This is a genomic window from Pandoraea anapnoica (genome assembly GCF_902459765.1).
In the GTDB taxonomy this organism is placed as follows: domain Bacteria; phylum Pseudomonadota; class Gammaproteobacteria; order Burkholderiales; family Burkholderiaceae; genus Pandoraea; species Pandoraea anapnoica.
The window spans coordinates 287773-345325 of the sequence record NZ_CABPSP010000003.1 but is presented as its reverse complement, the minus strand read 5'-3'; the positions used below and the strand labels follow the sequence as shown (position 1 = coordinate 345325).

Sequence of the window (57553 nt, the reverse complement as noted above, 5' to 3'; positions counted from 1 at the left end):
GATTCAGAAACATGGCGGCGCATCTTAGCGCGCCGCAGCGACACGCAAGAGAGCGTTCCCACGCGTTTCGCTTACACCGCACTTCACAACCCGCGGCAGGTTCGCGTGGCGCTCCGACGCCGGGACGCTCACATGCGGAACAGCACCGCGCCCCACGTAAAGCCACCACCCACGCCTTCGATCATGACGTTCTGGCCAGCTTTGATACGTCCGTCGCGAACGGCGACGTCGAGTGCGAGCGGAATCGATGCAGCGGAAGTATTGCCGTGCTGGTCGACGGTTACGACCATTTTCGCTTCGGCGCCCAGCTTGCGGGCCGTACTCGTCATGATGCGCAGATTGGCCTGATGCGGAATCAGCCAGTCGATCGCCGACGCTTCCAGCCCAGCCTTTTCGAGGGCCTCGTGAGCTACCTTTTCGAGCACCTTGACGGCCAGCTTGAACACCGCCTGACCATCCATATAAAGGAATGCTTCACCTTGCACTGCGCCACCGCTCACATTGCCCGGCACGCAGAGGATGTTCGAGTGACTGCCGTCTGCGTGCAGCGCGCTCGAAAGAATGCCCGGCTCGCTGGACGCTTGCAGCACGACCGCACCCGCACCATCGCCAAACAGCACGCACGTCGTGCGGTCGTTGAAATCGAGAATGCGCGAGAACGTTTCTGCGCCGATCACGAGCACGTTGCGGTATGCGCCCGAACGGATGAAGTTGTCGGCCGTCGCCATCGCATAGGCGAAGCCCGAGCAAACGGCCTGGATGTCGAACGCGGCACAACCGTTGGTGATACCCAGCTTGTTCTGCACGAGGCAAGCCGTACTTGGGAACACGAAATCGGGCGTGGACGTGGCCACCATGATCAGGTCGATCTGATCGGCGCTCAGCCCCGCCATGTCGAGCGCGCGCTTGGCGGCTTCCACCGCCATATCGCTGCTCGTCTGGTCGGGCGCGGCGAAATGGCGCGCCTGAATGCCGGTACGGGCGACGATCCACTCGTCGCTCGTCTCGATGCCTCGGGTGGCAAGCTCATCTGCCAACTGCTGATTGGTCACGCGTCGTGCCGGCAGGTAGCTGCCGGTGCCGACGACACGGGAATAAATCGCGGACTGGGTCATCTTATAGTCGGTTAGCGCATCGGGGCGGGACCGGCTTCAGAGCGCCGGAATGGCGCTCGCCGGCTTGTTGTCCTGGAGCTGGGTCTGATTCTCCTGCATGGCGTGCGACAGACGGTCAAGCACACCGTTGCGAACTGCATCATAGCCGCGTTTGATGGCCCATTCAAACGAGTAGGCATCGGCGGAACCGTGGCTCTTGATGACGAGCGCACGCAACCCGAGCAACGCAGCACCGTTGTAACGGCGATGGTCGACGCGATTCTTGAAGCGAGTGAGAATCGGCAGTGCGATGACGGCAATCACCTTCGTCCACCATGTGCGGGTGAACTCTTCGCGGATCATGTCGCCGAGCATCTGTGCCAGGCCTTCGGAAGTTTTGAGCGCAACGTTGCCGACGAAACCATCGCAGACGACGATATCCGTCGTACCTCGATAAATGTCGTTGCCTTCCACGTTGCCGTAGAAATTCAGCGTGGAGCCGCGCAGCAGCTCGCCCGCCTGCTTGATGACGTCGTTGCCTTTGATGACTTCTTCGCCAATGTTGAGCAGGCCGATCGACGGACGTTCCTTCCCATCGACCGCCGCGACAAGCGCGTGGCCCATCTCGGCGAATTGCAGCAGGTGAGTCGGTTCGCAGTCGACGTTGGCGCCCAGATCGAGCATCGTCGTGTAGCCACCCTTCTCGTTCGGCAGCACCGTGGCAATCGCCGGGCGCTCGATTCCGGGTAGCGTCTTGAGGACGTAACGCGAGACGGCCATCAGCGCACCGGTATTCCCGGCGGACACGCAGGCCTGCGCGCGCGCTTCCTTGACCAGATTGAGCGCCACGCGCATCGAAGAGTCTTTCTTCTTGCGCAGCGCGGTCTCGACCGAGTCGTCCATGGCGACGACTTCACTCGCATTGACGACGGACAAGCGCGGGTGATCCGTCACACGCAGCTTCGCGAGCTGCGCGTTGATGATCTCCTGCTGCCCGACCAGCACAAGTTCGACATCGTCGGTGGATTGCACGAAGCGAACCGCAGCCGGCACCGTCACCGATGGGCCGTGGTCTCCGCCCATACAATCGATCGTCAGGGTGACTGTCATGTCGACGTGATTGGCTTGCGGTACAGGTAACAAAAAAAGCGGCAGGATGAGTGCCGCTTTTGCCACATCGGACGATCAAACAGCGCCATGATGGGCGCGTATCGCCTTGAGGGCCGAATTAGTCGTTCTTGGTCTTGATGACCTTGCGACCACGGTAGAAACCGTTCGGCGAGATGTGGTGACGCAGGTGCGTCTCACCCGACGTCGGTTCGACGGCGGTCGACGGTGCGGTCAGGAAATCGTGCGAACGGTGCATGCCGCGCTTCGACGGCGACTTCTTGTTCTGTTGAACGGCCATGATAACTCCTCAAAATATCGCGAAATTTTAACACAGTTCGAGCGCCGCCCTACGGTGTCGGCCTGTCGGCCCGACCTGTGCGACTAACGCAAACATGTACTTTGGTGAGCCGGAAATCCGGCCGCACATTACTTTCCGTCCTTGTCCGGCGAGCGCTTGAGCGCTGCCAGCGCCGCGAACGGAGACGGCTTATCCTCTTCTTCGGGCTCCGGAGCCGGCTCTGCCAACCCGTCGCTTCCGGTGGCCAGACTATCGTGAACACTCGGACAAACCTCATGTTTCGGAACGATAGGCAAAGCCAACAGCAATTCTTCTTCGATCAGCTCGCGCAAATCGAAATGTTTGGAGCCGACCAACGCCTCGAGTTCGTCCTCATCGAGAGGACGCGCTTCCGCAGCGGCTTCGTCAGGCACGATCTCGAACGTCGTTTCCGAGTCGAGCGACTCCTGGTAAGGCGTGAGGCAACGCTGGCATTCGAGCCACATCGGACCTTCGACCGTGAGCGTCAAAAACTGCTTCACGGTGGGCTTGCCATCCGCGCGCAGCACAGGCTTCTCTGCCCCTTGCGCACGCCAGTGAAACACGCCCTCAGCCCGTCCCGATGCCGAGACTTCGACTGGCACTTCGGTTACCATGCGCGGCAATGCCGCAAGCTGCACGTCACCTTCCGCCACCCGGCCGGTACGCGCGAATTCGAACAGATCGACGATATATTCGTTCATCACGCTCATCCTTGCCTTGGCGCATCTGACCGCATTTCATGTCCCCTGCCACCCGCAGCGCCCTGATTCGACGCCACTTTTAGGCGCTTGAACCGGTGCCGCGCAGGCTGGCGAGACCGAGCGCCAGATTGCAAAAGCCGTGAATTCTAAATAGTTTTTCGTTTCTCGTCAAACACTTAAACCCGATGACCGCACAGCCCCTGCCATCGCTGATCCTGGCCTCCGGATCGCGCTATCGCCGCGAACTGCTCGAGCGCCTGCACCTGCCTTTCTCTGTCGACGTCCCGGACATCGACGAGACGCCCGTCTCTGGCGAAACACCGCACGACACCTCGCTACGGCTGGCCCGCCAGAAGGCGCAGGCCGTCGCTGCCCGCCACCCGGGCGCCGTCATTATCGGCTCCGATCAGGTCGCGACCTTCGAAGGCCGTCAGATCGGCAAACCCGGCAACTTCGAGAACGCCATGGCGCAACTGCGCGACATGCGCGGCAAGGTGGTCGAGTTTCACTCCGCCCTGTGCGTCTACGACGCCCGCAACGCCGAGAGTCAAGCCAAAGACGTTGTAACGCGGGTGAAGTTCCGCGATCTGCCCGATAACGTGCTGGCGGCCTACCTTCACGCAGAAACGCCTTATGACTGCGCAGGCAGCGCCAAATCTGAAGGCCTCGGCATCATGCTGCTAGAAACCATCGAAAACGACGACCCGACCGCACTCATCGGCCTCCCGTTGATTGCGCTCACGACCATGCTGATGAATGCCGGTGTCGCCCTGCCCGGGCCCGGCGTGGCACAACAAGGGAGCACAGCATGAGCGGCACCCTGTATCTGATTCCCAACACGCTCGGCACGAGCACCCGAGGCGGGCTGCCGTCCGTGTTGCCCGAAGAGGTTCGCACAGTGACCGCCGGACTGAAATACTTCGTCGGCGAACAGGCCAAGAGCACGCGCGCCTTCCTGAAACTGGTGGGCGTCAGCACGCCGATTCAGGAAATCGACATCCGCGAACTGAACGTCAATACGCCAGAGGCTGCCATCGATGCCCTGCTCGCACCGATTCTGGCAGGCGCAGATGGCGGCCTCGTGTCGGAAGCTGGCTGCCCGGCCGTTGCCGATCCGGGGGCGCTGCTGGTACGTCGCGCGCATGAAAAAGGCGTGCGGGTAGTGCCGTTCGTCGGCCCTAGCTCGATTCTTCTCGCCCTGATGGCCAGCGGACTTAACGGCCAAAGCTTCTCTTTTCATGGCTATTTGTCGACGGATGCGGGCGAGCGCACCAAGCGCCTGCGCGAGCTGGAACAACGCTCACGCAAGGAAAAACAGACGCAAATCTTCATCGAGACGCCCTACCGAAACAAAGCGATGCTCGACGCCCTGCTGCAAAGCTGCGACGCCTCCACATTGCTTTGCGTGGCCGTCGATGTCACGCAGGATGCGGAGCAAATCGTGACGCACCGAGTCAAGGGATGGCCGCACGCCAGCGTCGACCTGCATAAACGGCCTGCGATTTTCCTGTTTTTGGCGCAATAACGGGACACAAATGAGAAAACCCCACGGAAGTTCGGCTTCCGTGGGGTTTTTTCGCTCTTACCATTGCGCCGTCTGTCGATGGACGACGCAGCGTAACGGTTACTTCATCGTCAGCGCGGTGCCCATGAGCATCGTCTTCATCGCCGCCGCGCCCACTGCCGCACCAAAGCGCCGCGCCATCCGTTCGGGCAGGTTTTCCTTGACGGTGTAGTCGACCAGATCGGGCGCCTTCAGAACGTCACGCGCCACAGTGTCGACCGTGCCGAGGCCGTCGGCCAGCCCCAGCTCGACGGAGCGCTGCCCAGTCCAGAACAGGCCACTGAACAGATCCGGATCATCCTTCAGACGGTCGCCACGGCCCTTTTTGACTGCCGTGATGAACTGCTGGTGAACTTGCTCGAGCATGTCCAGCGCGTACGTCTTCTGCTGATCGGTCTGCGGCGAGAACGGGTCGAGGAAGCCCTTGTTGCGGCCCGCAGTCAACAGACGGCGCTCCACGCCCAGTTTGTCCATCAACCCGGTGAAGCCGAAGCCGTCCATCAGCACGCCAATGGAGCCGACGATGCTCGCCTTATCGACGTATATCTTGTCGGCGGCGGCCGCCACGTAATAGCCGCCGGAGGCGCACATCTCCTCGACCACGACATAAATCGGCTTCTTCGGGTATTTCGCACGCAAACGGGCTATGTCGTCGTAGATCATGCCCGCCTGGACCGGGCTGCCGCCCGGGCTGTTGATGCGCAGGATCACGCCCGCAGCCGATTTGTCTTCGAACGCCGATTCCAGCGCCGCGTTGATCTTCTGCGCGCTCGCCTGACCGTCCGCTGAAATCTCGCCGTTCAGCGTGACCAGCGCAGTGTGCTTACCTGCGGTCGACCCGACAGATGTTGTGCTTCCACCGTCGAAATCGAAGATCGACCACACTGCAAAGGCGATGATCGCCAGGATCAGCAGACGGAAGAATATCTTCCAGCGTCGCGCGGCACGTTGCTCGCGAATGCCAGCCATCAAGACCTTTTCCAGCATTTCGCGCTCCCAGGGCTTGACCTCATGGGGGTCGCGACCCGCACCGGACGCCTGTGGCGAACGCCCGCCAGGTGGCGTGAAACCGGGTTCGGAGCGCGGCGAATCGGGCGGCAGGGAGTCGGCCATACGTTATCCAGAGACTTGAGTGAAAGACGAGACAGGCGAGACAGACATTGGACCGCTCAGCAATGTTTGAGGCAACTTAGCACCCGATGCGGAAGTTTTGTCAGGACGTTGACGTTTCAAGCGCCTCGATTCCGGCCTCCGGCCACCAGACGACGGTCGTCGGCGCGCCCGGCTCGCCCGACGCAGCAGGCTGTTCCTCAACGCGCACCGGCTGCAATGCCCCGCCACGGCACGGCCCGCCAACGCAAAGCCCGGTATCGGGCTCGTAAGTCGCACCATGCGTTGCGCACATCAAGTATAAGCCGCCCGTCTCGAAGAACTGCCCCTCGGACCAGTCCATCTCCATCGGCACATGGGCGCACTGATTGAGATAGCCGTAAACGCGGCCGTCGTAACGAATCACGAAAGCTGGCGTCGGCCGACCGCCGACGAGCACCTCGAAGCGAACCCCGAGTCCACCATCTTCCAGCGCATTGCCCGGACAAATCGGCAGCGGGAGTGCGGCGTCGCTCACACGCGCTCCAGCAACCAGTCGCGCAGCTCGGCGACGCTGCCTGCACAGTATGCGGGATCAAGCGCGACCAGTTGATCGCGCGGATGCGCGCCGCCGTAGGCCACGCCCACGCCCGCCGCACCGGCGCTGCGTGCCATCTGCAAATCGTGCGTGGTGTCGCCGATCATGACCGTACGACGCAGATCCTGACCGAGTTCGCGCGTCAGTTCTTGCAACATGGCCGGGTGCGGCTTCGAGAATGTCTCATCGGCGCAACGGGTCGCGTCAAACATCCGCATCAGACCGGCGGATTCGAGCGCCCGGTTTAGTCCAACCCGTGATTTTCCCGTCGCCACGGCGAGGAAACGGCCACGCGAGCGCAATTCGTCGAGCAGTTCGCGAACGCCAGGGAACAGAACCGTCTCCTTATCGCCTATCAAATAGTGAAAACGATAGCGTTCCGACAGGCGCGGATAGTGCGAAGGATCGAGCGATGGGACGGCCATTTGCAGCGCGTCACGCAAACCGAGGCCGATGACGTGACTGGCCAGCTCGTCCGTCGGCACCGGCAGACCGAGATCCCGGCAAGCCGCCTGAATGCAGCGGGTAATCGTGGGGGTCGAGTCCATCAACGTCCCATCCCAGTCGAACACGACCAGGTCAAATTCAGAGCTTGGCATCAGCGGTGGTGGTTCGAAGTTGATTCAGGAATTGCTCACATTCTGGCGGCAACGCCGCTTCCAACGCAATCGGCGTGTCCAGCACGGGGTGCGTGAACTTCAGCCGGTAAGCGTGCAGGAACATCCGCTTGATACCGGGGCGAACGCCGGGCCGCGCCAGATTCTTGTTCAGCGTGAAGTCCCCATATTTGTCGTCGCCAACGATGGGCGTACCGCAATGCGCCAGATGAACCCGGATCTGATGGGTGCGCCCTGTTTTCAGTTCCGCTTCGAGCAACGCATAAGGCGGATAAGATTCCACCATGCGAAATACGGTGTGCGACGCCTGCCCGTCTTCCTGCACCCGCACCCGGCGTTCGCCCTCAGCGGTGACATATTTATATAGCGGTGCCTTGACCGCACGTTTGGGGTCGCGCCATTCGCCCGTGACGCAGGCGAGATAGCGCTTGTCCATCCGGTTGTGACGGATCTGCTCGTGCATGCCGACCAGCGCCGCACGCTTTTTCGCGAGCAACAGAATGCCGGACGTCTCACGATCGAGTCGATGCACCAGCTCGAGGAACTTGAGTTGCGGCAGCGCCTGACGCAATTGCTCGATCACCCCGAAAGACACCCCGCTACCACCGTGCACGGCCACACCGGCCGGCTTATCGATGGCCATGAGGTAGTCGTCTTCGAACAAGATCGGGAAGGTGGCGGCCGGCACATGGGCCTTGGCCTCGGGGTCTGGCGTGGCCATCCGGACCGGCGGAATGCGGACGATATCGCCTATGACAAGTCGATAGGCTGCGTCTACTCGCCCTTTATTTACGCGGACTTCCCCGCTACGCAGAATGCGATAGACGTGGCTTTTCGGTACCCCTTTGCACTCACGCAACAGGAAATTATCGATACGCTGACCGGCCGAACCATCGTCAACCTCGACGAGACGAACCTGCGGCGCGGACGCCGGCGCAACCATTTTCTGCCGACTTTTGCCTAACTCATTCATTATGAATATAATTTGTCCGACAGAGATGGCGGTAGCGGGAATCATGCCAAATCCCCACCTCTGTCGGTGCATACCCCAAAACGGTATTTTACTTGCACCCCGGGCAGGCTGCTCGTCCGGTGACCCTGGAGCAGCGAGCGCACGCACGTCACGCAGCGACGGCAGGAAGTGGGCCCATAGGCCGCTTCGGTCGAGCGCGCGTGACGCGGATAGAGTTGGTGGTTATAGAATTTTTTGGCGATGAGCCCGGACTCCATTGTCCGAGCTGATCGCTTTGTGAATATCGTTCGCGCAAAAAGTCGAAGTGAGGCGCCGTCACAAGAAGAATAAGTGTCGGCAGGCGCCCCGAGAAAACGCTGATGAAGTTTCTCGTCCAGTTTCTATTGGTATGGACTGCAAGCCCGAAGTGATCCGCGCCGAGCCGGTGTTTTCCGGTGGCCCGGCGGATTCGGGTGAGCGCGAAAACGTATTCCTGGCGCCATAGCGTCCGTCGGCCTCATCGCCCGGACCCCCCGGCAATTCTTCCACTCCCGGCTCGAACCTCGCGTGTTGGATAACTCGAGTGATACGTGCCCGACGCACTGCGCATTGGCAACTGCGGCGGGTGGGAGTCGTTTTCATGAAACGCATGTTGTTTAACGCCACGCAGCAGGAAGAACTGCGCGTGGCAATCGTCGATGGGCAAAAACTCATCGACATCGATATCGAGACGGCCGGACGCGAACAGCGTAAAGGCAATATCTACAAGGGTGTCATCACCCGTATCGAACCCTCTCTCGAAGCCTGCTTCGTCAACTATGGCGAAGGCCGCCATGGCTTCCTGCCGTTCAAGGAAGTCGCCCGCGCGTACTTCCGCGAAGGTGCCGATGTGCGCAATGCGCGCATTCAGGACGCCCTCTCCGAAGGCCAGGAGCTCATCGTTCAGGTCGAAAAGGAAGAACGCGGCAACAAGGGCGCAGCCCTCACGACGTTCATTTCCCTGGCTGGCCGCTATCTGGTGCTGATGCCGAACAACCCGCGTGGCGGTGGTGTTTCGCGTCGTATCGAAGGCGAAGACCGTCAGGAACTGCGCGAGACGATGGGCCAGCTCGAACTGCCGGAAGGCATGAGCATCATCGCCCGCACCGCAGGCATCGGCCGCTCGGCCGAAGAACTGCAGTGGGATCTGAACTACCTGCTGCAACTCTGGCACGCCATCGAAGGCGCCTCCCACAACATTGAATTGCCGCGCGATTCGGCCTTGATCTATCTCGAATCGAGCCTGGTCATCCGCGCCATCCGCGACTACTTCCAGCCGGATATCGGTGAAATCCTCATCGATACGGAAGAAATCTCCGAACAAGCACGCAACTTCATGCAGGTGGTCATGCCCGACCACCTCAACCGCGTTAAGCAGTACCGCGACGACGTGCCGCTGTTCTCCCGTTTCCAGATCGAACACCAGATCGAGACGGCTTACTCGCGTCAGGTACCGCTGCCCTCGGGCGGCGCGATCGTGATCGATCACACCGAAGCGCTCGTTTCCATCGACGTGAACTCGGCGCGCGCTACCAAGGGCGCCGACATCGAAGAAACCGCCCTGCGCACCAACCTGGAAGCCGCCGACGAAGTCGCGCGCCAGTTGCGTCTGCGCGACCTCGGCGGTCTGATCGTGATCGACTTCATCGACATGGAGTCGGCCAAGAGCCAGCGCGAAGTCGAACAACGTGTGAAGGATGCGCTCAAGCACGACCGAGCACGCGTCCAGATGGGCAAGATCTCGCGTTTCGGCCTGATGGAGCTGTCGCGTCAGCGTCTGCGTCCGTCGCTGTCGGAAGGCACGCACGTGACCTGCCCGCGCTGCAACGGCACCGGCCACATTCGCGATGCCGAATCGTCGGCACTGCAAGTCCTGCGCATCATTCAGGAAGAGGCAATGAAGGAGCACACGGCAGCGATCCACTGCCAGGTGCCGGTCGAAGTCTCGGCATTCCTGCTCAACGAAAAGCGCCAGGAAATCAACAAGATCGAAGCCCGCTTCAAGGTTGGCGTGCTGCTGATCCCGAACAAGCATCTCGAAACGCCGCATTACAAGCTGGAGCGCCTGCGCTTCGACGATCCGCGTCTGGATACCCCGAAGGCCAGCTACGCGCTCGCCGAGGAGGCTGCACGCTCGCTGGAAGAAGATCCGGCCGGCTACAGCAAGAAGAAGGAAGATGCGCGCCCGCGTCAGGAAGCTGCCGTCAAGGGCATTACGCCCGAGCAGCCGGCACCGGCCGCGCAACCGCGTCCGGAACCTGTCGCCACGACCGCACCGGCCGCAGCCGCACCGGCAACCGGTGGTTTCTTCGGTTTCCTCAAGCGTCTGTTCGGCGTCGGCGCTGCTGCGCCCGCACCGGTCAAGGCCGAAGAGCCGGCCAAGCCGACGGGACGTCCGCCGCGCGAGCGCCATGAGCGTCCGCATCAGCAGAACCGCAATCGCCGTGGCAATACCCGCGACGAGAACAAGTCGGGCAAGGACAACGCCGGCCAGCCGGCACGCGAGGGCCGTGACGGTCGTGGCGCACGTCCGGAACGCGCAGAACGTGCGGACCGCAATGAGCGTAACGACCGTGGCGATCGTAATGACCGCAACGAGCGTGGTGACCGCAACGAACGCCAGGACCGTCAGGAAGGCCGCGACAAGCGCGAGCGCGACGACGCCCAGCGTCAACCGGCGCAAGAGGTGCGTGCCGAGGAAGGTCGTGAGCCGCGTGAAGGCCGCGAACGTGGCAGCCGTCGTGAACGTGGCGAGCGTCGTGACCGTCGTCAGGCCGAAGGCGCTGAAGGCCAGCAAGCCGTCACGCAACGCGCCGCACCGATTGCACCGCTGAACGCCGAGCAGGAAGAACTGGATCAGGATCGTCTGACGGCTCAGCTCGAGGGCGCACCGCAAACGGGCGAAGAAGGCGAACAAGGCGGTGAAGAACGTCGCCGCAGCCGTCGTCGCGGTCGTCGTGGTGGCCGTCGTGAGCGCGAAGCCGGTGAATCGCAACTGAACGCCGATGGCGAACAAGTCGAGGGCGATGCCCTGGAAGCAGTCGAAAGCACGCGTGCCCCGATGCCGAAGGACGAATCCGCCGAAATCGCTGCGACCGATGCCCTGGTCCATGCGACGACGCCGGCCATTCCGGCACCGGCAGCGACCGCACCGGTGACTCACGCAGAACCGACGCCGGCACGTGCCGCGCCGGTCGAAGCCCCGGCACCTGTCGCCATGGTGACGGAAGCCGCCCCGGCCGCAACGCCGGAAGTACCGTCGCAGTCGGTTTCGGAGCCGATTTCGGAACCTGTCACGCAGGCACCGACGATCGCACCGGTCGCACCAGTGAACGTCGCACCGCTGCCGACCGCTGAAGTCGCTGCCGCACCGGTCGTGCCGCCGGTCAGCGCCCCGCTGCCGGTCGCTACGCCTGCCCCGGCTCAGCCGACGGTTCCGGCCGAAGCCCTGACGGAGATTGCCGCCACGGCAGCTGCGTCGAGCGCCCCGGCAGAAGCCGCACCGGCAGCCCAACCGGCACCGGTCCAGATGGTCGAAACCACCAAGTCGGCGGAAGTCGCACCGGCAGCCCCTGCGGCACCGGTCGTGATGGAAGCCGCCGCTGCGGTGACGGAAGTCGTGACGCAGAAGGCTGCCCCGGTGGCGGTTGCCCCGACGCTGGAGCGCGGCGCGCTGGAATCGACGCTGGAAAGCGTGGGGCTGGTCTGGGTCCATACGGACGCCGACAAGCACCGTGCCGCTAAGGAAGCCGCTGCGCAGGTTGCACCGGCTCCGCATGTGCCACGTGAGCGCCGCCCGTCCACGCCGCTCAACAGCGGTCCGATGGAGCAGGTGGAAACGCGCTCATGACCGAGCAGTGCAGGACGTTGATCTCGTGTGACGTCCGGGCGGAGGCACCTCACGGGGCACTATCCGCCCGACGGACCTGAAATCCGCGTGATGCCAGAAAAAGGAGGCTTCGGCCTCCTTTTTTCATGGTTTTGCCCTTGGGACGCCCTCGCTTTGCAACCCCGCGTTGTCCCGACTTGTGCCCGTTTCGCCGTGCCCGTATCTTCTGCCTTAGTACGGGTTTGACGTCTCACAACGAAGGCCTCGGTACCGATATCCGATGCCCCGATCGCTAAGATCGGCTGAATTAGGCCGACTTCGGCGGCCATCAGGCCAATTCGTTAGAATGGAGACGCAAGCTAAGGCCCCACCATGACTGAAACGATCATCCGACTCACCGATCTGCGTAGCGACGCGCGTTATGCGACGCATGCCCCGCAGGTTCCCGCACAAGTGCGCGCTGCCACCGGCCATCTCGAAGATGCGCTGGCACGGCCGCTGCACGACCTGCGGATTTCGGTGACGGACCGTTGCAACTTCCGCTGCGTCTACTGCATGCCGAAGGACGTGTTCGACAAGGACTACGCCTTCCTGCCGCAATCCTCCCTGCTGTCTTTCGAAGAGATCGAGCGCGCTGCGCGCCTGTTCGTCGAACATGGCGTGGAGAAGTTGCGCCTGACGGGCGGCGAGCCGCTGCTGCGCAAGCACATCGAGCGCCTGATCGAGATGCTGGCGCGCCTGCGCACACCGTCGGGCAAACCGCTCGACATCACGCTCACGACCAATGGCTCGTTGCTGGCGCGTCGTGCGCAATCGCTCAAGGACGCCGGACTGACCCGTGTCACGGTCAGTCTCGACAGCCTCGACGACACGATATTCCGGCAGATGAACGACGTCGACTTTCCGGTCGCCAAGGTACTCGAAGGCATTGCGGAGGCGCAGCACGTTGGTCTCGGCCCGGTCAAAGTCAACATGGTCGTCAAACGCGGCACCAACGACTCCGAGATCGTGCCGATGGCGCGACATTTCCACGGCAGCGGTGTCGTGCTGCGCTTCATCGAATACATGGACGTGGGTACGTCGAACGGCTGGCGCATGGATGAAGTTATGCCGTCCGCCGACGTCATCGCCCGACTGAACGACGCCCTGCCGGTCGAGCCGCTCGAGGCCAACTATGCGGGAGAGACCGCGCAGCGCTGGCAATATCGCGACGGCGGCGGGGAAGTCGGTGTCATTTCCTCGGTCACCCGCGCATTTTGCGGCACTTGTTCGCGTGCCCGTCTGTCTACGGAAGGCAAGTTGTACCTGTGTCTGTTCGCCAGCTCGGGTTACGACTTGCGTACGCTGCTGCGTAACGGCGCAACTGACGCGCAGATTTCGACCGTCATCGGCGACATCTGGCACAAGCGCACCGACCGCTACTCAGCCTTGCGCACGGCGGCCACTGGCCTGCCTGAAGACGCACCACCGAAAGTGGAGATGTCCTACATCGGCGGATAGCTGCCCGGGCTTGCTTGCCCGACAGTCGCCTTACCGCCGTGCGGTTCGTCTGCACCGCTTTCGATTTACCGAATTCCTTCTCGACTCATGATTTCTGTTGCCCCGGACGCTAGTTGTGTCCGAGACTCCTCGCCTTCTCTTCCCAGTGTGGCTCGACGTGACGCCCTGCACACAGGCCGCACACGCACGCGCTTCCCGTCGCGACTCATTGCCATCGGCCTGAGTGCCCTGACGATGCTCGTCACTGCCCTCACACCGGCTGTCGCCCATGCCGATTGCGACCCGTCCGATCGCAACATTGCCAACCACGTCATGACGTACACCGGCCAACTCGGCGAGCGCAATCCGCTGCGACTGGTGCTTCGCTCGACCTCCGGCGGCAAGCTCGACGGCCGCTACGCCAATGCGTCCTCGCAAGGCGACACGGCACTCACGGGCAAGCTTGAGAACAAGTCGCACCTGCATCTGACCGAATTCGACGCCGGGGGCATGCCGCGCGCCACGTTCGAAGGCGAATTCGCCGCAGCGGACGACATCAATCGTCAACGCGGTGCTTCGTCTGCGTGCGAAGTGATTTCCGGCCAGTGGAAAGACCTGCGCAGCGGCCGCACGGTGCCGTTCGATCTTTCGCTGGCCAGTATCCAGAGCGGAAAGATCGACCACCTGTACGGCGTGGCCGGCGTAAACGACGACGAGACCATCAATCGCGCGGCGACGCAGTTTCGCAAGGGCGTACTCGACGACCGGCGTGATGTCGTCGCACAATCGATCCGTTATCCGTTGCATGTGTCGTTGCGTGGCAAGACGATCATCCTTCGGAACCCGAAGTCATTGCTTGCACGCTATAACGAGATTTTCACCGACGGTTACGTACGGACCATCGGCGCAGCCGTGCCTCGCCTGATGTTCGCTCGCGATCAAGGGGTGATGCTCGGCGACGGCGCCGTTTGGTTCGATGCGGCCGGACGTGTCATCGCCCTGAACCGCTCCTGACCCTGTCTTCCGCCGGCCATCCATGAAGACCCCGCCCATCCGCCGCAGCGACATCACAGGACTGATCCTGGCGGGCGGGCGTGGTCAGCGCATGGGCGGGCGTGACAAGGGCCTCCAGCCCTTCGCCGGACGACCGCTGGTCGAGCACGCGATTGCCCGTCTGGGCCCGCAGGTTGGTGCGTTGCTGATCAGTGCCAATCGGAATCGCGATGCCTATGCGGCCGCCCTCGGCACCGACGGCGCGGACGGTGTAGTGAGCGACGAAATTCAGGATTTCGCCGGCCCGCTTGCGGGCATGCTGGCGGGACTGCGCGCGGCATGTACGGACTATGTCCTCACCGTGCCGTGCGACTCCCCGTACCTTCCCGACGATCTGAGCGAGCGGCTTTGCGCTGCGCTGAACGCGCTGCCGGAGGCCGATCCCGATGCGCCCGACAGCGCACGCCCGCTGGCTGCCTATGCTGCAACGGCGCAGGGGCCGCATCCGGTATTCGCGCTTGTGCACCGGTCACTAGCCGACGATCTGGCGACGACGCTGGCGGCCGGGGAACACCGAGTGCGAGCGTGGCTGTCACGCCACAAGGCCGTACAAGTTCACTTCGGTGACGAGCGTCCGTTTTACAATGTCAACACGCTGGACGACCTCCTTACCGATTCGCCGCGCGCGCCCTGAAGTGCCGGGTGCCAACGCAGCCCGATCCGTCGCCACCGCTTTTACGGGATTCATGCCGGGTACGTGCCGGATGACGACGCCATACCGATGACAACACTTGACGAAGCCCTGGCCGGCTTGCCGGACTACGACCCTAATCACATGACGGTCGATACGGCGCGCGCCATCATTGCGCGCACCGCGAGTCCCGTATCCGCCATCGAGCAGATCGCTGTACGCAGCGCGCTGGGCCGCGTGCTCGGTCGCGACGTCGTATCACCGCTCGACGTCCCCGCTTTCGAAAATGCAGCGATGGACGGCTATGCATTTGCAGGCACCGCGCTGGCCGCCGGCGGCGAAGTCCGTCTGCGTGTTGCAGGTCGCTCGTTTGCAGGTCATCCCTTCGACGGTGTGACGGCCAACGGCGAATGCGTGCGCATCATGACCGGTGCGCTTTTGCCCGCCGGTTGCGACACCGTCATCCCCCAGGAACAGGTACAACGCGAAGGCGACACCGAAATCGTCACCTTCGACGCAGCGGCCGTCACGCCCGGGCGTCACGTACGTCATGTTGGGGAAGATCTGGCCGCAGGCCATACCGCCCTGCATGCAGGCAAGCGGCTGCGACCGGCAGCGCTCGGCTTGCTGGCGTCGCTGGGCATTGCGGAAGTCCCCGTGCGCCGACGCATTCGCGTCGCCTTCTTCTCGACCGGCGACGAACTCCGCTCGGTGGGCGAACCGCTCGCCCCGGGAAATCTGTACGACAGCAATCGCTACACGCTCTTCGGCATGTTGCAACGATTGGGCGTCGAAGTGCTGGATCTGGGCGTCGTGCGCGACGATCCGCAGGCCATCGAAGACACCCTGCGCACCGCGTGCCGCGAGGCCGACGCCGTCATTACCTCGGGCGGCGTATCCGTTGGCGAAGCCGATTTCACGCGCGAAATGATGACGCGTCTGGGCAACGTCGTGTTCTGGAAGATGGCGATGCGCCCGGGCCGCCCGTTTGCCTTCGGCGAACTGGAAAGCGAGGGCAAGCGCGCCCTTCTGTTTGGCTTGCCTGGCAACCCGGCCGCAGTGATGGCATCGTTCTACCATCTGGTGCGCGACGGCCTGTTCGCGCTCATGGGTGCAGAGCCGCAAGTCACGCCGTGCCTGCCTGTGCCGACAGCCACCGCCATCGCCAAGCGCCCGGGGCGTACAGAGTTTCTGCGCGGCATTCTCGCTGCGGACGCTCAGGGCCGCTGGCAAGTCACCGTTGCGGACGCACAAAGCGCGGGCATTTTGCGCACGATGAGTGAAGCCAACTGCTTCGTCACGCTGGGCGCCGAACGTGGCGATGTCGCCGCCGGGGAACTGGTCGACGTCATCGCATTCGATGGTCTGGTGTAACGACGATCCATGACGAAGCCGGAAGACGCCTGACGTTCAGCCCGGCATAACGCGATTAAAGCGGGATTAAGGCGGTTCAGAATTCCACCCAAAAAGCGAAGCAACGCAATAACGAAATATCGCTGGCGTCGGCGCTTCGACGGTGCCAGCACCACACAAACCGAAAGCACACGGCAATGACAACGAAAAAACAGATCACGTACATCAGTCCCGGCCAGACGGCCAAAGCGCTGGTGCTGGTCTACCTGACCTTCAGCATTCCGCTGGTTCTGCTCGCCTTCCTGGCGGCATTTATCCGTTACGGCGAGCTGCCGGGCCTCGCGATCATTTCCGCGCTGGTGCTCAACGCTATCGTCGGCTTCGTGCTGCTCTGGATTGCCTGCCACCTGTACAACTGGGTGGCAGTGAAGTTCGGCGGCATCGAAATCGCGCTGAGCGACGCCCCGGAAGAAGAGTATTAAGCGATGTCCCTGACACTGCGCGCTGCGACTGCCGACGACGTCGGCGCTATCCACGGCCTGATGCGAGAACTGGCTGTCTTCGAAAAGTTGCTGGATATCTTCGAAGCAACACCTGAGAGCGTGCATGAGGCGCTGTTCGGTGCGACACCCGCGGCCGAATGCCTGATGGCCGAGTGGGATGGCGTGCCGGTGGGCTACGCAATCTACTTCCACAACTTCTCGACGTTCCTCGCCCGCCGGGGGCTATATCTGGAAGACGTCTACGTGCAGCCGACGATGCGCGGCCGTGGCGTGGGACAAGCGGTGTTGCGTCAGCTCGCGCGCATCGCCATCGAGCGAAATTGCGGACGTTTCGAATGGACAGTGCTCGACTGGAACCAACCGGCCATCGACTTCTACGAGGCGCAGGGCGCAACGGTCCTGCCCGACTGGCGCGTGGTCCGCATGACGGGTGACGCGCTCACGCAATTTGCCGAGGGTGGGAAAGCAATCGGGGCCTGAAACGTGTTGAAGCGTCCCGAATAAAAAAAGCGCCCTGACATTCAGGGCGCTTTGCATTTGGCGAAGCGGTTCGGCAAATCCAATGGCGATACCGTCGAGCGCATCGACGTTCAGTCCTCTGCGTCCGGCTCCATCTCGACGCCCAACAGTTCGACAGCCTGCTCGCCGGGCAATGCTTCGACGGCCTTGAGCTGACGCGCCATCGCGCGGGTGCGGACTTCCGCCTTGTCGATGGAGCGCGTCACGGTCTCCAGTTGCGACTTCGTTCTGGCGAGTACGTCGCCGAACTTGGTGAATTCCGTCTTCACTGCCCCCAGCACCTGCCAGACTTCGCTGGAACGTCGTTCGATGGCCAGCGTGCGGAATCCCATCTGAAGGCTGTTGAGCAAGGCCGTCAGCGTCGTGGGCCCCGCCACCGTCACGCGATATTCGCGTTGCAGCAGATCCGATAATCCCGGACGTCGCAGCACTTCGGCATATAGACCTTCCGTCGGCAGGAACAGCAGCGCAAAATCGGTGGTGTGCGGCGGCGCCAGATACTTGTCTGCAATCGTCTTCGCTTCCAGTCGAATACGCGTTTCCAGCGCCTTCGAAGCCTCTTCGACCGCGACCGGGTCGGCGCGCTCCTGTGCATCGAGCAGGCGCTCATAATCCTCGCGCGGGAACTTGGCATCGATCGGCAGCCAGACCGGCTTGTTGCTGTCTCCGCTCTGCCCGGGCAAGGCAATCGCAAATTCCACACGTTCGGTGCTGCCCGGACGCGTCGCCACGTTCTTCGCATACTGCTCGGGCGTGAGCAATTGTTCGAGTAGCGCCTGCAACTGCACTTCGCCCCAGATGCCGCGCGTCTTCACGTTGGTCAGCACGCGCTTGAGATCGCCCACACCTGCAGCGAGCGTCTGCATTTCGCCGAGTCCGCGATGCACCTGCTCCAGACGATCCGACACCAGCTTGAAAGACTCGCCGAGCCGCTGTTCGAGCGTGGCGTGCAGCTTTTCGTCGACCGTGCGACGCATTTCTTCCAGCTTTGCCGCGTTGTTGACTTCGATGTCCTTGAGCTTCTGCTCAAGCGTGGCACGCACTTCCGCCAGACGCCGCTCGTTGCCTTCGGACAGTTGCGTGAGTTGCTGATGCTGCGCTTCGCCAAAGCGACGCAGCGTCGACGTCTGCTCTTCGCGCATCTGCTGGCCATTGAGCACCAGACTCTGACGAATCGCTTCGAGCTGTGCGGCGTTGGACTCGGTGAGCTTCGCGAGTTGTTGAGCAAAGCCGTCGATCTGATTGTTCTGCACCGTGGCGACGCTCGTCATCTGCGCCGCGAGCGTTTGCTGGAACTGCGCCATTTGCGCGCTCTGTTCACCGCGACCGGCGCGCGCCGTCTCGGCGAACTCCTGACGCAGCCCACGTTCGCTACGGTCCGCCGCGTGCAGCAGATCGTCACGCACCTTGGTGAGCGAGTCATTGAGCGTCGCGCGCAGCGGCGCGTCGCCGCCGCGCTGCCAGACCTTCACCGCAATCGCGATCATCACCAACAAATTCAGCGCCGCCAGCGCTACCAACACCATCTCAACCATCGCGTTGCGACTCCCGTTGATTCTTTCTCTATTCTTCCAACGTCCCTGCCGACGTCGCTTACGACTTGCGCGCTGCCGGATTGAGCAAGCAAGGCGGCTTGCCTGCGGCCGCCCCGAAGCCTAGCGCCGCGATCAGATTGTCGGCTGCCAGACTGGCCATACCCCGACGTGTCGCCGCCGACGCGCTCGCAATGTGCGGCGTCAGCACGACGTTCGGCACCTTCAGCAAATCGGGATGCACCTTCGGTTCGCCCTCGAACACGTCGAGGCCAGCCGCCGCGATCTGCTTATTCGCCAGCGCCGCCGCAAGCGCGGTATCGTCGACGATACCGCCGCGCGCCAAATTCACCAGCGTGGCCGTCGGCTTCATCAGCGCCAACTCTGCGGCGCCGATGGTGTGATGCGTTGCGCTCGAATACGGCAAGACGAGAATGACGTGATCGGCTGTGCGCAGCAGCGTGTCCTTGTCGACGTAGCTCGCCTTGCAGGCCGCTTCAGTCGCGGCATCGAGACGCGAGCGATTGTGATACACCACCCGCATGTTGAAGCCCATGGCGCGACGCGCGATCGCCTGACCGATGCGTCCCATGCCGACGATGCCCAGCGTGCTGCCATGCACGTCGGCGCCCAGGAACATGTCGTACGCCCACTTGTCCCAGTGCCCCTCGCGCAACCAACGCTCGGACTCGGTCACGCGACGCGCCGTCGCCATCAGCAACGCCCAGCCGAAATCGGCGGTCGTCTCGTTGAGCACATCGGGGGTGTTCGTCGCCATGACGCCCGCAGCCGTCATCGCTTCGATATCGAAGTTGTTGTAGCCCACAGCCATGTTGGCCACCACACGCAGATTCGGCGCACCAGCGAGCACCGGCGCATCGATGCGTTCGCTCGCCGTGGTGATCGCACCGGCCTTGTCGGCCAGACGCGCACGCAACTCGTCGCTCGAAAACACCGTGTCGGCATCATTACGCTCGACGTCGAAGTACTGCGCCAGACGCTCGATCACGTCCGGAAAAATGGCTCGGGCTACCAGGATCTTCGGTTTCACCAGTTGTCTCGTAAAGGTTTGCCGCGTGGCTGCTTGGCGCTCTTGCGGCTCAGAAGAATATCAGGGTCATCACAACGAACACCGGCAGCAGAATCGCGCCCGACCACAGCATATAGCCAAAGAAGCTCGGCATGCGAATGCCGCGTTGCTCCGCAATGGCCTTCACCATGAAGTTCGGGGCATTCCCGATGTAGGTATTCGCCCCCATGAACACAGCGCCTGCCGAGATTGCCGCCAGCGTGGCTGCACCGCTCGTCATCAGCGACGCCGCATCGCCGCCCGCCGTATTGAAGAACACGAGATACGTCGGCGCATTGTCGAGGAACGACGACAACAACCCCGTCGCCCAGAAGTACATGACGTTGTCCGGCGCACCGTCCGGCCCCGTCACGAGACGAATCACCCAGCCCAGCGCACCGGCTTCGCCCGCACGCAGAATCGCCACCACGGGAATGATCGTCAGGAAGATGCCTGCGAACAGTTTGGCAACCTCTTTCATCGGCTCCCAGTTGAAGCCATTGCCTTCGCGCGCCGTACGCGGGGTGATCGCCAGCGAGATCAGCGTCACCACCACCAGGCCGACATCACGCGCCAGATTCTGCACGGCGACCGGCGTGCCGAACACGTCGAACGAGACGCCCGGCTTCCAGATACCGCTCATCAGCACCAGACCGACGGCGGCTGCGAGCAGAATGAAGTTACGCTTGCCTTCGAGCCGCAGCGGCACGGCGTGCGGGGTCGGATCCAGCTCGTCGATCAGACGTTCGCTCTTCTGACGGAAATGGTAAGCATCGATGATGAAGAACAGCACCAGCAGCACGGCACAGATGAACAGCGTCTCCGGCCAGATATACGCCGTCGTCCAGAAGAAATCGACGCCTTGCAAGAAGCCGAGGAACAGCGGCGGGTCGCCCAGCGGGGTCAGTGAACCACCCGCGTTGGCCACGAGGAAGATGAAGAAGACGACGACATGTACGTTATGTTTGCGGTTGTCGTTTGCGCGAATCAGCGGACGAATCAGCAGCATGGCCGCGCCGGTCGTGCCCATGATGCTCGCCAGCACGGTGCCCAGCGTCAGCAGTCCGGTGTTGAGCCACGGCCCGCCGCGCAGGTTGCCATGCACGCAGATGCCACCGGCCGTCGTGAACAACGCGGTGAGCAGTACGACGAACGGAATGTACTCCCCGACGACAGCGTGAACAGCCCCGTACCAAGCCGCCCCGGCACCGAAGACCAGCGCGAACGGCAAAAGGAAGGCTGCGCCCCAGAACGCCGCGATCTTGCCGAAGTGGTGGTGCCAGAACGCGGGCGCCAATAACGGCCCAAGCGCAATCGACAATAGCAGTCCGGCAAATGGCACACCCCACCAGGCGACGAGTTGTGCGCCGTCCGGCCCGGCAGCGAAGGCCGCCGGGCTTGCCAATGCCAGCCCTGTCGCGCTCAGTGCTCCCCAAATCCCCTTATGCATTGTTTCTGGTTCCTAGTGATTGATGGTCGACTGCGTACGAGTCGCCGTCAGCGCCGGAGTGCCCAAAACGGCACGACCTTGGGATAAATCCCAAATTAATGATGTGTGTTTCCCGAAAGGACCGATGCCTTCGGCATTCGGTCGCTTTCCGCAAGCCTTGCGCCCCGCCGTCGCGAATCTACGCGGGCAAGTGAGAAAGTCGCAGTCGATGCGTCGCGAGCCGGATCGACCGTCCGCGCGACGCGGCGCTATTTAAGCGCCGTCGACAATGATGAGATGGACACGGTAGGGCCCATGCGCGCCCAGCACCAGCGTCTGTTCGATATCGGCGGTCCGCGAAGGACCCGCAATGAAGTTAGTCGCGCGCGAGAGCTGTCCTCGCTCGCTGCGCATCAGCGCAAAGCCGTCTTCGTGACCGGCGACGACGCGCGACGCAGGCACTACGGCGATGTGCGTCTCAGGCAGGAGCGTGGCCGAAGCAAACGTCTCCGGTCCCGACATCATCATCAGCGCGCCGGTCTCGGCAATCGCACAGAAGCAGCCGGTGATGCCGACGAGATCGTCGCCGTGCGGTTTGCGGAATTCCACTTCGCAGCCGGCGCTCGCCCAATCGAGCGAGCGCAGCGTCGGCCACGCCACCGCGCGGGTGGTCAGGCCGTTCGCCTGCAAATACGTGCTGGCCGCAGCCGGCACGTCGCTCATGGCGGGAACGCGGCTGATCGTCGTCGAAAGCGCTTCGGCCTTGGCGATGAACGTCGCCATGATGTCGCCGGACATCGCCGGACGCGGCCCCTGCGGATGCCGCGCCAGATAATCCTCGGCCGCCGCCTGCTCGTTCGCGCGGGCGGCATCGGGACGATGCTGGGCGTTGCGAATGCGGGCGAAGATGCGATTGCGGGCGTCGGAGGTATCCATGGGCTGTCCTGTGAAGCCGACGCGCCGGTCTGCGGCCGGCGTCGTCACTGTGTCGTCTCTCGAAGCCACCGGACCTAAGTCTGGCGGGCGATGCGCAATTATAGCGGCTGGGTCTGCCAGCGCGACGGGCGTTCGCGCACTATCGGAATCGTCTGCACGCGCCTTCGGATCACTTCGCCTTTTCCGGCAACGGTGCGATCTCGAACACCTGTCGCAGATACGCCAGATAAGCATCGTCATCGCACATATTCTTGCCCGGCGAATCCGACAGCTTGGCTACCGGCTGACCGTTGCAACGCACCATCTTGATGACGATTTGCAGCGGCTGATAACCGAGGTCGTTGGTCAGGTTTGTCCCAACGCCGAAAGCCAGTTTGCAGCGGTCGCGGAAGCGCTCGAAAAGCTGCAACACCTTCGGGATGTCCAGACCGTCCGAGAAGATCATGGTCTTCGTATGCGCGTCGACGCGGTTCTGCGCGTAGTGCTCCAGCAGACGCTCGCCCCACGCGAACGGATCGCCCGAGTCGTGGCGCGCACCGTCGAAAAGCTTGCAGAAGTACATGTCGAAATCGCGCAGGAAGGCGGACATGCCGTAGACGTCGGAGAGCGCGATCCCGAGGTCGCCGCGATACTCCTTCGCCCACGTCTCGAAACCGAAAATCTGCGAATCGCGCAGACGCGGACCCAGCGCCTGACACGCCTGAAGATACTCGTGCGCCATCGTGCCCAGCGGGGTGAGCCCAAGCTTCGACGCGTAGTACACATTGCTCGTGCCCGCGAACTGCTCGCCGAGTTCGTCGCGTAGCGTGTGAATCACTTCCTCGTGCCACTCTTTCGAGAAACGGCGGCGCGTGCCGTAATCGGCGATTTTGCAATCACGGTAATCGGCCGGCTCAGCCAGCATGCAAATCTTGTCCTTGAGACGCTGACGCCCTTCCTCATACGCAGGCGTGCGCTGCGTATTGCGAAAATACACCTCATTGACGATGGCGAGCACGGGAATCTCGAAGAGAATCGTGTGAAGCCAAGGGCCGCGAATTTCGATGTCGATTTCACCATTGCCCTTCGGCGACGGTGTGACCGTGATGTACTTCTCGTTCAGATGGAACAGGTCGAGGAAGTCGATGAAATCGCTCTTGATGAAGCGCATCGCGCCGAGATAGCGCAGCTCCGACTCCGTGAAGCGAAGCCCGCACAGCAGGCGAATCTCGTCGCGGATCTCATCGACGTAGGGCGTGAGGTCGACGCCTTCGGTGCGGCACTTGAAGCGGTATTCGACCTGGGCCGCAGGGAAATGATGCAGAACGACCTGCATCATCGTGAACTTGTAGAGATCGGTATCGAGCAGCGACGTGATGATCATGACGACAGGCTCCGCGCGGAGCACTCACGAGAAAACATCGAACGCTGCCAAACGCTCGCGCGTACTTTCATACGCGCGGAATACTCGTTGACGGGCAGCGCACAGGAACACCCGGCATCGTACCGCAAAGCGATGTCACGCATCACATCATCCCAAATGCGCTAAGGGATCACAGTGGGGGACGGCTCGCCTGGCGGCGGGGCGTGAGGAGGCTTGCGAGACGTGTCCGACGTCCGACGGCAACGCCCGTTCGGCTCTCGCACCCGCAATGGCGGGCTGCGTTACAATACGCGCTTTAACGGCCGATCGAAGCCGTTTTGCGCCCTACTCTGGAGTTGGCATGACGCACGTTGTCACCGAAAGCTGCATCAAATGTAAATTCACCGACTGTGTGGACGTTTGCCCCGTGGATTGCTTCCGCGAAGGCCCTAACTTCCTGTCCATCGATCCGGACGAGTGCATTGATTGCGCGGTCTGCGTGGCCGAGTGCCCGGTGAATGCCATTTATGCCGAAGAGGACGTGCCGGGCGACCAGCAGGAATTCATCAAGCTCAACGCCGACCTCTCGCCGGGCTGGCCGAGCATCACCAAGACTAAGCCGTCGCTCCCCGATGCGGACGACTGGAAGGACGTCAAGGAAAAGCTCCATCTGCTCGAACGCTGAGCCGCGAGCGCGACGGGCGGAATTCACACGGTGGGCGCATAAAAAATGCGTCCGGAGTGTTGACAGTGTGTAAAAACCGCCACTATAATCGCTTTCTCTTTTGATCCCCGATAGCTCAGTTGGTAGAGCGCCGGACTGTTAATCCGTAGGTCCCTGGTTCGAGCCCAGGTCGGGGAGCCAAGAATACCGAAGCGATGGCCTCGCTCCCGCGAGGCCTTTGTTTTAGTCGGCACATCGTTACAGCGTTGTGCGACTGCCAAGTTTGATCCTCGATAGCTCAGTCGGTAGAGCGCCGGACTGTTAATCCGTAGGTCCCTGGTTCGAGCCCAGGTCGAGGAGCCAAAACACAAAAAGCCCGTCAATGACGGGCTTTTTTGTTTTCTGGGTCCTGATCGTTCAACGACGACGTCGACAAGCCGACGACCCTCAAACAAAAAAACGGGGCACCGTTTCCGGCACCCCGCTCTCCTGTCTCTTCAATACCGCCAAGACCCGATACAGCAGCCTGCTGCGACCTTACTCGCTGGCAGGGGCGCCCATCGCGACCGACGGGCTCGTCGATGCCTTTGCGCTGTTGCTGTTTTCGGATTCGATCCAGCGACGGCGCATCGGGGCGAGTACGAACTTCGCACCGACTGCCGCCACGATGCTGATGCTCGCCGCAGCGATGAACACGCGATCCCAGTGACCGCCGACCGCCAGCACCGAAGCCAGCGGCACGAGCAATGCGGCCGTGCCCTTGGCGGTGTACAGCGTGCCTGCGTTCGAGGCGGCGTTCTTGCTGCCGAACGTGTCCGCACACAGCGCCGGGAAGATCGAGAAGATTTCGCCCCAGCACAAGAAGGTCATCGCCGCGAAGAACACGAACATGTACGGGTTCTGACCGAAGTGCATCAGACCGAGCATCGCCACGCCTTCCCCGAGGAAGATGATGAACATGGCATTCTCACGACCGATCTTGTCCGAGACGAAGCCGCACAGCGGACGCGTAAAACCGTTGCACAGATTGTCGATCGACAGCGTCATCGTCAGCAACGGCAGCGTTGCACCGAACAGCGTCATCGGCATCGAAGCAATGCCATAGTCCTTCGCGATCGGACCGATCTGCGCCGTGGCCATCAGTCCGCCAGCCGCCACCGCAACGAAGCAGATGTAGATCACCCAGAACACCGGCGTGCGAATCATCTGGCCCGACGTGTAGTCCTGCTTCGTCGCCAGATTGCGGCGCGACACCGTCACACCCTTCGGTGCACGCGGCTTGACCAGCAACAGCGCGAGGACGAAGATCGCCACGCCTTGCACGATGCCGAAGTTGAAGAACGCTGCTTCATAACCCGACGCTTTGATCATGTTCGCAATCGGAATCACGGTAATGGCAGCGCCCGCACCGAAACCGGCCGCCGTCAGACCCGCTGCCAGACCGCGCTTGTCCGGGAACCATTTCAAGGCATTACCCACGCAGGTGCCATACACGCAACCCGCACCGATACCGGCGATGACGGCCGCCGTATAGAGCACGGTCAGCGACTCGGCGTAGGAATACATGATCCACGATAGCCCGACGCACACCGCACCGCCAGCCACCACGGGACGCGGCCCGAAGCGATCCACCAGCCAGCCCTCAATCGGGACCAGCCACGTTTCCACCACGATGAAGATCGAGAACGCCACCTGAATCGCCGCGACGCCCCAGTTGTGCTTCGCTTGCATCGGCTCGACGAACAACGTCCACGAATACTGCAAATTGGCCACAAGGCCCATACAGATGATGCCGATCACCAGTTGTGACCAGCGCCCTCCCAGAAAAGAGGTCTTCTCCTCCGGTTGCGCAGCTGCTTGCATGACTTGCCTCCTGTTCCTGTCAGACGATTGACGACGGCCCGCGTTTTCGTTGTGCGGTGCCCGCCGTCATCGCGTGCGGTCGCGCGCCCCAACAGAGATCGGGGATGTCGCGCAGACGGCACGCCTCCTGGCGTTGCGTGCGGCTCATGCTTGGCCGCTTGATCGTGGAGCACTGCCTGGCGGCAGGCTCGCAGGGCTAAAGCCCCGGCTGACTAACTCTCGGAAGTGCCAAAGGACCCTTCCGGTCCCCTCTTCGGCGCGGCGACGCAGACTTTTCAGGGTCCGCGCCGGCAAGTTGCCGGCTGCCGAAGGGTGACTGGTGAAACAAATTCGAGTACGGACCGGCCTGCGCTGTCGGCGTGTCGCGATGGACCGCACGGATCGCATCGCAGACCAGGTCCCATCACTCAGGCGGGCGCGCCTCGCAGACGCGTGATCGCCAGATCGCCTGCCCGCAACAGGCGGCAGGGAGATGAGGAACGCCCCAGGGCACGAACGTCTTGCGTGGCCACTGACGGCGGATACGACAGGACAGCCGGTGCGCAAGAAACGTCGCACGAAGACTGCCCGAAAGGAAATGTGTGCTTACCCACTGATGTCTCCGATGAATCCCGTGCCGCACCGACACCCTCCCGGAAATTCCACAGGTCCTGCCAGGGCCGGTTCGACACTTTGAATCTGATATACAAGATTCAATATATCGAATTAAGTATTTTTTATGGTTCCAAAATTAGTCGATGGCCGAACCACTGTCAACCCGAAAGCGCTCGCATATCGGTGTCGCACGTGCGGCGAAGGCGACGGGTAGTGGCGGCAGACGTAAGCGCTCGATAACTCGGAAACTGAGGTAAACCGCGCCATTGCGGGGCGCACCGCATTTGGATGTCGGCGCAGCCGCCCTTGGGCGACGTGCGTCGCCGTGGGAGTGGGTCAGGGAAAACGATGAGGTTTTAGCGGCTAGGGTTTGCCCTCAGGCGAGGGCACCGCTGACGCGATAAATCGGGGTCAGACCGGCTCGACGTCGCCCGAATTGTTGCGGATGAACGTGAGATGTTCGTGCAGCGAACGTTGCGCGCTACCGGCATCGTGCGATGCCACGGCGTTAAAAATGCGCCGATGCTGATCGATCAGTTCCGCCAGATCGGCGCCGTGACCGACGATGGCCCGGTAATTGTCGACGACCGAGCCGCGCAGCAGTTCGAAGATCGCGTGCATCAGATGCACCAGCACGAGGTTATGGGTCGCCTCGGCCAGCGCCAGATGGAAATGCGCATCCAGCTCGGGCACGCGAGTGAGCAGCGACTGACCGCGTGCATCGCCCTCCCCGTCCAGACCGTCACGACCGGCAGCATAGGCGGCTTCCAGCGCTTCGAGTGCCTGCGCGAGACGAGCGATGTCTTCCGGCGTCGCACGCTCGGCCGCCAGTTCCACAGCCTTGGCTTCGAGCACTTCGCGCATCTCCAGCACATCGTCGACGGTCTTGCTGTGTCGCGACATCAATTGCGAGAGCGGCTCGGCGAGCAGCGGCTGACTGGCGTTGGCGACGAGATAACCGCCGCCGGCACGGCCGACGATCAGCCCGCGCGACTCCAGCCGCAAAAGCGCTTCACGCAACGACGGGCGCGACACGCCCATCTGCTGCGCCAGATCCCGCTCGGACGGCAGCGCCGAGCCCGGCGCGAGCCGACCTTCGACGACCATCGTCTCCAGTTGCTCGTAGACCATGTCGGACAGACGCAGGCGCGGCGGCGGCGTGACCGGCGCAAAGCTCGCAACGGTGCCCGAGGGCTCACTGGCGGAAAAAGTAGACATAGGCAAGGACGACTCGTTGGACGACATGTCGGCTTCGGCTCTCGACAGAAAAATCACAGACGCCACGATACAGGATGCGGCTTCGCTCAGGGCACACCTGCCGCCCGCCACCCGGCCGCGCTAGAGGATCGACGTTAAACCTGGGGTTAACCCGCTAGTCGAAATCAGATCATTCCCTTTACGATGACGTCATCCGACAACTGGTCGACCAGTCTACCAGTAGACCAAGGTCCTTCCATGTCATTACACGTCAACGATCGTCCGAGAGCAAGCCAGATGGCATCGAATGCGTCGCCCCTCCCTTCTCACGTGTCAGCGCCGCCAGAGACACCGGCACCATCGATGCTAGCGAGTTCCGCAGTGGCCTCCGCCGCCTTCGACACCGCCCGCGCGAACGAACCTTTCTTCGACACGCTGACCGACGCCACGCGGTCGGCCCGACTGACCGCATTGCGTACTGCCGTACCCGACGTCCAGTGGCTCACCGACCGCGAACAGATCACACCGTACGAATGCGACGGTCTGGCCGCCTATCGCAAGCTGCCGCTGGCCGTGGTGCTGCCCGCCGACGAAGATCAGGTTTGCCGCATTCTGCGGGCATGCCACGCGAACAACGTTCCCGTCGTGCCACGCGGGGCAGGTACAGGCCTGTCCGGCGGCGCCATGCCGATCACCGACGGCATCGTGCTTTCGCTGGCGAAGTTCAAGCGCATTCTCGAAGTCGACGCCTACGCCCGTACCGCCACCGTACAGCCCGGCGTACGCAACCTCGCCGTCTCCGAAGCCGCCGCGCCCTACGGGCTTTACTACGCGCCGGATCCGTCCTCGCAAATCGCCTGCACCATCGGCGGCAACGTCTCCGAGAACTCGGGCGGCGTGCACTGCCTGAAGTACGGCCTCACAGTGCATAACGTGCTGCGCGTGCGCGCGGTGACGATGGACGGCGAGGTCGTCGAATTCGGCTCGCACGCACTCGATTCGCCCGGCCTCGACCTGCTGTCCGTTTTCATCGGCAGCGAGGGAATGTTCTGCGTCGTGACGGAAATCACGGTCAAGCTCGTGCCCAAGCCGCAAGTCCAGCAAGTCATCATGGCGAGCTTCGACGACGTCGAAGCGGGCGGTAACGCGGTCGCCGCGATCATCGCCGCCGGCATCATCCCGGCCGGTCTGGAAATGATGGACAAACCCGCCACGCAAGCCGTCGAAGAGTTCGTGCACGCCGGTTACGATCTGAACGCTGCGGCCATCCTGCTGTGTGAATCCGACGGCACGCCGGAGGAAGTCGCCGAAGAAATCGCCCGCGTCTCGGCCGTCCTGCGCGCCTCGGGCGCGACCCGTATTCAAGTCTCGGCCTCGGAGGCGGAACGTCTGCGCTTCTGGTCCGGACGCAAGAACGCCTTCCCCGCCGCCGGGCGCATCTCGCCCGACTACTACTGCATGGACGGCACCATTCCGCGTCGCACGATCGGCACGCTGCTCAAGCGCATCGAGGCGATGGAGGTGCAATATGGGCTGCGCTGCATCAACGTCTTCCATGCGGGCGACGGCAACATGCACCCGCTGATCCTGTTCAACGGCAACGATCTGGACGAATGGCACCGCGCCGAAGCGTTCGGTAGCGACATTCTCGAAGCGTGCGTGGAACTGGGCGGGACGGTGACCGGCGAGCACGGCGTCGGTATCGAGAAGATCAACTCGATGTGCGTGCAGTTTTCCGAAGAAGAGCGCGACGCCTTCTTCGCCGTAAAGCGCGCCTTCGATCCCGCTAGCCTGCTCAACGCCGACAAAGGCATCCCCACGCGCGCGCGCTGCGCCGAGTACGGCAAGATGCATGTGCGCGGCGGCCTGCTCCCCCATCCCGATTTGCCGAGGTTCTGATGTCGCAAGCCCTTCATACGGCGTCGCCAGTGCCGCTTACGCCACCGCCTCCATCGTCATCCCCCGACAGCGAAGCGAGCCGCGCCGCCCAGGCGCTCGCGACGATCCGTGAGCGCGTGCTCGGCGCCGCCGCCAGCGGCACGCCCCTCGACATTCAGGGCGGCGGCACGAAACGCTGGTACGGCGAGACGCCGACGGGTGAGCCGCTCGATGTGCGCTCCTATCGAGGCATCGTCTCGTACGATCCGGCCGAGCTCGTCATCACCGCGCGTGCGGGCACCCCGCTCGCGGAGATCGAAGCCGCGCTCGCCGAGCGTGGCCAGATGCTGCCGTTCGAGCCTCCCCACTTCGGCCCCGGTGCGACGCTGGGCGGTTGCATCGCTGCCGGTCTCGCCGGGCCGCGCCGCCCGCACGTCGGTGCGCCGCGCGACTTCGTGCTCGGCGCGGTCGTCATGAACGGACACGGCCAGGTGCTGCATTTCGGCGGGCAGGTGATGAAGAACGTGGCGGGCTACGACGTCTCACGCGTCCTCGCAGGTTCACTCGGCACGCTGGGCATCCTGCTGGAACTCTCGATCAAGGTACTGCCCTGCCCGGTAGCGGAGGCGACGTTGTGCTTCGACCTGACGCAGGCGCAGGCCATCGACCAGCTCAATCGCTGGGGTGGTCAGCCGCTGCCGCTCATGGGCTCGGCGTGGCACGACGATGTGTTGAGCGTGCGCCTCGGTGGTGCTGCCGCCGCCATCGACGCCGCGCGCGTCACGATGGGCGGCCGTCATGTCGGTGCCCTCGAAGCGCATGCCTTCTGGACGTCGCTGCGCGAGCAAACGCACCCGTTCTTCGCCAACGCGCCGGTACAGGGCGACGGGCAGCCGCTGTGGCGTCTGTCGGTGCCGCCGACCACGCCGCCGCTGACAGGCGGCGACGAGCATCTCGTCGAATGGGGCGGTGCGCAACGGTGGTGGATCACGCCGCGCCCGGCCACTGAGATTCGCGCAATTGCCGCAGCGGTCGGCGGGCATGCTACGCTGTTTCGCCACGGCAGCAAGTCGACCGGCGCGGAGCGTGTATTTACGCCCCAGAGCGCCGCGCTGCAAGCTATCGGCGAGCGTCTGCAACAAGCATTCGATCCGAGCCGCATCTTCAACCGTCATCGGTTGTACCGGTAAATCGCTAAACAAAGAACGATGCAAACGAACCTCGCAGAATTCCTTCGTCAGACACCGGACGGCGACGAAGCCGAAGCCATTCTCCGCAAATGCGTGCATTGCGGATTCTGTACCGCGACCTGCCCGACCTATCAGTTGCTGGGCGACGAACTCGACGGCCCGCGCGGGCGTATCTATCTGATCAAGCAGATGGTCGAAGGCCAGAGCGTGACGCGCGAAACGCAGCGTCACCTCGATCGTTGCCTGACCTGCCGCAGTTGCGAATCGACCTGCCCCTCGGGTGTGCAATACGGGCGTCTGGTCGACATCGGCCGCCGCCATGTCGACGCCAAGGTCGGCCGTCCTGCTGGCGAGCGCGCCGTGCGCTGGACCCTCGCCCACGTGCTGCCCAATCGCACTCTGTTCTCGCCCGCCCTGCGCCTCGGACAGCAGTTCCGCACGCTGCTGCCGCGCTCGCTGCGCGAGAAAGTGCCGCACCGTCAGCGCTCCGGCAGTTGGCCGCAAGCGAAGCACGCGCGCCGCATGCTGATGCTCGAAGGCTGCGTGCAACCGGCCATGTTGCCGAACGTCAACAAGGCCACCGCCCGTGTGCTCGACGCCCTCGGCATCGAGATGGTGCGCCCCTCGTCCGCTGGCTGTTGCGGTGCGATTCGTCTGCACCTGAACTATCACGACGACGGTCTCGACGACGCCCGCCGCAACATCGACGCCTGGTGGCCGGAGATCGAAGCCGGTACGGAAGCCATCGTAATCAACGCGTCGGGATGCGGTGCGACGATCAAGGAATACGGCCACCTCCTGCGTCACGATCCGAAGTACGCGGGCAAGGCGCAGCGCGTCTCCGAACTCGCGCGCGATCTGTCGGAGGTGCTGCTCGACAATCTGGAAGCGTTGCAAAAGCGCGTGCCGAACCGTAAAGCGGGCAAGATCGCCTATCACCCGCCCTGCACGCTGCAACACGGCCAGCAACTCAAGGGCGTGGTGGAGAAGGTGCTCGCCGGTGTGGGCGTGAACGTCATGCTGCCGCAGGACAGTCACATCTGCTGCGGCTCGGCCGGGACATATTCCGTCACGCAACCGGACCTGTCGCATCAATTGCGCGACGCCAAGTGGAAGTCACTCGACGCCCTCGACCCGGAACTGGTCGTGTCGGCCAACGTCGGTTGCATCTGCCATTTGCAGGCGACGGCCAAGGGCGAACACGCCCGCGACCACGCGCCAGTGCAGCACTGGGTCGAATTGCTCGACCGGATGATCGCAACGGCCTGAACGGCCCAGGCAATCCTGCGCGATGCAAGCCACCCGGTGCGCCCCGGGCGGCTTGCATCGACAACCACCCCGCCTTTATTGTCCCTTTCATCGGGACAATCAATCCCCTCACCACTCATTTATCTGTACGATCGCGCTCCCTAGAATTGGGGCTAAGTCAGTCGTCGACACCACGTCACCGTTCAATCGACGTGAATGGCCATCGACGGCCGAGCCGACCTTTAGTCCGTATTCCGATTCCCTCACCGGAGCTTGTCATGATCGATACCAAAACTGCCCCGTACGCTGCCCTGCTGCTGCGCGTCTCGCTGGGTATCCTGTTCCTTTCGCATCTGTCGCTGAAAGTGTTCGTCTTCACCGTGCCCGGCTTCGTCGGCTTCATGGGCTCGCTTGGCCTGCCGCCGGTCGTCGCCTACGTCACGATGGCGCTTGAACTGATCGGTGGCCTCATGCTGATCACCGGCTTCTACGCCCGCTGGGCTGCCCTGCCGCTCGCCGCACTGATGCTCGGCACCATCGTCTCGGTGCACGGCCACAACGGCTGGTTGTTCACCAACAAGGGCGGCGGCTGGGAATTCCCGGCGTTCTGGCTCGTGGGCCTGCTGGCCGTGGCGTTGCTGGGCGACGGTGCCTTCGCGATTCGCCGTAACCGCACCGCATAATCGCCAAGGTCCATCCGCGAAGCTGCCCAGTCGTACGCCGCCTGATCCTGTCGTGATGTCGTTTAGCGTTGTTTTGCCGGAGTGAATGCCATGTCTGCCCTTCCCACCCTCTTCGTCTCCCACGGCTCGCCGTTGCTCGCGGTCGAACCGGGCCGCACCGGCCCGTTGCTGACGGCGCTGGGGCGTGCGGTGCCGCGTCCCAAGGAGATTCTCGTGATCTCGCCGCACTGGTCGACGCCGACACCGCGAGTGGGCAACCTCGCGCAGCAACGCACGATCCACGACTTCGGCGGCTTCCCGCGCGAACTCTATGAACTGAAGTACCCCGCGCCGGGCGCACCGGCACTCGCAGAGCGCACCGTGCAGATGTTGAAGGACGTCGGCCTGCCCGCCGTCACCGACGATCAGTGGGGTCTCGATCATGGCGCGTGGGTGCCGCTGAGCTATCTGTATCCCGATGCAGATGTGCCGGTCACGCAGTTGTCGCTGCAACGGCATATGCGTCCCGAATATCAGTACCAAGTCGGGCAGACGCTCGCACCGCTCGCTCGAGAGGGCGTGCTGATCGTGGCGTCGGGCAGCTTCACGCACAATCTGCACGAGGTATTCCGCGCCCCGGGCGGTGCACGTGAGACGGCTCCCGAAGCGCCTTACGTGGCCGAGTTTTCGACGTGGTTCACCGAACATCTGGCGGCGATGGACCTCGACGCCCTGTTCGACTATCGGGCCCGCGCACCGCACGCCGAGCGTGCGCACCCGACGGACGAACATCTGCTGCCGATCTACGTCGCGCTCGGCGCGGCCGACGATCCCGCCCATCAGACGCACTTCGACACCGGCTCGACCTACGGCGCACTGCGCATGGACGCCTTCGCGTTCGGCAGCGCCGCCCCGTCGCTCGCGGAAGTCGGCGTGCTGGCACAATAACGCCATCGATACCCTTGGACCCGGCATGAACAAACTTCGCGAGATCGAGTGCTTCATCGCCGTGGTCGAGTCGGGCAGCTTCGTCAAGGCGGCCGACGCGATGGGCATTTCGAAGACGGCCGTCTCGCGATACGTCGCGGACCTCGAAGCGCGTCTGGGCACCCGATTGATCCAGCGCACCACGCGCCGCCTGTCGCTGACCGAGCCCGGCCAGCGATACGTCGAGCGCTGCCGTCAGATCCTCGCGGAACTCGACGAAGCCGACGCCATGGCAGGCGAGCAGGACGGCGAACCCGCAGGGCCCTTGCGGATCAACGCCCCGCACACGTTTGGCGTGCTGCATCTCGCCCCGCTCTGGCCCGCCTTTCTCGCCCAATTCCCGCACGTCTCACTGGACATCACGCTAAGCGACCGGCTCGTCGATATCGTGGACGAAGGCTACGATCTGGCGATTCGCATCTCGCGGCTGCCCGATTCGTCGCTCGTCCACCGGCGGCTGGCGGGCACGCGTCTTGTGCTGTGTGCGTCGCCCGGCTATCTCGCGCAACACGGCACCCCGAAGCATCCGAGCGAGCTGCCCCATCACGAGACGGTCGGTTACAGCTACTTCCTGCACCGCCGCGAATGGCATTTCGACGGGCCGGACGGCCCCGTCTCTGTGCAGACGCACGCCCGCCTCATCGCCGATAACGGCGACACATGCATGGCTGCGGCGCTGGCCGGGGGCGGCATCATCCTGCAACCGGCCTTTCTCGTGCAAGACGCGCTGCGCGACGGTCGCCTCGTCGAATTCCTCCCCGAGTACACGCAGGGCGAGCGCGGCATTTATGTCGTCTATCCGTCACGCAAATACCTGAGCGCCAAGGTCCGCGCCATGATCGATTTCCTCGTGGAAGCCTTTGCCATGCCAGGCTGGCGCCTGCTAAATCGTCCCTAAGTGTTTGTCACTTATACTGTCGGGCCTGTCGTCCCATTCCCTATATTTTGGAAAACTTCTTACTGATCGTCGCTGCGATCCTGCTGGTGTTGCTCAACGGCTTCTTCGTGGCGGCGGAATTCGGCCTCGTCAAACTGCGCCAGACGCGCGTTCATGTCATTGCCCGCCAGCGAGGTTGGCGCGGCCGTATTCTGGCCAAGGTCCACGGCCAGCTCGATACTTACCTTTCTGCGTGCCAGCTCGGCATCACCCTCGCCTCGCTCGGCCTGGGCTGGATCGGCGAACCAGCATTTGCCCGAATTCTCACGCCACTGTTCGAACTGGCCGGCGTCAGCTCTCCCGAACTGATCCACGGGCTCGCGTTCTTCATTGCGTTCTTCACGATCTCGTATCTGCACATTGTCGTGGGCGAGCTCGCGCCGAAGTCGATGGCGCTGCGCATGCCCGAAGCGGTGTCCGTGTGGACGGCCGCGCCGCTGTACGGCTTCTACTGGCTGATGTACCCGGCCATCTGGGTGCTCAACCACAGTGCCAACCGCCTGCTGCGCTGGACGGGCCTCGATCCGTCGCATGGCACCGACGCCCATTACTCGGCCGACGAAATCAAGTTGATCGTGCGCCGGGGTGCATCGAGCGAAAAGCTCTCGCGCGACGACTGGAACGTGGTCGCCTACGCCATCGACTTCAGCGACCTGACGGTGTCCGATCTGATGCGCCCGATGAGCGAAGTCGCGGCCTTCCGTCGTAACGCCACGTTCGCGCAGAACATGGACACGGCCTACCGCCATCGCTACAGCCGCTATCCGTTCTTTGACAACGACGGCGAAACCGTCCTCGGTGTGGTCCACCTGAAAGATCTGTTCCTGGCCGAGCATCATGGCCAGCCCATCGAGGATCTGGGCAGCATGGCGCGTCCGGTCGAACGCGTGAAGCCCGATATGGCCGCGCGCGAGCTGTTCAGCCGCTTCCGCCGGGGTGCACCGCACTTTGCCATCGTGGGATGGCCAGACCAGAAGCCCATCGGCTTCCTCACGCTGGACAACCTGCTCTCTGCGCTGGTCGGCAAGATTCGCGACGAATTCCGTCAGACGGAAGACGACTGGACCCGCATGGAAGACGGCACGCTCATCGGGCGCGGCAGCTTACCGATCCTGACGCTGGAGCGCGCGCTCGGCCTGGATATTCCGAGCGAGCACGCCGAATCGGTGGGGGGACTCATCATGAACGCGCTCGGTTATCTGCCGCGCGAGGGCCAGAAGGTCGACTTCGAGGGCTTCTCGGTGGTCGTCAAGAAGATGCAGGGGCCGCGTATCGTGCTCGTGCGCATCTACCCGGACGGCGTACGCGAAGCGCGCGGTGAGCCGCCGGATGTGGCGATGCAACAACGCGAGCACTGACCCCGATTGATCCCCGTGATGTCGCTTGCCAGAATACGCACTATGCGTAACCAGCCCGTCTAGAGGCGACCACACAAGTTACGCGAGTTGGCGCGGGCAAAGCAGGACATAAGTTCGTCACGACAAAGCCAGGGGAGGCGACGATGGACGACACGGGGAAGTTGTCTCTCGACGCGCTGATCGGCACTTGCTACGACGGAGTGCTCGACGAAGCGCGTTGGGATCAGGCATTGCGCGAATTCAACCGGTGGGCCGGTGGCATCGGCTTCCATTCGGTCACGTGGGATCGCGCGCGTCACTGTGCGACGCGCGACTCCAACTCACTTGACGCTTCCCCCGACCTCATCCGCGAGTTCGTCGAGAAACTCGCCCCCACCGATCCGCGCGTGGCGCTGATGCTGCAACAGCCGGTTGGTCATGCCATGCGGTGTCACCATCACCTGAGCGATCGCTACGTGGCCCGTAGCGAGCTGTTCAACGACTTTCTGATTCCTCACGGCGTGCGTTACACATATGGCATGCATCTCGACGGGGCCGATGGCACCAGCGAGTTGCTGGCGGTGTTCCGTGCGCCCGATCATGTGCCGTTCGAAGACGCCGACGATGCGCCCGAGCTGGAAATTCTGACGAAACACATCGCGCGGGCGGCACGTCTGCGGGCGGGCACCCGTCACTTGCAGGCGCAGGCAGCCATCGGCATGGCGGTTCTCGACCATCTCGACATGGCCATCGTCATTACAGATGAGACCGGGCATGCGCACTATCTGAACGTCGCCGCGCATCAATGTCTCGGAGCTACGCGCAACATGTGTATTCGCGGCGGGAAGTTCACCGCCGTGCTGCCCAACGACGAGCAAGCCGTGCGGCGTCTCATTACCCATGCGACCGCGCCGATGCCGGTCGCGGGCAGCCATCGTCTGCAAGGTGACAATCAGCAACACTGGGTCGTCACGGTGCTACCGCTGCGTGAGTCACATGCCTGCGCCGCACCGTGGGAAAAGCCGATGGCGATGCTCACAATCGGTGAGCTCGACCGGCGCGTCACGCTCGGTCCCTACACGCTCAAGGTACTGTTCGGGTTGTCACCGACGCAAGCGCGCCTTGCACAGGCGCTGGCCGAGGGGCGCGAGCTCGCGCAATACGCGCAGGACGCCAACGTCGCCATCAATACGGCGCGCACACAGTTGCGACATATCTTCGACAAAACGGGATGCCGTCGTCAGACAGATTTGCTCCGCCTGCTGCACGCCATTCCAGCGCTGCGCATTCATGCGCCTGGTTGATATCGGGGCAAGGGCACTGAACGAGTGGCACGGGTGACAAGGATGCAAAAAGGGCGACCGAAAGGCCGCCCTTTTTTGTCGAGTGACGTCGCTATTTTCGCTGAAGACCTCAGGCCCGGGCGAACGCCTTGCGATTGAGTTCGAGTTGCGTGATCAGCTTTTGTAGACGCGACTCGGCCGTGCGCGACAGCGCGATAAAGCGGCAGCCGATGTGATACTCGATGTCCTTGGCAAGCGGCACGGCGCGCACCGCGCACACTTCCAGATCGACCTGCACGGTCCCATAGTCACGCAATTCGATCTCGACGTGCATCAACATCGATCCCTTCGGGATCTCGGCAGCGGCTTCGGCCTTCGTGCGCAGCCCCACGCCTCCCAGCGACAGATCGAACACCGCGAGGCGCAACGGCGTGTCTTCCGGGAATTTGACCGTGCACTGATACGGATCGAGGATCGGCGTCTTCACGCGGAAATAGTCGCGGCGCTGCAAGCGCACGAGGGTTTCCGGATACGACGAATAGAACGCGGGATAGCCTTCGTACTCGCGCTCCTCCACATCACCGATGGGGAAATGCACCTGAATGCCCTCGGGCACCCCGACGAACAATGCGCGCTTGTTGGCGAGCAGTGCCCGGTTTTCGGTCTCGATGCCGCCCCAGTCGAAATAGAAACCGCGCGCTTGCGGTTCGACCTTGAGCAGTCGCGTGACGAGTTGACGCTGGCCGTTTGCGAAGTACACCGTCATGAAGTCGCCGCGGGTCGCCAGATGACGCAGCACGCCGCCGATTTCCAGCGGGTTGCTGATGCGATACGAGTCATGCAGTTGAGACTCTTCGTCCGTGGGCGCCGGTGTCACCTGCGGTTCTGTCGTTTCCATACCTGATCTTCTATTTGTCCCCGTGACGGCGCGCGCAACCACGCCCACCGTACGTAATAAAGCCGTCTCATGCATCTGGTCATGAACGTTAACGGTCACTGGCCGGAAATATTGAGTGCCCCGGCGCACGAGCCTACCGCTCCCCGTGCCGTGCGCCACACTCGGGCCATTCCACGCCCTTTCCTTATCTTTCCTGTGCTGCGCAGCCGATCAGCGATGCACCGCGGCCATCAACGCACCGAAGCCCATGAACACGCCGCCGCTGATGCGATTGAACGCCTTGAGCACGCGCGCTTCACGCAGATACGGAGCAATGCGCAACCCGCCCGTGGCGTAGACCATGTACCAGCTCATCTCGATGACGGCGAACGTGCCGAGCAGGATCGAGAATTGCGGCAGCTTGGCGGCCGTCGGATCGATGAACTGCGGCAGGAATGCCGCCGCGAAAAGAATGGCTTTGGGGTTGCTGGCCGCGACGAGGAAGCCCGACTTGAACAGTTTGCCGAAATTCGAATCGGCGACCAGCGCCGGCGTCGCGAGTTTGGCAGCTTCGTCCTGAGCGTTCACCGGCGAGCGCCAGCTCTTGTAACCGAGGTAGACGAGATAGGCTGCGCCCACATACCGCAGCGTGTCGAACAGCATCGGCCAGGCTTTGAGCACAGCCCCCAGACCGGCGGCGGAAATCGACATCATCGCGATCAGCGCCGTCATGCACCCCGCCATCGTGCCGAGCGATGCGCGCAGCCCGTGGCGCGCGCCATGCGTCATGACGAGCAACATGTTCGGGCCCGGCGTGGCGGAGACGAAAAAAACGGTGACTACGTATAGCCACCACGTTTGCAGGCTCATGATTGCCCCGGAAAAATACTTACGCGAATTCGATCAGGCATTGTAGCGTCGAACTGTGACGGTGACATCGTTCGCGTGCACGTCTCATGCGAATCTGCGGGATCTCGTCAAACCGAACGACAGCGCGCCGAAAAACAAACAGGCCCGGTGACTTTCGTCACCGGGCCTGTCGGTCGCGGGACACAGCGCTGCCCGAAGGCTAGCGCGGCATCACGTGAAGCGAATCAGCCTTAAACCGGCTTGATGTTCGCAGCTTGCTTGCCCTTCGGGCCAGTCTTGACCTCGAACGACACTTTTTGGTTCTCTTGCAGCGACTTGAAGCCGTCCACCTTCACTTCGGAGAAGTGAGCGAACAGGTCTTCGCCACCGTTGTCCGGGGTAATAAAGCCGAAGCCCTTTGCGTCGTTGAACCACTTAACGGTACCGGTTTCCATGTTTTTTCCTAATAAAACAATAGCCTGAGGTCGGAATTGACCTCGTGAAGCGCTGACAATCAAGGGAAAATGAAGGACTAGAAACCAGCGAGAAGCAGGAAAACTACGTCTGACAACAACTTCGCGGCTTGACAATCTGCAAGCTGTTTTATACGCGGTGGCTCGACGCTTGTCAACCGGGAAAATGCCGCAAAAAGAGTAACAATTTCCGCAAATAGCGGGGAATTTGGGCACTGTTTGAATGTCCGATCGGCAATCGCAGCCCGTACAATAAGCGCTTTGTCCCGCGCCCATGCCGTTGTCGCCCGTTTGGCCCGTGTTTTGTGCTGTGTGAAACCGTTTTCCGACGTTTTTCCCCTACTGCGCACATTCCAGCGAAAGTTGGCCGGCCACCGCGTTTCGCGACCGTCAGCGGGCCTCCACCCCCAAGTTTTTTTCAACCTGCCCACGGATGGAGCCTATTCACCTCGCGCGATCCCTGCGATCGCAGCCTGAAATTCGTATGTCCGGCCAGCCGCGCTGGCTTGCCCGCTGCCGTACCCACCTGATCAGTCTGGCCGTTTGCGCTACACTCGCCGCCTGCGCTGGAACGCCTAACTATGGCCCCGTGCCAGCTGGCAGCTATCGTGTGCAATCCGGCGACACGCTGTACGGCATCGCCCGCGCCAACAACACCAGCACCGCCAATCTGGTGAGCTGGAACGGTCTGGCCGACGCTGACAAGATCGAAGTCGGCCAGGTGTTGCGCGTCGTGCCACCGCCCGGATCGTCGAGTGCCCCGGCGGCCGTGGCGTCCTCCGGCAGTGCGTCGTCGGGTGCGGCACGTCCTCGTCCTCAGGCAAAGCCTGCGCCGAAACCCGCGCCAGCCCCGGCCGCGCCGCGTACCGCGACGAACAAGATTCCGATGACGTGGCCCGCGACCGGCAGAATTCTCGCCAACTACAACGGCAGCAGCAATAAAGGCATCGATATCGGCGGCCAGGCCGGCGATCCGATTTACGCCGCTGCGGCGGGCAAGGTCGTGTATGCGGGCAACGGGCTGCGCGGCTACGGCAATCTCGTGATGGTTCAGCATGAAAACGGCTACCTCACCGCCTACGCCCACAACCGCGCGCTGCGCGTGAAGGAAGGCGCGTCGGTCAGCAAGGGGCAGCAGATCGCCGAGATGGGCGACACCGACTCGCATGGCGTTGTGAAGCTACACTTCGAGGTGCGTCAGAAAGGCACGCCGTTCAATCCGAACGACTTCCTGCCGCCGCGCTGATCCGGCATCCGGCATCGGCGGCACGCATGAAAAAACGGCAAGGCGCGATGCCTTGCCGTTTTTTTGCCCGTCGACCTCTGTGCAGCACTCAAGCGGACGCGAGGAAACCCTGTGACAACCCGTTGGCACGTGCGTCGCACCATTCGGGATGCGCGCGGGGATCGGTCCACACCAGCAGATGAAGCGCCGCCAGTGCGCGCGGATCGTTGAGCAACTCCCACTTCTGCGTGTTAGTGAGTTTGGTCGGGCCGCGCAGCAGCGCCGTCTCGACACGGCCGGCGCGCAAGGCGTCGCGCTTCGCATCGTCCAGTGTCGGTTTGACGCTCGACGCCACCAGCGCGTTGGCCATTGGATCGACCACGGCGTCCACGAAGTCGACGTGCTTACCCGCCTCGCTCGTGTACTTCTCCGTCATACGCAGTTCCTTGGGCGGCCACGACTCTTCCGGAATCAGGAACAGGCGCGCACGCTTGAGACTCCGCCCCAACGACACACGGCTGGAGAAAACCGACACCGGAATCGAAATCATCATCGAGCCGACAATCGGCATCAGCCACCAGATGAAGTCCGGGTTGAGCCAGTAGACGACCCCGCCCCACGCCATGCCGATCACCGTTTGCAGTCCGTGGCGGCGAATCGCCTCGCCCCAATGCGTCTCGGCATCTTCTCGCGGCGGCGACTTCCATTGAATCGCGATGCCCGTGAGCGCCGCCAGCACGAATTGCGTATGAAACAGCATGCGCACCGGTGCGAGCACCGCAGAAAACACCATCTCGATGAACACGCTGACGGTCACCGCGAAGGCACCGCCAAAGCGCTTCGCCCCTTTCACCCAAATCAGCAGCACCGCCAGGATCTTGGGCAGGAAGAGCAGCGTCGCCGTCGCGGAGAACAACGCCAGCGCGCGCTCGGGGTGCCATTCCGGCCACACCGGGAACAACTGACGCGGTGCTGTGAAGTACTCCGGCACCACCAGCGTGTGTTTGGCCAGCAGACACGTCGAGAGGATCAGGAAGATGAACCACAGCGGCGCGGACACATACGCCATCGCGCCCGTGACGAACACCGCACGGTGCACCGGATGCATGCCCTCCGCGAGGAACAATCGGAAGTTCATCAGATTGCCCTGACACCAGCGGCGATCGCGCTTGAGTTCGTCGAGCAGGTTCGGCGGCATTTCCTCGTAGCTGCCCGGCAGATCGTAGGCAATCCACACGCCCCAACCCGCGCGTCGCATGAGCGCTGCTTCCACGAAGTCGTGCGAGAGAATCGCGCCGGACATCGCGCCCTTGCCCGGTAGCGGCGCAAGCGCGCAATGCTCCATGAACGGCTTGAGGCGGATGATCGCGTTGTGTCCCCAGTAATGCGATTCACCGAGTTGCCAGTAGTGCAGCCCAGCGGTGAACAGCGGGCCATAGACGCGCCCTGCGAACTGTTGCAAACGCGCGTAGAACGTTTCGCGGCCTGCGGCGAGCGGTGCGGTCTGGATCAGGCCGGCGCTCGGATGCGCCTCCATCATGCGCACGAGCTTGGTCAGGCATTCGCCACTCATGACGCTATCCGCGTCGAGCACGATCATGTAACGATAGTCGCTGCCCCAGCGACGGCAGAAGTCATCGAGGTTGCCGCTCTTGCGCTTCACGCGCCGCTGACGTCGGCGATAGAAGATGCGTCCGAAGCCACCGACTTCACGGCACAGCGCCTGCCATGCGTCAACTTCGGCAGTGCAGTTATCGGCCTCGTTGGAGTCCGACAGAATGAAGAAGTCGAAGCGTTCGAGCGAGTCGGTCTTGGCCAGCGACTCGTAGGTTGCACGCAAACCGGCGAACACGCGGCCGACGTCTTCGTTACAGATCGGCATGACGATGGCGGTGCGCGCATCGGGCTCGATGGGCGCGTCGCCCGCCGCCATCTTCGAGATCATGTGACGTTCGCCACCGACCAGCAGGACAAAGAAGCCGAAGATAGCTGTCCAGAAACCGGCCGAGACCCAGCCGAAGAGCAGCACAAACAGCACGAGTACCGAGAACTCAAGGGGATCGGCGCCGTGATACGGCAGCACCGAGGCCATGAAGTGCGTGGCAAGCGCCGTCTGCGCGATCATCAATGCGAGCAGCATCCAGCGGCGACGGCGGCCCGCCTGCGACCAGCGTCCCTTGGGATCGGGTGCATCGCGCACGAGTGGATCGGGGTCTTTGCGGCCGATGAGCTTACGCCACAGCCGTGCGAGCGGATTGAGCGACCACGGACGCGGAATGAGCGACGTGCGGCGCACCGGCGGCGAGACACGCAGCGTCTGCACGCCACGCACTTCGTTCAAGCCCGCCGCGGCGGCCAGTGAGCCGCCTTCCGTGAGCGAGAGGCGCACGGGTTGCGATGCGAGCACCGCGTCGCTGTCGGACTCGATCTCGGCAAGATCGTGGGCGTGCCACGCCGCCGTCGCCACCGTTGTGGTGGCGGCGTCGGTCCGACCGCCGGCCTCGGTGGCCTGCGTGCCATCGGGAGCCGTCGCAGGCGTGTCGGTCGTATCGATTGCCTCGCCTGCAACGCTCGCACCACGCGCAGCCAGCAAGCGCTGCAAGCGGGTCAGAACGTCGAGCGAATCGCCACCGTCACGCTTCGCTTGCGCGAGCAGCGCACGACGTTGTTCGGCGGGCAGGGGCAACCGGTCGACGTAAACTTCGTCGACCGGAATGTCGGAGCGGTCGCTCACTCGGGGGGTAACAGGTAGCTCCACGTTTCGGATAGGGTGTTACTGCCGTTGCGCAGGTAAGCGCGCATTTCGACGGGTTTCTCGGAATCGAGGCGGCGCATGCGAAGCATGACGCGATAGCCTCCCGTGACGTCATTGCGCTGCGTCTGCACTTCGAGGATCTTGCCGTTGCCGTCGATGGACACATTGCCTTCGACCTTGGCATCGTCCGGCAGCTTCTTGAGCCCCGGGCCTTCGAAGTCGAGCGCGAAGAGCAGACTGTCGTCTGGTTTTCCCCGGTAGCCGTGTCCCCGGCGGCTTTGCGTCACCCACGCCAAAGGCGGGCGCTTATCGTTATCTTTTTGCCACGAGAGCCGGTATTCGAGCGACAGCGGCTGCTTGGGCTTGGGCGGCGTATCGGGCACCCAGTAGGCGACGATGTTGTCGTTGGTTTCGTCCGGCGTGGGAATCTGGACCAGTTCTACGCGGCCTTGCCCCCATTTGCCCTTCGGTTCGACCCAGGCACTCGGACGTAATTCATAGTGGTCTTCAAGGTCCTGATAGCTGTTGAAGTCGCGGTCACGTTGCACCAGCCCGAAACCGCCGGGGTTGGATAGCGAGAACGACGACACCAGCAGGCGCTTGGGATTGACGAGCGGACGCCAGATCCATTCGCCCGTACCGGACTGGATGGACAGGCCGTCGGAGTCATGCACTTCGGGGCGATAGTCGGGCACGGGGGCCTGCTGGTTTTCGCCGAAGAAGAACATGCTGGTCAGCGGTGCAATGCCGAGTTTGGTGACGTTTTCGCGCAGGAACAGTTCGGATTTGACGTCGACGGTCGTGTCGACGCCGGGGCGCAGCGTGAAGCGGTACGCACCGGTCGCGCGCGGCGAGTCGAGCAACGCGTAGATGATCAGCTCTTTCGCACCGGGCGCGGGACGCTGAATCCAGAACTCGGTGAAGCGCGGAAACTCTTCTCCGGAATTCAGCGCGGTATCGAGCGCGAGGCCGCGAGCCGACAAGCCATACGTCTGGTTCTTGCCCAGCGCACGGAAGTAACTCGCGCCGAGGAAGACCATGACTTCGTCTTTGTACTTGGGCGTGTTGACCGGGAAGTGAATACGGAAACCCGCGAAGCCGAGGCCGCGCAGTTGTTTGGGGTCGACCTTGAGTGCGCCGAAGTCGAACATGTCGGGGCTGTAGCGCACTTCGCGCGCGCTGTTGCCGATCAGTTCGTTGATTTTGACGGGACGGTCGTAGTACGAACCCTCGTGGAAGAACATCAGCTCGAACGGCAGCTTTTGCGCACGCCACAGCGCCTTTTCAGGCTTGAAGCGAATGTTGCGATAGCGGTCGTAGGTCAGATTCTGAAGCTCTTTGGGGAGGTTCGGATCCTTGGGCTTATAGCGATTGTTCGCCAGCGTATGCGCTTGTTTGGCGACGTCGTCGAACGAGAAGGCGTGCGCCGCGCCCGAGACGAGCGCACAGACGCTGAGTACGCCGGCAATCGCCAGGCGCAGGGCACGGTGGGAAATCTTGCGGGGAACCGCGTTGAGCAGGAATTCCATCGGCAGTGGGGAATGGCATGTAACGCGCGTGCTGGCCACAGCCAGCGTGCGCCGAACGCGCAATTTTACCCGTTCATTCACCGATTGACTAAAGATGCATCGGCAAAACCTTCGAAGCGGGTGCTCACATTACCCCAATCGTCTGCTGTGACGGTACTTCCAGCGCGTCACAAATTTGTGACTTTTTGTGACCGGACGGCGAAATGAAAGGATTTCACTCCATTCTCGCCCCCATTTTTGCCAGTTTTCCGTCATTTTTTGGTCATTCCTGCGCCATTTTCATGGCATTCGGGGCGGAATCGCCCGGAAACCGCTCCCGTTGCCCGCACCGACCTCAGCGACTCGCCATTGCCAGCAATCCGCCCAGCGTCATCAGCGCGCCGCCGATGGTGCGTCTCACGAGATGCTGCCGTCGCACCATCGCCTCGCGCATCCATCCCGCCGAGAATCCCAGCGCCACAAGGCTGAACCACACCCAATGCGCAAGGGACATGAACGCCCCGTACGCCAGGCCGAGCGCCCAGCCCGTGCCCGGATGAACGACCTGCGTGAAGGTGCTCACCACGAACAAAGTGGTCTTTGGATTCAATGCGTTAGTGAAAAAGCCTGTACGGAACGCCTGGAACGCCTCGCGCCAGCGGGTGGGGGCTGCGTTGCCCGCTTCAGGTGACGCGGATGCCCCGCCCTCCTGTGTGACGTCCACGACCGGCGACCGGTCCCGCAACGTGCGCCACCCGATGTACACGAGATACGCCGCACCAATCCACTTGATCACCGTGAACAACCACGGCACCTGCATGATCAGCAGCCCCACGCCTACCAACGTGTACGCCACGTGTACCTGCACGCCCGCAGCGATCCCCAACGCCGCCCATAACCCCGCGCGCCGCCCATGACGCCAGCTCGCACGCGTCACCATCGCGAAATCCGCACCGGGGCTGATCACCGCCAAGACCGTGATCGTCATTACCGCTATTAGCTCTTGCATGACTTCCTTTCACCCTTCTTGTTTGTGCCCGATCTTCCCGCTCCGTACTCGACCCCGCAGGGGACCAGGGCCCTATTCCGCCCCTCAGACATAGACCCAACTCGGTTCAGAACAGGGCCCTGATCCCCGGCTCATCGCACCTTTCCCGTTGGCGTTCTTGTCTTCCCCTACCCCGCGCCGTCGATTCTCCGAACGCATTTTCTTCGTTTTCCTTTCGCCCGAAAAACGATGAATTTGCCCCCTTATCCATGATAATTTCTCACGCATGACGCGATCCCCCTTCCGCCCCCTTCGCTCTCTTCCCCTGAACGCCCTTCAGGTTTTCGACGTCGCCGCCACCGAACTCAGCTTCGCCCGCGCCGCCGACCGACTCTTCGTCACCCACGGCGCCGTCAGCCGACAAATCCGGACCCTCGAACTCGCCCTCGGCCTCCCCCTCTTCGAACGCCGTAACCGCGCTGTTTTCCTGACCGCCGCCGGAGAAAAGCTCCACGTCACCACCCGCCAGATGTTCGAGCAACTCGCCACCACCGTCGCCACACTTCATCCGCGATCTCCCTCGGACACGCTCGTCGTCTCCTGCGAACCCACCCTCGCGATGCGATGGCTGATCCCCCGCCTCGCTTCCTTCTCGCAAGCCCACCCCGGCATCTCGCTCCACCTCCACTCTGCCGGTGGTCCCCTCGACTTCGAGAGCGCCGGTGTCGACGTCGCCATTCGACGCAACGACTTCTTCTGGGGACATTCGCTCATTGCCGAACCGCTCGCCGACGAATGGATCGGCCCCGTCGGCCTTCCTTCGGCCTTCGACTCGTTACCGATTTCGCTCCTCCACACGCGCACACGTCCGCACGCCTGGCAGGACTGGCAGCGCGCCATGCGCGCCGCGCCGTCGCCCGAACGTTTGGAGCACCTGGAATGCTTCGAGACGAGCGCCAACCCGGCAACGCCGCCGTTCGAACACTTCTATCTGAGTCTGCAAGCCGCCGGCGCAGGCCTCGGAGCCGCCATCGGATCGGTCTACATGGTGTGCGACGAACTGAACGCCGGACGCCTCATCGCCCCCGCCAACTTCATCCGCGATGGCTCAGGCTACGTCGCACTCTCGCGCGAACCGTTCGGCGACAATCCAGCGAAGGAAGCCCTGCTGAACTGGCTGCGCACAGCACTGGCGGAATCCGCATCGCGCTGGATCGCGAACGCGCAGTGACACGAGGAAAGGAAAAACGTAAGGAGATGGGTCAGGCACGCGGTTCGTTCTGCGCATCCTGAGTGTTGGGAGACGGAGACGGCCCGGCCGTCATCGAGGTAGGAGGAACGGGCACAGGGGCCGGTCCGGCAGCAGCACCCGCCACATCTTTGCTCTGCGCCACGGCCGACGGCCCCCTGGGCAACATGCGTACGCCGCGCCAATTGCCCCACTTGTAATACGCGAGCGCCATCACGAGCGAGACGGCGAAACCCAGCGGGAAGCTCCACCAGATTGCCTCCGCGCCCCACGTCTTCTGCATCTGCCACGCGAACGGCAGTCGGATCACCCACTGCGAAACGAACAGGATGACGAGCGGCGCTGCCACCGCGCCCGTCGCCCGTACCACGCCGAAGAGCACGATGGTCACACCGAACAGCACGAACGACCACGCCACCACCGCATTGATGTGCTGCGCGACGGAAATGGCGTAGCCGTCGTCCGGCAAGAACGCATTCATGAACTGACGATTGAACAACAGAATCGCGATCACCAGCGTCCCGGTCATGACGAAGTTCAGACCGACACCCACACGCCCGATCTTTGTCACACGATCCCACAAGCCCGCTCCCACGTTCTGTGCCGTCATGGACGACACCCCCGCACCGATCGCCAGCGCGGGCATCTGCACGTACGTCCACAACTGCGATGCGACGCCGTAGGCCGCCGTGGTCTGCGATCCGTATCCGTTGACGAACCCCATCATGACCATCGCGGACGACGAGATCACCAACATCTGCAACCCCATCGGCAATCCCTTGACGACGATCAGCCGCAGCAACCCCATGTCGATCCGAAGATACTTCCAATCCTTGCGCGAAAGCCACAGCGGATCGCGGCGCTTGTACAAGGTGTACATGAGCGCGGCAAGGCTCACGGTCTGCGCGATGAGCGTCGCGCCCGCCGACCCCGCAATGCCGAACGGCGGAATCGGACCCCAGCCAAAGATGAGCAACGGGTTGAGTGCGACGTCCAGCCCGGCGGACAACAGCATGAAACGGAACGGTGTGCGCGCATCGCCCGCCCCACGCAACGCCATCATCACGAAGTTGTAGAAGTACATCACCGGCAACGCCACGAAGATGATGCGTAGATACGCCACCGCAAACTCGCGCGCATCGCTCGGCGTGCCCAGCGCGCGCAGCAACTCCGGCGTGAAGATGTAGCCGAACACCGCCACAGCCGTCGAGAGCAGGATGAAGAACGTCGCGCTCGTGCCGACGATGCGCCGGGTCAGCTCAGGATTCTTCGCGCCGATGGACTGACCGATGAGGATAGTGTTGGCCATGCTGATGCCGAACACGACACCGAGCAGGAAGAACAGCAGGATGTTGGCGTTGGACGCCGCAGTGAGCGCCGACTCGCCAAGGTAATGGCCGATCCACATCGCATTGATCGACGCATTGAGCGATTGCAGCACGTTGCTGCCCAGCACCGGTAGCGAGAACCAGAACAAGGTCTTGCCGATGGGGCCGCGTGTGAGGTCCTGTTCCGCCATCGCTGTCTTACTTCGTGTCGAACTTCACGCCAGCTGCCGGCGTAGGCACGGCGCACCGATGGCCGCGCACATTGTCGAGAAACCGCTCCATCAGCGGCAGTATCTTCGCTTCGATATCGCCGTGTCCGTAACCGAAACCCGCGAAGTTGAAGTGCGTCGCGCCATCGACCACCGCCAGCCAGTGGCATCCCGGCGGCATGTCGGCGAACGGCTCGGTGCGCGTCTGCCATTTGCCTTCGAGCGGATCGTCGCGCGTACCCGTCACGAGGAGGGCAGGCTTGCGCACGTCATGCCACGCGCCCGCCGGAAAGATCGCACCCTTCCCCTGCGGCGACAGCGCGATGTAAGCGTCGAAGCGGTCGTCACTGTCGAGCCCGAGCTTGTTCTTCGCGCCCGCCTCGATCATGACGGTCACCGCGCCCATCGAATGTCCCGCCAGCACGGCAGGTCCCGCATGGCACTGCCCCCGCGCCCACCGCAACGCCGCCCCTGCATCTTCGAGACGGTCGTCATACGCTTCGGGATCCGTAGTGAGCGCGAGCAATCCGTCGCGTAGACCACCGTTGCGCACCCGGTCGCGCAACGAATCGCGTCCACTCTCCTGATGCGCCATCGTCACGGTCAGCCAGCCGTACTGCGAGAGCGCTCGCCCGAGCCACGACATCGCGTCGCGGTCGTCGCCCGCGCCGGGGCTCACGACGACGACACCATTACAGGCCACCTGAGGACGGAAGACGTGGAGGTTGGCATACGCGCCGTCGCTGCGCATGACGCGCTGATCGACACCGGTCGCGGCTGATGCCGGGGTAGCAGTCACGGGTTTCGCCGGTGCAGGGGATGACGCGGAGGATGAGGCGGACGGGGCAGGTGCGGCTTTCGCAGGCGCGGTCCCCGGAAGGACGGTGTCGGCAGCCAAAACGTGAGACGGAAACGCTGCGAACAGCGACGCGCCGACGCTGCAGGCACCGAGCGCGACGCGTAACGTCCCGAACGATCGTCCCACGGCCCTGCGCGACTTTCCGAGCATCCGTTCTCCCCTGGTTTCCGGCAGCACGCAGCCAACCTGGCCCAAGGGGCGCTTGTCCCTGATCTTGCTAAGCTCGAACCACCGAGGGAACGGTTTGGGCCGGGAGCGACGGTCTCGCGACGAAGCTCCGCTGCGACATCACACGATGAGCCATCTTAGCGCGGATTGCGTAGGTGCTCGCATGATTTTTGCATCGCACCCACCTGTCTCGCGTGCGCAACGCACGGGACGATTCCCGAACTCATCAATTACTCATCGACGCCACCGCCAGAGCACGACTGGCATAGGGCGTCAGGCGCGTTGATGCTGCCCGGTGTGCCCGTCGCGCGACAGACCCAGCGCCGACGCATAGCCCTGCGGATCGAAGCGCCAGGTCAGTGCGATCAGCGCCACGTTGAGAACGATGAGTCCGATCCACGACGGCATGAAGCTGCCTGTCATCGCCATCACCGCGCCAGACGCAAACGGTGCCACAGCGGCGATGCAAAAGCCCACGCCCTGCATGAACGCCGCGAGCGCGGCCGCATGACGCGGGTGCGCATGGTGATCGAGCGCCAGTACCAGTCCGAGCGAAAAGGTGCCGCCCAGTCCGAAGCCGATGCCACCGATCCACCACCACGGCGCGGCATCCGGTGCCACGACGAGACCGCCCAGACCCGCGAGTGTGGCGGCCAGCGCGAGCGTCAGCCACCGGCGACGGTCGACATTGCGCCGCGCCAGCCATGGCAACATCAGCGCCGCCACGACCTGACACGCCGTCAGTCCGGCGAGCAATGTGCCGCTTTGCGTCGCGCTCATGCCGCGCTGCTGATAAAACGGCGGCAGCCACGCAACCATCGTCGTGTAAGTGCAGTTGATGAGACCGAAGTAGACAGCCAGCGTCCACGCACGATGCCTGCGCAACAGGTCGAGCATCGACGGCGGCTTGCTGGAAGTGCCGGACGTTGTGGACGTTGTGGACGCTGAAACGTTTGAAGCCACCTGCTGCGTTGCGGCACGGCACGCCGCACGCAGATCCTCGGCCGTAGCGATCGGGTGCCCGGCCGGAGTGACGGCATGCGCCTTCAGCGGCGCGCGCCACCACGCCAGCGCCGCAGCGCCGACGACCGCAAGCCACATACCTAACCCTACGCGCCAGTCGCCCGCCTCGGACGCCGCCCACGGACTCGCCGCCGCCCCGAGGCCACCACCGCCCATGAGCGCAGCGGAGTACAGCCCCATCATCGACGTCATGCGCGCCGCACTGTAGTTCGCCTTCACCACCCCCGGCAGCAACGCCTGAATGATGGCGATGCCGATGCCCGACGCCAGCGCCGTCGCGATCATCATCACCGTATCGTCGGCGAAAAAGCGCACGCTACAGGCTAGCGCAAGGGCCGCCAATCCGAGCAAGACACCCCGACGCTCGCCGAAGCGACGCGACAGGCCGCTCGCCACGAATGCGCCCGCCCCCATCGCCAATACCGGCAGCGACGTAAGCAGCGCCGCCACGGGATAGGTCATGCCGGTCGCCTCGCGAATTTGCGGCAACAGCGGACTGATGGAGGTAAGCGTCGGTCGCAGCGTCAGCCCGACTGCGACAATGGCCAGCCAAAGCGTCATACCACCACGCCTTCGTTCACTACAACGTGGCCGTTCGCAACCACCCAGCGACGCGGCGCACGCGTCACGATGGCCTGCGCGGCGTTCAGCGCATCGACCAGCACCAGATCGGCGCGCGCGCCAACATGCAGACCGTAGCCGTCGAACCAGCACGCACGTGCCCCCTGATGCGTCACGCAATCGAGCGCGATGTCCAGTTCGTCGTCGCGACGCAGGTTGTAGCGCAGCCCGATCATCATGGCGCGCTCCAGCATGTCGGGCGAACCGTACGGCGTCCACGTGTCGCGAATACCGTCGTTGCCGCCCGCGAGCGTCACCCCCGCACGGCGGCATGCCATGAGCGGCGGCACGATGCGCGACGGCGGTGCCGTTGTGATGAGCGCCACACCAGCATCGGCCAGACGCGCGAGCAATGCATCGGCGCGCGCAGCGTCGAGTTCGCCCAGACAGAAGGCATGCGAAACCACGACCTTGCCCTGCATGCCCAGCGCCACAATGCGCTCAAGCATCAGCTCGAACGAGAACACGCCCATCTCGCCCGGCTCGTGCAGGTGGATGTCCACAGGACATCCATGCTTGTCGGCGAGCGCGAACATCGCGTCGAGCGACGCCTTCGGGTCGCGGTCGATGGCACACGGATCGAGCCAGCCGAGCACGTCGGCCCCGCGCGCGAGCGACGCATCGAGCAACTCCACGGTGCCCGCGCGATCGAGTACGCCCGATTGCGGGAACGCCACGATTTGCATGTCGAGCGTGTCCGCCAGCGCCTCGCGTGTGGCCAGCACCCCATCGAGATGACGCAGACCCGCGTCGGTATCGATATCGACGTGGGTGCGCAGCCGCGTGGTCCCTGCCGCGAGGAACGCACGGCCGAGCGCCAGCGACGCGGCCGCCGCATTGTGGCCGCTCGTGGCCCGCCACCGACGCTCGTTGTCGATGCGGTCGACGAGTCGCGAGCCGCATTCGTTCACGTACCAGGGCATGCCCCATGTCGTCTTGTCGAGGTGCGTGTGCGCCTCGACCAGTCCGGGCATCAGCAAAGCGCCGCGCGCATCGATCCTGCGAATGCTGCCGTCGACCGATCCAGGCAACGACGGCCCGATGGCCGCAATCTTGCCGTGCTCGACGCGCACATCCACCGACGTGCCGTCCAGCCCGCGCGCATTGCGAATTTCCAGTGTTGTCATACTTTCCTCAAGAGTCCTGCTTCGGCCTCGCCGTCAACATTCCGGGCGCGCGTCAGCATGCTCACCGTGACGAACGTCACCGCGTTCACTGCCAGCGCCACCAGCCCCATGTTGATCGACGCCACGGTATCCGACGCGCCGGGCAACATGCGCAGCGTGACGTCGAACCCGACGGCCGCCAGCAAGACGAGCGCGCCCGCGCCGATCCCTGCAAACGCGCCGTACTTGTTGCCGAACGGACGCGGCAGCAAACTCGCCACGAACGACGGGAACAACTGCGTGAGCAGGCTCGATGCAAACAGCGCCAATGCCACGAACGTCGCGCCGCCACGCAGCACGAAGAACACGGCCACCAGACCGAAGACCGGCAGCACGCGCTTGGCGAGCTTGCCGACCATCGCTTCGCTCGCCTGCGGCGCGAAACCGTCGCGATAAATGTTCTTGGCAATCAGCGTCGACGCATTGAGCAAGATCATCGAACCGGGCACCAGCGCGGTCAACACCCCCACCCCGCCGATCACGCCGACGAACCACGGCGAGAACGTCTGCTTGACGATGCGCAGCAACGCCAGATCCGAGTCCGCACCGGTCAGTCCCGGCACTTGCAGAATGGCCGCGAAGCCGACGAAGAACATGAACGCAATGACCATCTGATATAGCGGCATCAGAATCGTATTCTTGCGCACGGCGCTCTCTGTCTTCGCCGCATACACCGACGTGAAGACGTACGGATACAGGTAGTAGCCAAGCGACGTGAGCAAGATCGTCGAGTTGTACCAGGACAGCGTCAGCCCGCTCGTGGGCATCTGCAGGAAGCCCGGACGCGCGGCCTCGATGCGGTCGAACATCTCGCCAAAGCCGCCGAAGTAATGCAGCGGCAGATAGATGCCAAGGAAGATCGCGATCACGAGGATCAGGATGTCCTTATAAATCGCGATGCTCGCCGAGCCATGAATGCCCGACACGGTGATATAGACCACCATCGCAATAGCGCCGCACCAGATCGCCACGGCCGGGGGAATCGTGCCGTACGACGCTTCGGACACGATGATGCCCAGCCCGCGCAGTTGAATGATAAGCAACGCGCTCATGCCCAGCACGGCCACCAGCGACACCACCACGCCCAGCGCCCGTGACCGGTACGCCGTGGCGAAGAAGTCGGAGAACGACACGCAGTTGTGCTTTGTCGCATGACGCCACGCTGCGGGCAACATCCAGTAGCCGAGCAGGTACGCAAGCGCCCCGTAGGCGAGGATGTAAAACGCGGGCGGTCCCTTGCTGTACGCCCACCCGCTCGCGCCCAGAAACGTGAACGTCGAAAAGGCTTCACCGGCCATCAGCAGGAACACAAGCAGCGTGCCGAAGCCACGACCGCCCACCGCCCATTGTTCGAGGCTCATCGTGCGTCCGCGACGTGCGCGCAACCCCACGAAAAGCGCAAAAGCCAGAAACGCCGCGATGACGGCAAGCGCGGCGTTCATGATGCGGCTCCGTCGTGGTCGCGGCGCTCGCCCGAGGCCTGTTGCGCGGTGCGCTGGGCCGCATCGCGCGAACCGTCGAAGCGGAACATCACGAGCATGACCACCGACGTGAGCAACAGCCACACGATGTTCCACGTCATCAGAAAAGGCAGCCCGGCCAGCCGGGTACCCACGTGTTCGGCAAGCCAGCCGCCGCTGTAAAAGGCTGCGATGGGAAGCGCAGCCAGGCAATGTACGGGTTTCATGACGTCTCCAGACCCAAAGGATTCATAAGGCGGCCGCTCGTTTGCAATCTCGGCGGCCTGATGCGTTCGTTGGTTTTGCCCATGTCGTCGCCGTCAGGGTCAATGGCACAACATGGCGATTTGCCATATCATCAACCAAACAACAATAAATGGTTAACCATTTTTGTTGACCATTATCGGTAACGATTTTCCGAAATGCAAGGTCGCGCAGCCCCGACGGTCGAAACCTAGGGTTTTCCGGAGGATGGGCATCGTGGGAAGGTGGGTGTCGACAGGCGATGTCACGCCATATCGGATGGCCCGGGGCGGCAGGTACAATTCGCTCCACGCCCACGCACTTTCATGCGAAGCGTCAAATTTCAGGAGATCAGGCTTGAGCCGCACCGCAGCACCGCCCTCGTCCACCGCCGCGTCTGACGACGCACTCCGCGTACAGGCCGCCCCCATCACAGGGCCGGACCCGGCAGCGGTCGACGTCGAGGGAGACGGCGCGCCGGGCAGCGCAGGTCAGCAGATCGAGGCCCGCGTGTACGCCGCGATTTCGCAGGCGTTGCTCTCGGGCAAGCTCCGGCCGGGGATGCCGCTGCGCGAACGCAATCTGGCGCAGGCGCTCGATTGCACGCGCGGCGCAGTGCGCAAGGTGCTCGCGCGGCTTGGCTTCGAGGGCAAGCTGGTACTCGAACCCAATCGCGGCGCGTTCGTGCCGCAACCCTCGCTCGACGACATTCGTCAGACCTACCGGGCGCGACGCGTGCTGGAAACCGGTGTGATCGCAAGCATCTGCGGCCGATTGAGCGACGCGCAGCTCGCGGCACTCGATGCCCATGTCGAGACCGAAGCGCGCTCGCACGCCGAAGGCACGCATGAGCGCTCGATCCGACTCGCCGGTGAGTTTCATCTGAAGCTGATCGGCATGGCCGACAGCGTGGAACTCGACGCGTTCGCGCACCAGCTCGTCGCCAAGACGGAGCTATACAAGGCGCTGTACGACCCGGCGGAATTCATGCATTGCGCGCCCACCGAACACGCGCAGCTCGTGAGCCAGTTACGTGACGGCAAGACGCAGGCGGCCATCTCGCTGGCGGCCGCGCACCTCGACGAACTCGAAGCGCGGGTGCTCACGCGGGCTGCGGCCGCCGAGACGCCGGACTTCCGCGCGATCTTCGCCGAAGCGTTCGCGGGCGCGGTGTCCTGACCGGGCGTAAAACCGAGGCGTCCCCGACACCGACAACCTCGCCCGTCAAGGGACTCGGGGCAGCGCGGCAATCCCACCACGCCTTGGGGGTCGCGTGGCACACACGCGCGATTCGGGGGTATATTGCGCCTGATCGCGACGGGCCTGCGGCCCGCCTGCCAACTTCGCCCCCCGCTCGAACGTACTAAGGCACCAAGCCCGAAGGAAGCCCATGTCCCATCTGGTAGTCCACGGCGGCCAGCCGCTACGCGGCCGCATCACGCCCTCCGCCAACAAGAATGCCGTTCTCCCGGTGCTATGCGCCACGCTGCTGACCGACCAGCCTGTGCGCCTGATCGGGGTGCCCGAGATCACCGACGTCCGCAAGATTCTCGACATCTTCCGTCAGCTCGGCAGCGACGTGAGCGTCGATTTCGACGCCGGCATTCTCGACGTCCACCACCTCAATACGAAGTTCGATCCGCGCACCGACCATCTGCCCGAAGAGATGCGCTCGTCGATCATGCTGGTGCCGCCGCTGCTCGCGCGTTTCGGCGTCGCGCGCATCGAGGACAACATCAAGGGCTGCACGCTCGGCGTGCGCGAGATCGATCCGCACATCGAAGTGCTGCGTCATTTTGGCGGACGTGTCGAGCGCACCGCCGGCTCGCTGCTGATTCACGCGGACGATGCCCGCCCCGCGATCCATCACTGGCTCGACTACGCCTCGGTGACGACCACCGAGAACTTCGTGCTTTGCGCCGCCACCGCGAAGGGACGCTCCCAACTGAACAACGCCGCGTCCGAGCCGCACGTGCAGGAGTTCTGCCGCTTCATGCAGATGCTGGGCGTGCCCATCGAAGGCGTCGGCACTTCGCAGTTGGCGATTGAGGGCGTCGAGCGCTTCGGCGGCGGCGAATTCCGCTTCGCCGAGGACTTCCACGAAATCACCACGTTCCTCGCGCTCGGCGCGATCACCGGCGGTGAGATCACGGTCAAGAACACGGCCCCCGATCAATTCCCGCTGATCGACCGCACGTTTGCGAAGTTCGGCATTAAGGTCGAGCACCGCGACGGCTGGTCGACGGCCACGGCGCAGGGCAAGCTCAAGGTGCAGACCCCGTTCACGCAGAACATTCTGACGAAGGTAGAAGCGGCCCCGTGGCCGTACTTCCCGGTCGATCTGCTGCCGATCTTCATCGCACTGGGCGTGAAGGCCGAAGGCAGCGCGATGTTCTGGAACAAGGTGTATGACGGCGCGATGGGCTGGTCGACGGAGCTGTCGAAGTTCGGCGCGCACGTGTTCCAGTCCGACCCGCACCGGCTGATCACGTTTGGCGGCGTGCCGCTGTCGCCCGCCGTCGTGGAAAGCCCATACATCATTCGCGTGGCGATTGCCCTGCTGATGGTGGCGGCGAGCATCGACGGTCAGTCGACCATCAAGAACGCGCAGCCGATCCGCCGCGCCCACCCGCGCTTCGTCGAGAATCTGTGCTCGGTCGGCGCGAACGTGGTCTGGACGGCACCCGAGTAAGTCTCCGACCTGCACCGGCGCCCCCCCGGGGGGCCGGGCTCGCCCTGCGGCACACGCCAGCGGCAGACGACCCCCCGATCACCTACACGCCGGTCGTCCGCCGCTGCGAACCCGACGGTTGACCTTACCTGAGCCGGTACGGCGCGCCATGACTTCACCTTTGCCCGACGGCATCTCTCGTTTGCCCGACGGAAATTTATTTCCCGCGCGCCGATATTCGCCCCGGATCGGTGCGGCGCGTTCAGACGAATGTGAAAGAATG

Annotated in this window: 49 protein-coding genes and 2 tRNA genes; 24 read left to right on the top strand and 27 right to left on the bottom strand. The window is 63.2% G+C overall.

What is annotated here, in order from left to right; translation table 11 throughout:
• Positions 1-128: 128 nt before the first annotated feature.
• The 4 genes from PAN31117_RS07190 to PAN31117_RS07175 all read right to left on the bottom strand — a co-directional run bounded on the left by PAN31117_RS07190 (position 129) and on the right by PAN31117_RS07175 (position 3233).
• Complete coding sequence (locus PAN31117_RS07190) at positions 129-1115, bottom strand: beta-ketoacyl-ACP synthase III (RefSeq protein WP_039401236.1); 987 nt, start codon at positions 1113-1115, stop codon at positions 129-131.
• A 36-nt stretch (positions 1116-1151) separates the two neighbouring features.
• Positions 1152-2204: a phosphate acyltransferase PlsX gene (plsX, locus tag PAN31117_RS07185; protein WP_150737578.1), complete on the bottom strand. Its 1053-nt coding sequence runs from the start codon at positions 2202-2204 to the stop codon at positions 1152-1154.
• A 118-nt stretch (positions 2205-2322) separates the two neighbouring features.
• A complete protein-coding gene (gene rpmF / locus PAN31117_RS07180) occupies positions 2323-2502 on the bottom strand; it encodes a 50S ribosomal protein L32 (RefSeq protein ID WP_023594409.1) in 180 nt (59 codons plus the stop codon).
• A gap of 128 nt (positions 2503-2630) precedes the next feature.
• A complete protein-coding gene (locus tag PAN31117_RS07175) occupies positions 2631-3233 on the bottom strand; it encodes a YceD family protein (protein WP_150737577.1) in 603 nt (200 codons plus the stop codon).
• 176 nt (positions 3234-3409) lie between these two features.
• Here PAN31117_RS07175 and PAN31117_RS07170 point away from each other — a divergent pair, with 176 nt between their 5' ends.
• Positions 3410-4036, top strand: coding sequence for a Maf-like protein (locus PAN31117_RS07170; RefSeq protein ID WP_150737576.1), 627 nt, complete (start codon positions 3410-3412; stop codon positions 4034-4036).
• Complete coding sequence (locus PAN31117_RS07165; protein WP_150737575.1) at positions 4033-4749, top strand: SAM-dependent methyltransferase; 717 nt, start codon at positions 4033-4035, stop codon at positions 4747-4749. The genes PAN31117_RS07170 and PAN31117_RS07165 overlap by 4 nt, the downstream gene beginning before the upstream one ends.
• 99 nt (positions 4750-4848) lie before the next feature.
• On the opposite strand, the gene PAN31117_RS07160 is transcribed toward PAN31117_RS07165, so the two are convergent.
• The 4 genes from PAN31117_RS07160 to PAN31117_RS07145 form a co-directional block, all read right to left on the bottom strand.
• The gene (locus tag PAN31117_RS07160; RefSeq protein ID WP_150737574.1) at positions 4849-5901 is read right to left on the bottom strand and encodes a S49 family peptidase; all 1053 of its coding nucleotides are present in this window, start codon (positions 5899-5901) and stop codon (positions 4849-4851) included.
• A gap of 100 nt (positions 5902-6001) precedes the next feature.
• Positions 6002-6415: a Rieske (2Fe-2S) protein gene (locus PAN31117_RS07155; protein WP_150737573.1), complete on the bottom strand. Its 414-nt coding sequence runs from the start codon at positions 6413-6415 to the stop codon at positions 6002-6004.
• On the bottom strand, positions 6412-7074 hold the full coding sequence (locus PAN31117_RS07150) for an HAD family hydrolase (protein WP_150737572.1): 663 nt from the start codon (positions 7072-7074) through the stop codon (positions 6412-6414). The genes PAN31117_RS07155 and PAN31117_RS07150 overlap by 4 nt, the downstream gene beginning before the upstream one ends.
• Positions 7061-8065: an RluA family pseudouridine synthase gene (locus PAN31117_RS07145; protein ID WP_150737742.1), complete on the bottom strand. Its 1005-nt coding sequence runs from the start codon at positions 8063-8065 to the stop codon at positions 7061-7063. Before PAN31117_RS07145 ends, PAN31117_RS07150 begins: the two co-directional genes overlap by 14 nt.
• A 619-nt stretch (positions 8066-8684) precedes the next feature.
• Here PAN31117_RS07145 and PAN31117_RS07140 point away from each other — a divergent pair.
• From PAN31117_RS07140 to PAN31117_RS07110, 7 genes are all read left to right on the top strand, one after another.
• On the top strand, positions 8685-11933 hold the full coding sequence (locus PAN31117_RS07140) for an Rne/Rng family ribonuclease (protein WP_150737571.1): 3249 nt from the start codon (positions 8685-8687) through the stop codon (positions 11931-11933).
• 351 nt (positions 11934-12284) lie between these two features.
• Complete coding sequence (gene moaA, locus PAN31117_RS07135) at positions 12285-13412, top strand: GTP 3',8-cyclase MoaA (RefSeq protein ID WP_150737570.1); 1128 nt, start codon at positions 12285-12287, stop codon at positions 13410-13412.
• A gap of 234 nt (positions 13413-13646) precedes the next feature.
• Positions 13647-14405: a hypothetical protein gene (locus tag PAN31117_RS07130; protein ID WP_150737569.1), complete on the top strand. Its 759-nt coding sequence runs from the start codon at positions 13647-13649 to the stop codon at positions 14403-14405.
• Between the two features lie 22 nt (positions 14406-14427).
• Positions 14428-15078, top strand: a complete 651-nt coding sequence (gene mobA, locus PAN31117_RS07125; protein WP_150737568.1) for a molybdenum cofactor guanylyltransferase MobA — start codon at positions 14428-14430, stop codon at positions 15076-15078.
• Positions 15079-15165: 87 nt separating this feature from the next.
• A complete protein-coding gene (gene moeA, locus PAN31117_RS07120; RefSeq protein WP_150737567.1) occupies positions 15166-16449 on the top strand; it encodes a molybdopterin molybdotransferase MoeA in 1284 nt (427 codons plus the stop codon).
• Positions 16450-16625: 176 nt separating this feature from the next.
• Complete coding sequence (locus tag PAN31117_RS07115) at positions 16626-16910, top strand: hypothetical protein (RefSeq protein ID WP_039401268.1); 285 nt, start codon at positions 16626-16628, stop codon at positions 16908-16910.
• Positions 16911-16913: 3 nt separating this feature from the next.
• Positions 16914-17411 carry a GNAT family N-acetyltransferase gene (locus PAN31117_RS07110; protein ID WP_150737566.1) on the top strand — a complete coding sequence of 166 codons (498 nt, stop codon included), beginning with the start codon at positions 16914-16916 and terminating at the stop codon, positions 17409-17411.
• A 110-nt stretch (positions 17412-17521) separates the two neighbouring features.
• Here PAN31117_RS07110 and PAN31117_RS07105 read toward each other — a convergent pair whose 3' ends face one another.
• From PAN31117_RS07105 to pncB, 5 genes are all read right to left on the bottom strand, one after another.
• Positions 17522-18985 carry a DNA recombination protein RmuC gene (locus PAN31117_RS07105; RefSeq protein ID WP_150737565.1) on the bottom strand — a complete coding sequence of 488 codons (1464 nt, stop codon included), beginning with the start codon at positions 18983-18985 and terminating at the stop codon, positions 17522-17524.
• Positions 18986-19043: 58 nt separating this feature from the next.
• Positions 19044-20036, bottom strand: coding sequence for a 2-hydroxyacid dehydrogenase (locus PAN31117_RS07100; protein ID WP_150737564.1), 993 nt, complete (start codon positions 20034-20036; stop codon positions 19044-19046).
• Positions 20037-20082: 46 nt separating this feature from the next.
• Positions 20083-21501, bottom strand: a complete 1419-nt coding sequence (locus PAN31117_RS07095; RefSeq protein WP_150737563.1) for a sodium:proton antiporter — start codon at positions 21499-21501, stop codon at positions 20083-20085.
• 252 nt (positions 21502-21753) lie between these two features.
• Positions 21754-22416, bottom strand: coding sequence for a LutC/YkgG family protein (locus tag PAN31117_RS07090; RefSeq protein ID WP_150737562.1), 663 nt, complete (start codon positions 22414-22416; stop codon positions 21754-21756).
• Positions 22417-22585: 169 nt separating this feature from the next.
• Positions 22586-23779 carry a nicotinate phosphoribosyltransferase gene (gene pncB, locus PAN31117_RS07085; protein WP_150737561.1) on the bottom strand — a complete coding sequence of 398 codons (1194 nt, stop codon included), beginning with the start codon at positions 23777-23779 and terminating at the stop codon, positions 22586-22588.
• 340 nt (positions 23780-24119) lie between these two features.
• Here pncB and fdxA point away from each other — a divergent pair, with 340 nt between their 5' ends.
• From fdxA to PAN31117_RS07070, 3 genes are all read left to right on the top strand, one after another.
• The gene (gene fdxA, locus PAN31117_RS07080) at positions 24120-24443 is read left to right on the top strand and encodes a ferredoxin FdxA (RefSeq protein WP_150664508.1); all 324 of its coding nucleotides are present in this window, start codon (positions 24120-24122) and stop codon (positions 24441-24443) included.
• Positions 24444-24547: 104 nt separating this feature from the next.
• Positions 24548-24623: transfer RNA gene (locus tag PAN31117_RS07075), tRNA-Asn, on the top strand.
• An 86-nt stretch (positions 24624-24709) separates the two neighbouring features.
• A tRNA-Asn gene (locus tag PAN31117_RS07070) sits at positions 24710-24785 on the top strand.
• A gap of 174 nt (positions 24786-24959) precedes the next feature.
• Here PAN31117_RS07070 and oxlT read toward each other — a convergent pair.
• Together oxlT and PAN31117_RS07060 are read right to left on the bottom strand one after the other, a co-directional pair.
• The gene (gene oxlT, locus PAN31117_RS07065; protein WP_039401284.1) at positions 24960-26285 is read right to left on the bottom strand and encodes an oxalate/formate MFS antiporter; all 1326 of its coding nucleotides are present in this window, start codon (positions 26283-26285) and stop codon (positions 24960-24962) included.
• A gap of 1005 nt (positions 26286-27290) precedes the next feature.
• Positions 27291-28097 carry a FadR/GntR family transcriptional regulator gene (locus PAN31117_RS07060; RefSeq protein ID WP_217429635.1) on the bottom strand — a complete coding sequence of 269 codons (807 nt, stop codon included), beginning with the start codon at positions 28095-28097 and terminating at the stop codon, positions 27291-27293.
• 342 nt (positions 28098-28439) lie between these two features.
• On the opposite strand from PAN31117_RS07060, the gene PAN31117_RS07055 reads away from it, so the two are divergent.
• From PAN31117_RS07055 to PAN31117_RS07020, 8 genes are all read left to right on the top strand, one after another.
• Positions 28440-29975 carry an FAD-linked oxidase C-terminal domain-containing protein gene (locus PAN31117_RS07055; RefSeq protein WP_150737559.1) on the top strand — a complete coding sequence of 512 codons (1536 nt, stop codon included), beginning with the start codon at positions 28440-28442 and terminating at the stop codon, positions 29973-29975.
• Positions 29975-31144 carry a glycolate oxidase subunit GlcE gene (glcE, locus tag PAN31117_RS07050; protein WP_150737558.1) on the top strand — a complete coding sequence of 390 codons (1170 nt, stop codon included), beginning with the start codon at positions 29975-29977 and terminating at the stop codon, positions 31142-31144. The genes PAN31117_RS07055 and glcE overlap by 1 nt, the downstream gene beginning before the upstream one ends.
• 18 nt (positions 31145-31162) lie before the next feature.
• Positions 31163-32413 (top strand): glycolate oxidase subunit GlcF, encoded by a 1251-nt coding sequence (gene glcF, locus PAN31117_RS07045; RefSeq protein WP_150737557.1) that lies wholly within the window; start codon positions 31163-31165, stop codon positions 32411-32413.
• 257 nt (positions 32414-32670) lie between these two features.
• A complete protein-coding gene (locus tag PAN31117_RS07040; RefSeq protein WP_150737556.1) occupies positions 32671-33075 on the top strand; it encodes a DoxX family protein in 405 nt (134 codons plus the stop codon).
• Positions 33076-33165: 90 nt separating this feature from the next.
• On the top strand, positions 33166-34002 hold the full coding sequence (locus PAN31117_RS07035; protein ID WP_150737555.1) for a dioxygenase family protein: 837 nt from the start codon (positions 33166-33168) through the stop codon (positions 34000-34002).
• Between the two features lie 25 nt (positions 34003-34027).
• The gene (locus tag PAN31117_RS07030; RefSeq protein ID WP_150737554.1) at positions 34028-34939 is read left to right on the top strand and encodes a LysR family transcriptional regulator; all 912 of its coding nucleotides are present in this window, start codon (positions 34028-34030) and stop codon (positions 34937-34939) included.
• 47 nt (positions 34940-34986) lie between these two features.
• Positions 34987-36336, top strand: coding sequence for a hemolysin family protein (locus tag PAN31117_RS07025; RefSeq protein WP_150737553.1), 1350 nt, complete (start codon positions 34987-34989; stop codon positions 36334-36336).
• Between the two features lie 143 nt (positions 36337-36479).
• A complete protein-coding gene (locus PAN31117_RS07020; RefSeq protein WP_150737552.1) occupies positions 36480-37619 on the top strand; it encodes a helix-turn-helix transcriptional regulator in 1140 nt (379 codons plus the stop codon).
• Between the two features lie 109 nt (positions 37620-37728).
• On the opposite strand, the gene PAN31117_RS07015 is transcribed toward PAN31117_RS07020, so the two are convergent.
• The 3 genes from PAN31117_RS07015 to PAN31117_RS07005 form a co-directional block, all read right to left on the bottom strand.
• A complete protein-coding gene (locus PAN31117_RS07015) occupies positions 37729-38496 on the bottom strand; it encodes a flagellar brake protein (protein WP_174990860.1) in 768 nt (255 codons plus the stop codon).
• Positions 38497-38706: 210 nt separating this feature from the next.
• Complete coding sequence (locus PAN31117_RS07010) at positions 38707-39345, bottom strand: LysE family translocator (protein ID WP_150737550.1); 639 nt, start codon at positions 39343-39345, stop codon at positions 38707-38709.
• Between the two features lie 230 nt (positions 39346-39575).
• Positions 39576-39779, bottom strand: a complete 204-nt coding sequence (locus PAN31117_RS07005) for a cold-shock protein (protein WP_039392958.1) — start codon at positions 39777-39779, stop codon at positions 39576-39578.
• A gap of 502 nt (positions 39780-40281) precedes the next feature.
• On the opposite strand from PAN31117_RS07005, the gene PAN31117_RS07000 reads away from it, so the two are divergent.
• Positions 40282-41043 (top strand): peptidoglycan DD-metalloendopeptidase family protein, encoded by a 762-nt coding sequence (locus PAN31117_RS07000; RefSeq protein ID WP_150737549.1) that lies wholly within the window; start codon positions 40282-40284, stop codon positions 41041-41043.
• A gap of 88 nt (positions 41044-41131) precedes the next feature.
• Here the strand turns inward: PAN31117_RS07000 and mdoH are convergent, their stop codons facing one another.
• The 3 genes from mdoH to PAN31117_RS06985 all read right to left on the bottom strand — a co-directional run bounded on the left by mdoH (position 41132) and on the right by PAN31117_RS06985 (position 46294).
• Entirely contained in the window at positions 41132-43756 is a 2625-nt protein-coding gene (mdoH, locus tag PAN31117_RS06995) for a glucans biosynthesis glucosyltransferase MdoH (protein ID WP_246188947.1), read from the bottom strand.
• Positions 43753-45306, bottom strand: coding sequence for a glucan biosynthesis protein G (locus PAN31117_RS06990; RefSeq protein ID WP_150737547.1), 1554 nt, complete (start codon positions 45304-45306; stop codon positions 43753-43755). Before PAN31117_RS06990 ends, mdoH begins: the two co-directional genes overlap by 4 nt.
• A 334-nt stretch (positions 45307-45640) precedes the next feature.
• A complete protein-coding gene (locus tag PAN31117_RS06985) occupies positions 45641-46294 on the bottom strand; it encodes a LysE family translocator (protein ID WP_150737546.1) in 654 nt (217 codons plus the stop codon).
• A 265-nt stretch (positions 46295-46559) separates the two neighbouring features.
• On the opposite strand from PAN31117_RS06985, the gene PAN31117_RS27705 reads away from it, so the two are divergent.
• The gene (locus PAN31117_RS27705; RefSeq protein ID WP_150737545.1) at positions 46560-47504 is read left to right on the top strand and encodes a LysR substrate-binding domain-containing protein; all 945 of its coding nucleotides are present in this window, start codon (positions 46560-46562) and stop codon (positions 47502-47504) included.
• A 31-nt stretch (positions 47505-47535) separates the two neighbouring features.
• Here the strand turns inward: PAN31117_RS27705 and PAN31117_RS06975 are convergent, their stop codons facing one another.
• From PAN31117_RS06975 to PAN31117_RS06950, 6 genes are all read right to left on the bottom strand, one after another.
• The gene (locus tag PAN31117_RS06975) at positions 47536-49041 is read right to left on the bottom strand and encodes an MATE family efflux transporter (RefSeq protein WP_150737544.1); all 1506 of its coding nucleotides are present in this window, start codon (positions 49039-49041) and stop codon (positions 47536-47538) included.
• Between the two features lie 7 nt (positions 49042-49048).
• The gene (locus PAN31117_RS06970; RefSeq protein WP_150737543.1) at positions 49049-49858 is read right to left on the bottom strand and encodes an alpha/beta hydrolase family protein; all 810 of its coding nucleotides are present in this window, start codon (positions 49856-49858) and stop codon (positions 49049-49051) included.
• A 501-nt stretch (positions 49859-50359) separates the two neighbouring features.
• Complete coding sequence (locus PAN31117_RS06965; protein WP_150737542.1) at positions 50360-51670, bottom strand: MFS transporter; 1311 nt, start codon at positions 51668-51670, stop codon at positions 50360-50362.
• Positions 51667-52857 (bottom strand): amidohydrolase family protein, encoded by a 1191-nt coding sequence (locus PAN31117_RS06960; protein WP_150737541.1) that lies wholly within the window; start codon positions 52855-52857, stop codon positions 51667-51669. Before PAN31117_RS06960 ends, PAN31117_RS06965 begins: the two co-directional genes overlap by 4 nt.
• Positions 52854-54338 carry a sodium:solute symporter family protein gene (locus PAN31117_RS06955; protein WP_150737540.1) on the bottom strand — a complete coding sequence of 495 codons (1485 nt, stop codon included), beginning with the start codon at positions 54336-54338 and terminating at the stop codon, positions 52854-52856. Before PAN31117_RS06955 ends, PAN31117_RS06960 begins: the two co-directional genes overlap by 4 nt.
• On the bottom strand, positions 54335-54583 hold the full coding sequence (locus tag PAN31117_RS06950; protein WP_150737539.1) for a DUF3311 domain-containing protein: 249 nt from the start codon (positions 54581-54583) through the stop codon (positions 54335-54337). The genes PAN31117_RS06955 and PAN31117_RS06950 overlap by 4 nt, the downstream gene beginning before the upstream one ends.
• Before the next feature lie 373 nt (positions 54584-54956).
• On the opposite strand from PAN31117_RS06950, the gene PAN31117_RS06945 reads away from it, so the two are divergent.
• Both PAN31117_RS06945 and PAN31117_RS06940 read left to right on the top strand, forming a co-directional pair.
• Positions 54957-55778, top strand: a complete 822-nt coding sequence (locus PAN31117_RS06945; RefSeq protein ID WP_246188946.1) for a GntR family transcriptional regulator — start codon at positions 54957-54959, stop codon at positions 55776-55778.
• A gap of 211 nt (positions 55779-55989) precedes the next feature.
• Positions 55990-57291: a UDP-N-acetylglucosamine 1-carboxyvinyltransferase gene (locus PAN31117_RS06940; RefSeq protein WP_150737538.1), complete on the top strand. Its 1302-nt coding sequence runs from the start codon at positions 55990-55992 to the stop codon at positions 57289-57291.
• Positions 57292-57553 lie beyond the last annotated feature (262 nt).

What these genes read in the sequence shown, in the direction of transcription:
- PAN31117_RS07190 (WP_039401236.1), bottom strand. Translation starts at nt 1,115, where the DNA reads ATGACCCAGTCCGCGATTTATTCCCGTGTCGTCGGCACCGGCAGCTAC.
- plsX (WP_150737578.1), bottom strand. Translation starts at nt 2,204, where the DNA reads ATGACAGTCACCCTGACGATCGATTGTATGGGCGGAGACCACGGCCCA.
- rpmF (WP_023594409.1), bottom strand. Translation starts at nt 2,502, where the DNA reads ATGGCCGTTCAACAGAACAAGAAGTCGCCGTCGAAGCGCGGCATGCAC.
- PAN31117_RS07175 (WP_150737577.1), bottom strand. Translation starts at nt 3,233, where the DNA reads ATGAGCGTGATGAACGAATATATCGTCGATCTGTTCGAATTCGCGCGT.
- PAN31117_RS07170 (WP_150737576.1), top strand. Translation starts at nt 3,410, where the DNA reads ATGACCGCACAGCCCCTGCCATCGCTGATCCTGGCCTCCGGATCGCGC.
- PAN31117_RS07165 (WP_150737575.1), top strand. Translation starts at nt 4,033, where the DNA reads ATGAGCGGCACCCTGTATCTGATTCCCAACACGCTCGGCACGAGCACC.
- PAN31117_RS07160 (WP_150737574.1), bottom strand. Translation starts at nt 5,901, where the DNA reads ATGGCCGACTCCCTGCCGCCCGATTCGCCGCGCTCCGAACCCGGTTTC.
- PAN31117_RS07150 (WP_150737572.1), bottom strand. Translation starts at nt 7,074, where the DNA reads ATGCCAAGCTCTGAATTTGACCTGGTCGTGTTCGACTGGGATGGGACG.
- PAN31117_RS07145 (WP_150737742.1), bottom strand. Translation starts at nt 8,065, where the DNA reads ATGAATGAGTTAGGCAAAAGTCGGCAGAAAATGGTTGCGCCGGCGTCC.
- PAN31117_RS07140 (WP_150737571.1), top strand. Translation starts at nt 8,685, where the DNA reads ATGAAACGCATGTTGTTTAACGCCACGCAGCAGGAAGAACTGCGCGTG.
- moaA (WP_150737570.1), top strand. Translation starts at nt 12,285, where the DNA reads ATGACTGAAACGATCATCCGACTCACCGATCTGCGTAGCGACGCGCGT.
- PAN31117_RS07130 (WP_150737569.1), top strand. Translation starts at nt 13,647, where the DNA reads ATGCTCGTCACTGCCCTCACACCGGCTGTCGCCCATGCCGATTGCGAC.
- mobA (WP_150737568.1), top strand. Translation starts at nt 14,428, where the DNA reads ATGAAGACCCCGCCCATCCGCCGCAGCGACATCACAGGACTGATCCTG.
- moeA (WP_150737567.1), top strand. Translation starts at nt 15,166, where the DNA reads ATGACAACACTTGACGAAGCCCTGGCCGGCTTGCCGGACTACGACCCT.
- PAN31117_RS07115 (WP_039401268.1), top strand. Translation starts at nt 16,626, where the DNA reads ATGACAACGAAAAAACAGATCACGTACATCAGTCCCGGCCAGACGGCC.
- PAN31117_RS07110 (WP_150737566.1), top strand. Translation starts at nt 16,914, where the DNA reads ATGTCCCTGACACTGCGCGCTGCGACTGCCGACGACGTCGGCGCTATC.
- PAN31117_RS07105 (WP_150737565.1), bottom strand. Translation starts at nt 18,985, where the DNA reads ATGGTTGAGATGGTGTTGGTAGCGCTGGCGGCGCTGAATTTGTTGGTG.
- PAN31117_RS07095 (WP_150737563.1), bottom strand. Translation starts at nt 21,501, where the DNA reads ATGCATAAGGGGATTTGGGGAGCACTGAGCGCGACAGGGCTGGCATTG.
- PAN31117_RS07090 (WP_150737562.1), bottom strand. Translation starts at nt 22,416, where the DNA reads ATGGATACCTCCGACGCCCGCAATCGCATCTTCGCCCGCATTCGCAAC.
- pncB (WP_150737561.1), bottom strand. Translation starts at nt 23,779, where the DNA reads ATGATCATCACGTCGCTGCTCGATACCGATCTCTACAAGTTCACGATG.
- fdxA (WP_150664508.1), top strand. Translation starts at nt 24,120, where the DNA reads ATGACGCACGTTGTCACCGAAAGCTGCATCAAATGTAAATTCACCGAC.
- oxlT (WP_039401284.1), bottom strand. Translation starts at nt 26,285, where the DNA reads ATGCAAGCAGCTGCGCAACCGGAGGAGAAGACCTCTTTTCTGGGAGGG.
- PAN31117_RS07060 (WP_217429635.1), bottom strand. Translation starts at nt 28,097, where the DNA reads ATGTCTACTTTTTCCGCCAGTGAGCCCTCGGGCACCGTTGCGAGCTTT.
- PAN31117_RS07055 (WP_150737559.1), top strand. Translation starts at nt 28,440, where the DNA reads ATGCTAGCGAGTTCCGCAGTGGCCTCCGCCGCCTTCGACACCGCCCGC.
- glcE (WP_150737558.1), top strand. Translation starts at nt 29,975, where the DNA reads ATGTCGCAAGCCCTTCATACGGCGTCGCCAGTGCCGCTTACGCCACCG.
- glcF (WP_150737557.1), top strand. Translation starts at nt 31,163, where the DNA reads ATGCAAACGAACCTCGCAGAATTCCTTCGTCAGACACCGGACGGCGAC.
- PAN31117_RS07040 (WP_150737556.1), top strand. Translation starts at nt 32,671, where the DNA reads ATGATCGATACCAAAACTGCCCCGTACGCTGCCCTGCTGCTGCGCGTC.
- PAN31117_RS07035 (WP_150737555.1), top strand. Translation starts at nt 33,166, where the DNA reads ATGTCTGCCCTTCCCACCCTCTTCGTCTCCCACGGCTCGCCGTTGCTC.
- PAN31117_RS07030 (WP_150737554.1), top strand. Translation starts at nt 34,028, where the DNA reads ATGAACAAACTTCGCGAGATCGAGTGCTTCATCGCCGTGGTCGAGTCG.
- PAN31117_RS07020 (WP_150737552.1), top strand. Translation starts at nt 36,480, where the DNA reads ATGGACGACACGGGGAAGTTGTCTCTCGACGCGCTGATCGGCACTTGC.
- PAN31117_RS07015 (WP_174990860.1), bottom strand. Translation starts at nt 38,496, where the DNA reads ATGGAAACGACAGAACCGCAGGTGACACCGGCGCCCACGGACGAAGAG.
- PAN31117_RS07010 (WP_150737550.1), bottom strand. Translation starts at nt 39,345, where the DNA reads ATGAGCCTGCAAACGTGGTGGCTATACGTAGTCACCGTTTTTTTCGTC.
- PAN31117_RS07005 (WP_039392958.1), bottom strand. Translation starts at nt 39,779, where the DNA reads ATGGAAACCGGTACCGTTAAGTGGTTCAACGACGCAAAGGGCTTCGGC.
- PAN31117_RS07000 (WP_150737549.1), top strand. Translation starts at nt 40,282, where the DNA reads ATGTCCGGCCAGCCGCGCTGGCTTGCCCGCTGCCGTACCCACCTGATC.
- PAN31117_RS06990 (WP_150737547.1), bottom strand. Translation starts at nt 45,306, where the DNA reads ATGGAATTCCTGCTCAACGCGGTTCCCCGCAAGATTTCCCACCGTGCC.
- PAN31117_RS06985 (WP_150737546.1), bottom strand. Translation starts at nt 46,294, where the DNA reads ATGCAAGAGCTAATAGCGGTAATGACGATCACGGTCTTGGCGGTGATC.
- PAN31117_RS27705 (WP_150737545.1), top strand. Translation starts at nt 46,560, where the DNA reads ATGACGCGATCCCCCTTCCGCCCCCTTCGCTCTCTTCCCCTGAACGCC.
- PAN31117_RS06975 (WP_150737544.1), bottom strand. Translation starts at nt 49,041, where the DNA reads ATGGCGGAACAGGACCTCACACGCGGCCCCATCGGCAAGACCTTGTTC.
- PAN31117_RS06965 (WP_150737542.1), bottom strand. Translation starts at nt 51,670, where the DNA reads ATGACGCTTTGGCTGGCCATTGTCGCAGTCGGGCTGACGCTGCGACCG.
- PAN31117_RS06960 (WP_150737541.1), bottom strand. Translation starts at nt 52,857, where the DNA reads ATGACAACACTGGAAATTCGCAATGCGCGCGGGCTGGACGGCACGTCG.
- PAN31117_RS06955 (WP_150737540.1), bottom strand. Translation starts at nt 54,338, where the DNA reads ATGAACGCCGCGCTTGCCGTCATCGCGGCGTTTCTGGCTTTTGCGCTT.
- PAN31117_RS06950 (WP_150737539.1), bottom strand. Translation starts at nt 54,583, where the DNA reads ATGAAACCCGTACATTGCCTGGCTGCGCTTCCCATCGCAGCCTTTTAC.
- PAN31117_RS06940 (WP_150737538.1), top strand. Translation starts at nt 55,990, where the DNA reads ATGTCCCATCTGGTAGTCCACGGCGGCCAGCCGCTACGCGGCCGCATC.